This window comes from Chryseobacterium sp. L12, assembly GCF_056133985.1.
This window is the reverse complement of the sequence record NZ_JBVYOF010000012.1, coordinates 1-57,671: the sequence shown is the minus strand read 5'-3', so window position 1 is coordinate 57,671 and position 57,671 is coordinate 1. Positions and strand designations below refer to the sequence as shown.

At 33.2% G+C, this 57,671-nt stretch carries 59 protein-coding genes and 2 pseudogenes (1 of these 61 running past the window's edge); 35 read left to right on the top strand and 26 right to left on the bottom strand.

Annotation, left to right across the window (positions count from 1 at the left end):
* A protein-coding gene (gene mobC, locus AC0NBN_RS07085) for a conjugal transfer protein MobC (protein WP_160812853.1) crosses the window boundary here: on the bottom strand, positions 1-462 show its 5' portion. It extends 1,539 nt beyond the left edge of the window; only the first 462 of its 2,001 coding nucleotides appear in the window; it begins with the start codon at positions 460-462; the stop codon falls past the left edge of the window.
* A 146-nt stretch (positions 463-608) separates the two neighbouring features.
* Positions 609-2,345, bottom strand: coding sequence for a helix-turn-helix domain-containing protein (locus AC0NBN_RS07080; RefSeq protein WP_160812854.1), 1,737 nt, complete (start codon positions 2,343-2,345; stop codon positions 609-611).
* Positions 2,346-2,633: 288 nt separating this feature from the next.
* Between AC0NBN_RS07080 and AC0NBN_RS07075 the strand changes: the two genes are divergently transcribed.
* The 7 genes from AC0NBN_RS07075 (at position 2,634) to AC0NBN_RS07045 (ending at position 9,012) form a co-directional block, all read left to right on the top strand.
* A complete protein-coding gene (locus tag AC0NBN_RS07075; protein WP_160812855.1) occupies positions 2,634-2,855 on the top strand; it encodes a hypothetical protein in 222 nt (73 codons plus the stop codon).
* A gap of 188 nt (positions 2,856-3,043) precedes the next feature.
* The gene (locus tag AC0NBN_RS07070; protein ID WP_160812856.1) at positions 3,044-3,316 is read left to right on the top strand and encodes a hypothetical protein; all 273 of its coding nucleotides are present in this window, start codon (positions 3,044-3,046) and stop codon (positions 3,314-3,316) included.
* Between the two features lie 70 nt (positions 3,317-3,386).
* On the top strand, positions 3,387-4,142 hold the full coding sequence (locus AC0NBN_RS07065; protein ID WP_160812857.1) for a GLPGLI family protein: 756 nt from the start codon (positions 3,387-3,389) through the stop codon (positions 4,140-4,142).
* Complete coding sequence (locus tag AC0NBN_RS07060; protein WP_160812858.1) at positions 4,139-4,957, top strand: GLPGLI family protein; 819 nt, start codon at positions 4,139-4,141, stop codon at positions 4,955-4,957. The genes AC0NBN_RS07065 and AC0NBN_RS07060 overlap by 4 nt, the downstream gene beginning before the upstream one ends.
* Before the next feature lie 296 nt (positions 4,958-5,253).
* Positions 5,254-5,526, top strand: a complete 273-nt coding sequence (locus AC0NBN_RS07055) for a hypothetical protein (protein ID WP_160812859.1) — start codon at positions 5,254-5,256, stop codon at positions 5,524-5,526.
* 49 nt (positions 5,527-5,575) lie between these two features.
* Positions 5,576-6,352, top strand: coding sequence for a GLPGLI family protein (locus AC0NBN_RS07050; RefSeq protein ID WP_160812860.1), 777 nt, complete (start codon positions 5,576-5,578; stop codon positions 6,350-6,352).
* Positions 6,340-9,012 carry a carboxypeptidase-like regulatory domain-containing protein gene (locus tag AC0NBN_RS07045; RefSeq protein WP_160812861.1) on the top strand — a complete coding sequence of 891 codons (2,673 nt, stop codon included), beginning with the start codon at positions 6,340-6,342 and terminating at the stop codon, positions 9,010-9,012. Before AC0NBN_RS07050 ends, AC0NBN_RS07045 begins: the two co-directional genes overlap by 13 nt.
* 62 nt (positions 9,013-9,074) lie before the next feature.
* On the opposite strand, the gene mobB is transcribed toward AC0NBN_RS07045, so the two are convergent.
* The gene (mobB, locus tag AC0NBN_RS07040; protein ID WP_160812862.1) at positions 9,075-10,352 is read right to left on the bottom strand and encodes a conjugal transfer protein MobB; all 1,278 of its coding nucleotides are present in this window, start codon (positions 10,350-10,352) and stop codon (positions 9,075-9,077) included.
* Positions 10,353-10,356: 4 nt separating this feature from the next.
* On the bottom strand, positions 10,357-10,791 hold the full coding sequence (mobA, locus tag AC0NBN_RS07035) for a conjugal transfer protein MobA (protein ID WP_160812863.1): 435 nt from the start codon (positions 10,789-10,791) through the stop codon (positions 10,357-10,359).
* Between the two features lie 627 nt (positions 10,792-11,418).
* Here mobA and AC0NBN_RS07030 point away from each other — a divergent pair.
* From AC0NBN_RS07030 to AC0NBN_RS06950, 17 genes are all read left to right on the top strand, one after another.
* Entirely contained in the window at positions 11,419-12,186 is a 768-nt protein-coding gene (locus AC0NBN_RS07030) for a ParA family protein (RefSeq protein ID WP_160812864.1), read from the top strand.
* A 4-nt stretch (positions 12,187-12,190) separates the two neighbouring features.
* Positions 12,191-12,592: a DUF3408 domain-containing protein gene (locus AC0NBN_RS07025; protein ID WP_160812865.1), complete on the top strand. Its 402-nt coding sequence runs from the start codon at positions 12,191-12,193 to the stop codon at positions 12,590-12,592.
* Positions 12,593-12,603: 11 nt separating this feature from the next.
* Positions 12,604-13,224, top strand: coding sequence for a hypothetical protein (locus AC0NBN_RS07020; RefSeq protein WP_160812866.1), 621 nt, complete (start codon positions 12,604-12,606; stop codon positions 13,222-13,224).
* A gap of 245 nt (positions 13,225-13,469) precedes the next feature.
* Entirely contained in the window at positions 13,470-14,573 is a 1,104-nt protein-coding gene (locus tag AC0NBN_RS07015; protein ID WP_160812867.1) for a zinc metalloprotease, read from the top strand.
* A 4-nt stretch (positions 14,574-14,577) separates the two neighbouring features.
* The gene (locus AC0NBN_RS07010; protein WP_160812868.1) at positions 14,578-15,717 is read left to right on the top strand and encodes a hypothetical protein; all 1,140 of its coding nucleotides are present in this window, start codon (positions 14,578-14,580) and stop codon (positions 15,715-15,717) included.
* 73 nt (positions 15,718-15,790) lie between these two features.
* Positions 15,791-16,315, top strand: coding sequence for a hypothetical protein (locus AC0NBN_RS07005; protein ID WP_160812869.1), 525 nt, complete (start codon positions 15,791-15,793; stop codon positions 16,313-16,315).
* A 212-nt stretch (positions 16,316-16,527) separates the two neighbouring features.
* Positions 16,528-16,833: a DUF4134 domain-containing protein gene (locus AC0NBN_RS07000; RefSeq protein ID WP_160812870.1), complete on the top strand. Its 306-nt coding sequence runs from the start codon at positions 16,528-16,530 to the stop codon at positions 16,831-16,833.
* A 10-nt stretch (positions 16,834-16,843) separates the two neighbouring features.
* Complete coding sequence (locus AC0NBN_RS06995; protein WP_160812871.1) at positions 16,844-17,176, top strand: DUF4133 domain-containing protein; 333 nt, start codon at positions 16,844-16,846, stop codon at positions 17,174-17,176.
* Positions 17,173-19,683 carry a TraG family conjugative transposon ATPase gene (locus AC0NBN_RS06990; RefSeq protein ID WP_160812872.1) on the top strand — a complete coding sequence of 837 codons (2,511 nt, stop codon included), beginning with the start codon at positions 17,173-17,175 and terminating at the stop codon, positions 19,681-19,683. The genes AC0NBN_RS06995 and AC0NBN_RS06990 overlap by 4 nt, the downstream gene beginning before the upstream one ends.
* Positions 19,684-19,704: 21 nt before the next feature.
* Positions 19,705-20,337, top strand: a complete 633-nt coding sequence (locus AC0NBN_RS06985) for a DUF4141 domain-containing protein (protein WP_160812873.1) — start codon at positions 19,705-19,707, stop codon at positions 20,335-20,337.
* A 2-nt stretch (positions 20,338-20,339) separates the two neighbouring features.
* Positions 20,340-21,332 carry a conjugative transposon protein TraJ gene (gene traJ / locus AC0NBN_RS06980; protein WP_160812874.1) on the top strand — a complete coding sequence of 331 codons (993 nt, stop codon included), beginning with the start codon at positions 20,340-20,342 and terminating at the stop codon, positions 21,330-21,332.
* Between the two features lie 13 nt (positions 21,333-21,345).
* Positions 21,346-21,969 carry a conjugative transposon protein TraK gene (gene traK, locus AC0NBN_RS06975; protein ID WP_160812875.1) on the top strand — a complete coding sequence of 208 codons (624 nt, stop codon included), beginning with the start codon at positions 21,346-21,348 and terminating at the stop codon, positions 21,967-21,969.
* Positions 21,970-21,979: 10 nt separating this feature from the next.
* On the top strand, positions 21,980-22,249 hold the full coding sequence (locus tag AC0NBN_RS06970; RefSeq protein WP_474467657.1) for a hypothetical protein: 270 nt from the start codon (positions 21,980-21,982) through the stop codon (positions 22,247-22,249).
* Between the two features lie 3 nt (positions 22,250-22,252).
* A complete protein-coding gene (gene traM, locus AC0NBN_RS06965; RefSeq protein ID WP_160812877.1) occupies positions 22,253-23,554 on the top strand; it encodes a conjugative transposon protein TraM in 1,302 nt (433 codons plus the stop codon).
* Between the two features lie 14 nt (positions 23,555-23,568).
* A complete protein-coding gene (gene traN, locus AC0NBN_RS06960; RefSeq protein ID WP_160812878.1) occupies positions 23,569-24,471 on the top strand; it encodes a conjugative transposon protein TraN in 903 nt (300 codons plus the stop codon).
* Position 24,472: 1 nt separating this feature from the next.
* Complete coding sequence (locus AC0NBN_RS06955) at positions 24,473-25,033, top strand: conjugal transfer protein TraO (RefSeq protein WP_160812879.1); 561 nt, start codon at positions 24,473-24,475, stop codon at positions 25,031-25,033.
* Positions 25,034-25,043: 10 nt separating this feature from the next.
* Positions 25,044-25,472: a DUF3872 domain-containing protein gene (locus tag AC0NBN_RS06950; protein WP_160812880.1), complete on the top strand. Its 429-nt coding sequence runs from the start codon at positions 25,044-25,046 to the stop codon at positions 25,470-25,472.
* Between the two features lie 372 nt (positions 25,473-25,844).
* On the opposite strand, the gene AC0NBN_RS06945 is transcribed toward AC0NBN_RS06950, so the two are convergent.
* The 9 genes and pseudogenes from AC0NBN_RS06945 to AC0NBN_RS06905 form a co-directional block, all read right to left on the bottom strand.
* A complete protein-coding gene (locus AC0NBN_RS06945) occupies positions 25,845-26,642 on the bottom strand; it encodes a PRTRC system ThiF family protein (RefSeq protein ID WP_160812881.1) in 798 nt (265 codons plus the stop codon).
* Entirely contained in the window at positions 26,639-27,355 is a 717-nt protein-coding gene (locus AC0NBN_RS06940) for a PRTRC system protein B (protein WP_160812882.1), read from the bottom strand. Before AC0NBN_RS06940 ends, AC0NBN_RS06945 begins: the two co-directional genes overlap by 4 nt.
* Positions 27,356-27,365: 10 nt before the next feature.
* Positions 27,366-28,529, bottom strand: a complete 1,164-nt coding sequence (locus AC0NBN_RS06935; protein ID WP_160812883.1) for a hypothetical protein — start codon at positions 28,527-28,529, stop codon at positions 27,366-27,368.
* 15 nt (positions 28,530-28,544) lie between these two features.
* On the bottom strand, positions 28,545-28,763 hold the full coding sequence (locus AC0NBN_RS06930) for a PRTRC system protein C (RefSeq protein WP_160812884.1): 219 nt from the start codon (positions 28,761-28,763) through the stop codon (positions 28,545-28,547).
* 17 nt (positions 28,764-28,780) lie between these two features.
* Positions 28,781-29,299, bottom strand: a complete 519-nt coding sequence (locus tag AC0NBN_RS06925; RefSeq protein WP_160812885.1) for a prtrc system protein e — start codon at positions 29,297-29,299, stop codon at positions 28,781-28,783.
* The gene (locus AC0NBN_RS06920) at positions 29,289-29,516 is read right to left on the bottom strand and encodes a hypothetical protein (protein WP_160812886.1); all 228 of its coding nucleotides are present in this window, start codon (positions 29,514-29,516) and stop codon (positions 29,289-29,291) included. Before AC0NBN_RS06920 ends, AC0NBN_RS06925 begins: the two co-directional genes overlap by 11 nt.
* Positions 29,513-29,701, bottom strand: a complete 189-nt coding sequence (locus tag AC0NBN_RS06915) for a hypothetical protein (protein ID WP_160812887.1) — start codon at positions 29,699-29,701, stop codon at positions 29,513-29,515. The genes AC0NBN_RS06920 and AC0NBN_RS06915 overlap by 4 nt, the downstream gene beginning before the upstream one ends.
* Before the next feature lie 48 nt (positions 29,702-29,749).
* Positions 29,750-30,823, bottom strand: a pseudogene (locus AC0NBN_RS06910) (DUF932 domain-containing protein).
* 42 nt (positions 30,824-30,865) lie between these two features.
* Positions 30,866-31,270 carry a single-stranded DNA-binding protein gene (locus AC0NBN_RS06905; protein ID WP_160812888.1) on the bottom strand — a complete coding sequence of 135 codons (405 nt, stop codon included), beginning with the start codon at positions 31,268-31,270 and terminating at the stop codon, positions 30,866-30,868.
* Between the two features lie 379 nt (positions 31,271-31,649).
* On the opposite strand from AC0NBN_RS06905, the gene AC0NBN_RS06900 reads away from it, so the two are divergent.
* Positions 31,650-32,645 (top strand): hypothetical protein, encoded by a 996-nt coding sequence (locus AC0NBN_RS06900; RefSeq protein ID WP_160812889.1) that lies wholly within the window; start codon positions 31,650-31,652, stop codon positions 32,643-32,645.
* A gap of 142 nt (positions 32,646-32,787) precedes the next feature.
* Positions 32,788-33,627, top strand: a complete 840-nt coding sequence (locus AC0NBN_RS06895; protein WP_160812890.1) for a hypothetical protein — start codon at positions 32,788-32,790, stop codon at positions 33,625-33,627.
* A 565-nt stretch (positions 33,628-34,192) separates the two neighbouring features.
* Here AC0NBN_RS06895 and AC0NBN_RS06890 read toward each other — a convergent pair.
* The 4 genes from AC0NBN_RS06890 to AC0NBN_RS06875 form a co-directional block, all read right to left on the bottom strand.
* Positions 34,193-35,188, bottom strand: a complete 996-nt coding sequence (locus tag AC0NBN_RS06890) for a hypothetical protein (protein WP_160812891.1) — start codon at positions 35,186-35,188, stop codon at positions 34,193-34,195.
* A gap of 4 nt (positions 35,189-35,192) precedes the next feature.
* Entirely contained in the window at positions 35,193-36,704 is a 1,512-nt protein-coding gene (locus tag AC0NBN_RS06885) for an LA2681 family HEPN domain-containing protein (RefSeq protein ID WP_160812892.1), read from the bottom strand.
* Positions 36,705-36,719: 15 nt separating this feature from the next.
* Positions 36,720-37,643, bottom strand: coding sequence for a DUF5677 domain-containing protein (locus AC0NBN_RS06880; protein WP_160812893.1), 924 nt, complete (start codon positions 37,641-37,643; stop codon positions 36,720-36,722).
* An 86-nt stretch (positions 37,644-37,729) separates the two neighbouring features.
* Complete coding sequence (locus AC0NBN_RS06875; RefSeq protein ID WP_160812894.1) at positions 37,730-38,275, bottom strand: hypothetical protein; 546 nt, start codon at positions 38,273-38,275, stop codon at positions 37,730-37,732.
* A 712-nt stretch (positions 38,276-38,987) separates the two neighbouring features.
* On the opposite strand from AC0NBN_RS06875, the gene AC0NBN_RS06870 reads away from it, so the two are divergent.
* From AC0NBN_RS06870 to AC0NBN_RS06860, 3 genes are all read left to right on the top strand, one after another.
* Positions 38,988-40,403, top strand: coding sequence for a helix-turn-helix domain-containing protein (locus tag AC0NBN_RS06870; RefSeq protein WP_160812895.1), 1,416 nt, complete (start codon positions 38,988-38,990; stop codon positions 40,401-40,403).
* Positions 40,400-41,545, top strand: a complete 1,146-nt coding sequence (locus AC0NBN_RS06865; protein ID WP_160812896.1) for a hypothetical protein — start codon at positions 40,400-40,402, stop codon at positions 41,543-41,545. The genes AC0NBN_RS06870 and AC0NBN_RS06865 overlap by 4 nt, the downstream gene beginning before the upstream one ends.
* Before the next feature lie 264 nt (positions 41,546-41,809).
* Positions 41,810-42,673: a T9SS type A sorting domain-containing protein gene (locus tag AC0NBN_RS06860; protein ID WP_160812897.1), complete on the top strand. Its 864-nt coding sequence runs from the start codon at positions 41,810-41,812 to the stop codon at positions 42,671-42,673.
* A 52-nt stretch (positions 42,674-42,725) separates the two neighbouring features.
* Here the strand turns inward: AC0NBN_RS06860 and AC0NBN_RS06855 are convergent, their stop codons facing one another.
* A complete protein-coding gene (locus tag AC0NBN_RS06855) occupies positions 42,726-44,210 on the bottom strand; it encodes an aminotransferase-like domain-containing protein (protein WP_160812898.1) in 1,485 nt (494 codons plus the stop codon).
* A 65-nt stretch (positions 44,211-44,275) separates the two neighbouring features.
* Here AC0NBN_RS06855 and AC0NBN_RS06850 point away from each other — a divergent pair, with 65 nt between their 5' ends.
* The 6 genes and pseudogenes from AC0NBN_RS06850 to AC0NBN_RS06825 form a co-directional block, all read left to right on the top strand.
* Positions 44,276-44,902 carry a hypothetical protein gene (locus tag AC0NBN_RS06850; RefSeq protein ID WP_160812899.1) on the top strand — a complete coding sequence of 209 codons (627 nt, stop codon included), beginning with the start codon at positions 44,276-44,278 and terminating at the stop codon, positions 44,900-44,902.
* A complete protein-coding gene (locus tag AC0NBN_RS06845) occupies positions 44,892-46,001 on the top strand; it encodes an aminotransferase class I/II-fold pyridoxal phosphate-dependent enzyme (RefSeq protein ID WP_160812900.1) in 1,110 nt (369 codons plus the stop codon). Before AC0NBN_RS06850 ends, AC0NBN_RS06845 begins: the two co-directional genes overlap by 11 nt.
* Complete coding sequence (gene bioD, locus AC0NBN_RS06840) at positions 45,998-46,606, top strand: dethiobiotin synthase (RefSeq protein ID WP_160812901.1); 609 nt, start codon at positions 45,998-46,000, stop codon at positions 46,604-46,606. The genes AC0NBN_RS06845 and bioD overlap by 4 nt, the downstream gene beginning before the upstream one ends.
* Positions 46,603-47,619, top strand: coding sequence for a biotin synthase BioB (gene bioB / locus AC0NBN_RS06835; protein ID WP_160812902.1), 1,017 nt, complete (start codon positions 46,603-46,605; stop codon positions 47,617-47,619). Before bioD ends, bioB begins: the two co-directional genes overlap by 4 nt.
* A 4-nt stretch (positions 47,620-47,623) precedes the next feature.
* Positions 47,624-48,889: an adenosylmethionine--8-amino-7-oxononanoate transaminase gene (gene bioA / locus AC0NBN_RS06830; RefSeq protein WP_474467640.1), complete on the top strand. Its 1,266-nt coding sequence runs from the start codon at positions 47,624-47,626 to the stop codon at positions 48,887-48,889.
* Positions 48,890-49,103: 214 nt separating this feature from the next.
* Positions 49,104-49,337 (top strand): annotated as a pseudogene (locus AC0NBN_RS06825) (Shedu anti-phage system protein SduA domain-containing protein); the annotation flags it as partial.
* 303 nt (positions 49,338-49,640) lie between these two features.
* Here AC0NBN_RS06825 and AC0NBN_RS06820 read toward each other — a convergent pair.
* The 8 genes from AC0NBN_RS06820 to AC0NBN_RS06785 all read right to left on the bottom strand — a co-directional run bounded on the left by AC0NBN_RS06820 (position 49,641) and on the right by AC0NBN_RS06785 (position 57,557).
* Complete coding sequence (locus AC0NBN_RS06820; RefSeq protein ID WP_160812904.1) at positions 49,641-50,516, bottom strand: helix-turn-helix domain-containing protein; 876 nt, start codon at positions 50,514-50,516, stop codon at positions 49,641-49,643.
* A gap of 79 nt (positions 50,517-50,595) precedes the next feature.
* Positions 50,596-51,711, bottom strand: a complete 1,116-nt coding sequence (locus AC0NBN_RS06815) for an alanine/ornithine racemase family PLP-dependent enzyme (protein WP_160812905.1) — start codon at positions 51,709-51,711, stop codon at positions 50,596-50,598.
* A 1-nt stretch (position 51,712) separates the two neighbouring features.
* Positions 51,713-52,159 (bottom strand): GNAT family N-acetyltransferase, encoded by a 447-nt coding sequence (locus tag AC0NBN_RS06810; RefSeq protein WP_160812906.1) that lies wholly within the window; start codon positions 52,157-52,159, stop codon positions 51,713-51,715.
* 10 nt (positions 52,160-52,169) lie between these two features.
* Positions 52,170-53,078: a universal stress protein gene (locus AC0NBN_RS06805; protein ID WP_160812907.1), complete on the bottom strand. Its 909-nt coding sequence runs from the start codon at positions 53,076-53,078 to the stop codon at positions 52,170-52,172.
* Between the two features lie 498 nt (positions 53,079-53,576).
* The gene (locus AC0NBN_RS06800; RefSeq protein ID WP_160812908.1) at positions 53,577-53,927 is read right to left on the bottom strand and encodes a prevent-host-death protein; all 351 of its coding nucleotides are present in this window, start codon (positions 53,925-53,927) and stop codon (positions 53,577-53,579) included.
* 131 nt (positions 53,928-54,058) lie between these two features.
* Positions 54,059-55,177 carry a molecular chaperone DnaJ gene (gene dnaJ, locus AC0NBN_RS06795; RefSeq protein WP_089742890.1) on the bottom strand — a complete coding sequence of 373 codons (1,119 nt, stop codon included), beginning with the start codon at positions 55,175-55,177 and terminating at the stop codon, positions 54,059-54,061.
* 101 nt (positions 55,178-55,278) lie between these two features.
* Positions 55,279-55,815 (bottom strand): nucleotide exchange factor GrpE, encoded by a 537-nt coding sequence (locus AC0NBN_RS06790; protein ID WP_160812909.1) that lies wholly within the window; start codon positions 55,813-55,815, stop codon positions 55,279-55,281.
* A gap of 413 nt (positions 55,816-56,228) precedes the next feature.
* Positions 56,229-57,557, bottom strand: a complete 1,329-nt coding sequence (locus AC0NBN_RS06785) for an Nramp family divalent metal transporter (protein ID WP_160812910.1) — start codon at positions 57,555-57,557, stop codon at positions 56,229-56,231.
* Positions 57,558-57,671: the final 114 nt, after the last annotated feature.

Sequence of the window (57,671 nt, the reverse complement as noted above, 5' to 3'; positions counted from 1 at the left end):
AACATCGGTCATTAAATTTGTTTTCAGCAGGCGGCTCATCCAGACACCTGCCTGCATTAACAGAACGTATCCGACTCCAGAAGATAAAATGTAAATCATTTCTGTATAACTAGACTGAAGTTGTAGTAGAGGTGCGTTAAAAAAGAAAAATATAAATCCAATAGAAAGAACAATACTAATTTTTTTCCATGTAATTTCTTCATTCTTTACCCCTTTGGTACCAAGGCAACTCAGACCTAACAGGACAACTGCAAAAAGTTTTGAATAAATGATGCGTGAAAAAAGTCCTGCTGTTTTATTGAAATTATAAAGTATTTTGTTAATGAGCTCTAAAGTCCACTGCTGTTTATCAAAGAATCCATAACAAAACCAATAAAGATGCATCAGTACCAAAATAATGCTGACTGCTCTCATAAATGCCATTATCTTAGCAAGTCCTCTTAAATCGTCTTCTCCCTGCATAGCTTTTTAAGAGCATAGATACAGGATTGAAATTCTGAAGATTATTCCTTGTGATTTCAGGCGATATTTGGCTCACTTTGGCTCTTGACGATTGTTTATAAAGGATATTTATAAATTGACGAGATTTATTTAACAGATACTTTAAGTCATGATTTTAGAGCAGGATCTGATGAAACTGAATGATCATTATCTTCATTCTCCTTCTTTCTTTGCTTAATAAAATCTGTTGGTCTGAGTCCATTAATTTCCTGAAACAAATCGGAGAAATTCTGGCGGGAGCTGATTCCGCATTCATCAGCCAATCCCTGAATTTTTAAACGCAGATACATGGGATCATTATACATTAGTTGTGTTATATAATTGATGCGGAGTCCAGAGAGATACTTATTAAAATTCATATCTTTAGTATCATTTATAAACTGAGAAAGATAAGAGGTGTTGGTATTAATCTTTTCAGCTAAGAGTACCAAAGTAAGCCCTTTTTCTAAAAATCCTTTACTTTTTTCAAATTCACCTAATTTCTTTTCAAGATCTATAAAAATATCCTTACTTAGAAGGGATCTCCCGTAAGAAGAAATATTTTCGTAAGTCAAAGGAGTTGAAACCGAATTTTGTTCGAGTTTTTTTTCTAATTCATGGTATTTTAGTCGGATTCCCTTTTCATTTTTATAGTATCTTAATGTAAATAGTACAGACAGCAACAGAAAAAATCCTAAAATGATAATTGTTCCCAAGCCCCACCTGTTTTGTTTTTCCAAATTGTTTCGGGCTTCTAATAAAATCTGTCTGTCGTAATCCTTATGAATCTTTGCAGACAAATATTTAAAGTTTTCACCAACCATACTGTCTGCCTTCAACAATTTTTTAGAATATTTCAATTCTGTTTTTGAATCTTCCTTATTCTGAGAATAAGAAATCAGATAATTATAGCTTTGCAGAAGCTCGGGGACAACAAACTTTCTTTTAAAAAAAATCGAATCCACTTTCTCAAACTGGCGTATTGCATCTTCTTCCTTTCCTAAAGCAGAATAACTTTTACCAAGATAAAAATCTGAAACAGCGACCCAGTAAAAATCGTCTTCCTGCTCAAAGATTTTTATGGCATTATTAAGGAGCAAAATTGCTTCAGCGTATTTTTTACGCTGAAATTTCATTATTGCACTAGATTTTAAAAAGTAGGCCTGTTCTAAAGGATAGGAAAGGTTACGGTTAGTGAGAGTCAGACCAATTTTAATGATTGAGTCCGCTTTCTGATACTGTTTAGTATTGCGGTAGGCTATTCCTATCTGATGCAGACTGTTTAGGTAACCTTTTTTCGAATTGGCAATAGTGTTGGGATGTTCCTTTCCTCTCGTTTTTGGTTCAAAATAGATGATGCATTCATTAAAATGGTCAATTGCTTCCTCATAGTATCCGAGATAGTTTTTGATAAGTCCCATTTGATAAATTACCTTGTATTTCAGATAATCATCCTGGCTGTTTTTCGAATATTTATAAGCGTTCAAATACTCGTTCAGTGCAGATTGGTAATTCTTTTCATAAAAATGATAAAGACTTCCTTTATATAGATACGCTGAAGATATTAAATCGGCGTTACCTGAAATTTTCGCTGCAATAATGGCACTGTCAGCATATTTCAGTTTCATCGGCTTATCTGAAGAATAATAGGAATAATCTTCATAGCCTTGCTTCAGTTCTTCGTAGTTCTTTTCCTTCTTCGATTTTAAAAGGTAAATTTCTACATGCCTTAGAGCATTAGAATCATTTTCATTCTTATCCTCGTAGCTTTTTTTTAATTCTTCATATGTCTTTTGTCCGTTCAATTTTCCAAAACTGACTAAAAGAAGAAGAGTGAGAAGTAAAAGTAACTTTCCGAACGGCATTATTTGTCGTGTAATAAGTGAATTATTTACAAAACTAACTATTTAAACTTAATACCAGCTAAAAATAAAGGATTTTTCTAAAAAATATTGTCTTTTATTAAACAGTTGATAGTTAATGTTTTAAGAAGTGTAAATAGTCCTTATTTATATATTAGGACGTCATCTTTCTTAAATTTAAAGGTAAGGACTTCAATGTTTTTCTAGTGATTTCGAGGAATAATATCTTCGGATCAGAATTCTAAATCATAAAACTCCCGGCCGGGATAAACTTAAAAATTTAAATAATATATGAAAAAGTTTATCTCATCAGTGACAGCAGCAGTTGCTTTAATATCAGTAGTATCTTGTAGAGAAATAGAAGAACTAACAACAGTACCAGAAAATAATATTAGTCAATCGGTAAATAAAAAAGTGGAAGAAAATTCCTATAACAGAAAAATGAGCGACTCAACTAATGTGAGTACTCATATTGATGAAGGAGATCCTCAGAAAGATAAAATAAAATGGTAGCAGAGAAATATCTGTTGACCTTTAAAATGAATTTATATTCTCAAATATCTGTAGTGCGCAATACTGGCTATTAGTGGAATTTTAAATAAATATTTTTTAATGGGTACTGAGGAAAAGTTCCGTCTCAGTTACCTGATATAAGGAACACTAATTTTTTTATGAAAAAAGTAATCTTATCCTTAGCTTTTATGCTCATCGGCTCTTTTGCATTAGCAAATAATGCTGAAAATGTTTCTAACGGATCAGCTGCAAAGTGTGCAGATGAAACTCCACAAAAAAACAATGAATGTAAATTTATTGAATATAAGTTCGTGGCTGGTGATTGTTTGTACCGCGAGTGTACTGTAACGTCACAACAAGGTCCTGACGGAAATACATACACTGAAAAAACATGTGGTCCTTGGGTAAGTGTTCCATGCCCACCTTCAGGTCCTCAGAAGCCTGTTTTGTCGCTAGGCTAAAAAAAATGATGGCAAATGCATTATGCATTTGCCATTATACAATAAATGACTGTTTTTAAAATCATTATATATGACTTGTATCAAATACATCTTTATCTTATTTCTACTGCTAACTTCTGCAGGGAAAATTTTTGCTCAGGATAGTGGAAAGATTTACTATAAAAAGACCCAGAAAGAGCGTGGTGCAGTAAATCAAAATGAATGTATTCTGTTTTTTAACACGAAAAATTCTTATTTTCTAAATAAAACAGAAGCCAATTCAACTCAACCTTATGTTGACAAGGACGGCTCGTTGATAACTCCCAGCAATACAATTGAAAGCATTGCAAAAAGACCTCAATTTGTTTTTTACGATAGACATAAAAATAGTTTCTACACTAATAATATTAACAACGATCAGGAAATATTAATCAGGTTAAATCAGGATAATGGGAATTGGGAATTGACTGAAGAATCAAAAAAAATTGACAAATATACTTGTCTAAAAGCATCTAAAGAGATTAACGGAAAAATTTATACTGCCTGGTATACACCAGAAATTCCTTTGCCATACGGTCCTATAGCCGTCAATGGTCTTAAAGGTTTAATTCTCGAATTATACACCAATGATCAGTCATTAAGTTTCGTTTTTGAGAAACTTGAATCGAGTGATAAAAGTATGGAAGGTCTTATTGCATCTTACAATTTTGAAAAATCGATTTCCTATGATGAATACCTGGAGCTTAAGAAAAAAAGAGCGGAAGAGTTCAGGAGAAAAGCATTGGAGAATGCTCCTGTGGGAGCCAGAGTCATAGAAGATAAGGAATGTAAAGAATGTAACCGATGATTAAAAAAATCAGCATCTTTTTTATTTTAGTACCTCTAATTTTCTCATCACAGACGAAGAGGTTTTTTTACAACGTAACTTTCAAGACAAATGCGGCTGTTGAAGAAAGTGTTCAAAAAGATCTTGTTGTTCTGGATATATCTGCTGAAGGAAACTTCTTTTACAGCAATGAATATCTGCATGTAGATTCTATTAATAAAGCTACAAACAAAAATCTCTTTTCTTATCCAAATTTTAAAAAAATTATCACCTGGAAAAAGTCAGATCAGAAATTTGAAATGCTTAACAACCTTTCCATGAATTTTTACGTTTTTAAAAGTCAAAAAAATATTCAATGGCAGCTTTCAGAAGAAAGAAGAAGAATAGGTAATTTTATAGTACAAAAAGCAACTTGTCTATACGGTGGTAGAAAATGGAATGCATGGTTTACAAATGAAATACCTCTTCCATTCGGTCCTTATGTTTTCTATGGTCTTCCAGGACTTATACTTGAAATAGCAGATGAGGATAAGGATTATATATTTTCATTTGTCCAAAACAAAAATTTTGAAGAAACTTATGATACTCAAAAGCTTCTAAAAAAATACTTAGGAATCAGAAAATTTGAAATTACGGAAAAAGAATGGAGAAAAATTCAGATGAATTTTTATGAAAATCCAATTCCTGAATATAAAGAAGGGAATGCGATAATGCTTAAAAATGACGGAACTGAATATTCATCTCAGGACTACAAAGAAGTTGAAAAAAGTATCCGTGAAAACATCAAGAAAAATAATAATCCTATTGAACTTGATGAAAAAATAGATTACAGATAAGCAAAGTTTCTGAGTTCGGTAGAATCAAGTTAAAAAAATCCCCTTCCAGTTTCATAAGATAGAAAAAATACGTCCTAATTCATAAATGTCAAATTTTTAGGATTGGTTATTTGTCTTTTTTGAAATCATCAATTGAAGAGATTGGAGTTCTTGAGGGTTTCATTATAATGATTTACAATCTGGAAGATGTAGTAGTGCGCAATACCATATTGACAGATTTTAAATAAATATTATTACACAAGGGCTAAATAAAGTTCCACCTTAGCTCTTTAACTATCTGGAACACAATTTTTATTATGAAAAAAGTATTAGTAGCAGGAATGCTGGTTTTCGGAGCAACCTTAGGGTTTGCCAACACTTCACTAATGTCTAAATTTGTAAACACAGTTGGTGATGCAAAAGTTGATGCATTTGGAACTTGTACCTATACTATTGTGACAACAACGTATTGGTCAGATGGGACAACTTCACAGTCAAGCCAGACTTATGAACTGTGGGCGTACAGTTATACAAATTGCCAGCAACTTGCGCAGGCTCACGTTGACAGATTAAACAACGGAACCAACTAAATTTAACAAGAACCGCCAATATTTTTGGCGGTTCTATAAATATAACTTTATGAAAAACAGTATTATATATTTATTTATACTTTTTCTTTTTACCAACGCTCTGACTGCACAGGATAAATCAATTCGTGTTAACTATGTTTTAGAATATGGAATTGTAAAAAACAATGAATCTTTGATTGCAGACGGTAAATCAGCATTATACTCCAATGACCCTCTCATATTGGATAACAAAAATAATGTTAAAAGTAATGCAGATGAATTAAAGTTTGAAGTTAATCAGAAGACAATCAAACTGGATAAAATAGAGACTTTTTCGACTTATGATTCTCCGGTAATTTATCAAATTCAGTATAAGGATAATAACAGCCGTATCGTAATAGAGGATACAATGCCTGAATTTAATTGGGTAATCCAAGGCGATGAAAAAAAGACAATTGGAAATTTTCAATGTATAAAAGCAACATGTCTGTTTAGAGGTACTAAAATTACAGCATATTTTACTGAAGATCTTCCATTCTCTGCCGGACCCTGGAAATTTGGAAAATTACCGGGATTGATTCTGGAGGTTTTCACAGAGGACAGTGCATTGAAGTATCACTGGCATGCGGTGGATATTAAATATCCGTTCGAACATAAAAACGTTATCAGTTTTAATAAAAGCGAAAATAAAGATTTAATATCTATGAAAGAATATATGGCAAAAAGAGATATTGAAATTAGAGAGCGAAACGAAATAATTGATTCAAGAAAACCACAGGGAGTATCGTTGCAAAAATCCACAACAACCCGATTAGGTATTGAAAAAGTTTTTGAATGGGAAAAGTAAAAAAATCTCTTTCTTCAATCTTCATAATATTTTTATGCCTTTATGCTAATGCCCAAATAACAATTCAGGGCAAAATTTCAGATTTAAAGGGCTTACCTATTTCCGGTGCGAGCATTATTTTAAAAGATGTGGCAGGAAATACGCTTAGCTATACACGCACCAATGATCAGGGAGTCTACACGATTAAAACACAAACATCAGATAAATACCTTCTCAGCATAAATGCAATTGAATTTGAGAAACAAACCTTTGAAATTTCTAAAAGCGCACCAAATCAGTTACAGGAATACAATTTTGTTCTCAACCCTAAAACAGTCGAAATTGAGGAAGTAGAAATAAAAAGAACATCACCAATTGTCATTGAAAAAGACAAGATAATTTTTGATGCAAAATCTTTCAGTCAGGGCAATGAACAGGTCATTGAAGATTTACTGAAGAAAATTCCGGGACTTAATGTCTCTGACGATGGAACAATCAAGGTAGGTAATCAGGAGGTAGAAAAGGTGATGATTGAAGGAGATGATTTTTTTGAAAAAGGCTACAGAATTCTTACGAAAAACATGCCGGTCAATCCGATTGACAAAGTTGAATTACTTCAGAGATACTCCAATAATAAACTGTTAAAAGATGTAGAAAACAGTCAGAAAGTTGCATTGAATCTAACACTCAAAGAAGATTACAAAAGAGAATGGTTTGGAAATTTGGAGGCAGGGAGCAGTATTGCGCCCGAATCGAGATATGATGTAAGAAGCAATATAATGAATTTTGGAAAGAAAAATAAATATTATTTTTTAACAAGTCTGAACAATATAGGAGTTGAGTCTACCGGAAACACGGATTATATTATTACGTCGACCAATCAGGAAGAAGCTTCCGGAATAGGTAACAATCAAAAGATTAATCCGTTTCTTAATCTTGACTTTTCAATGCCTAATCTTAAACAGGACAGAATCAATTTCAATAATAATGAACTTGTCTCCTTGAATAGTATATTTAAAATTTCTGAAAAGGCAAAACTGAAAATTTTAGGGCTGCTCAACACTGATGAAAATGACTATTTTAGAAACAGTACGCAAAGTTATCTTTTAGGAGAAGAGAGCTTTATTAATTCTGAAAATTTCCAAGGACGGAAAAAAAATATTACGGCTATTGGAAAGCTTGATTTTTTTTATGATATCTCAGAAAACAAATCCTTGGAGTTTATCAGCAGATATAAGTATTCAGATGAAAGAAAAAAAAGTAGTTTATTATTTAACAATATTCCCATAGCTGAACAGCTGAGCAACCAAAACAGTTTTTTTGATCAAAAATTGGTATATACCCATAAATTTCAGAATAAAAATGTGTTTTTGCTTACTGGCAGATATATTACAGAAACTCTTCCTGAAGACTATTCTGTGAACCAATTTCTTTTCAATGATCTTTTTCCAAATCTGTCTGCGAATAATACCAATCAGATTAGTAAAAGAAAAATGCAGTTTGCAGGTATTGAGGGGCATTTACTTTCAAGGAAAGAAAATGGAAATCTTTTGGAATTTAAATTCGGTAACCAATATCGAAGTGATAATTTAGTCACTGATTATCTTATCAAAAATAATGAGCATGTCATTGTACAACCTTCAGAATATCAAAACAACAGACAGACATCAGTTAACGACTTATATGCTGTAGGAAAATATCAGTTTAATTTTGGAAAAATCAATCTTCTAACACAGGTGCAGGGTCATAAGATATCTGCTGTCAGTGAAACGGTTTCATCAAAAAACATTTATTCAAATTTTTTCATTAATCCAAAATTTTCTTTAGAATGGAGATTCAATGACAAGAATAAATTTCTTGGCTCATATTCCTACAATAAAGCACTAGTTGAGCCAAAAGATATTTACGGTCAGTTCATTCAAAATGGTTACCGATCTTTTTCCAAAGGTCTTGACGATTTTAATCAACTGGCTTCGTCTATTGTGAGTGTAAATTATGAGTTCGGTAGTTGGGGGGATAAATTTTTTGCCAACGCATCAATTCAGTATTCTAATAATCATGATTATTTGAGTACCAGAACATTTATAAAGGAAAATTTTTCACAATCAGAATCAATCATTATTAAAGACAGAAATACAGTTATGCTGAATACTGATGTTAACCGATATTTCAAACCACTAAAGTCCAATCTCAAATTAACAATCGGATTATCCCAATCCAATTTTGAAAACGAAATTAATAATTTGGGACTAAGATCTGTTGAAACGACAAGTCTAAATTACGGTGCTGAAATGCGTTCAAGCTTTAAAGGTTTTTTTAATTATCATTTAGGCTCCAGATGGAATACATCAACCGTAAAAACAGGTATTTCAAACTCTTTTACAAATAATTATTCCTTTATTGATTTATTTTTTATCCTTAATAAAAAAGTTAATTTTGAGCTTAAAACTGAGAGATATTTTTTTGGAAATCTGGATAAAGGTAGTAATCAGTACTATTTTTCAGATTTCAGATTCAGATACCATATTGTTGAAAATAAGCTCACCCTATCGGCTGTCGGAAATAATCTTTTTAACACAAAAAGTTATAAAGACTTCATGATTAGTGATGTCAGCATTTCGAAGACGGAATACAAGTTATTACCCAGATATCTTCTGTTGAAACTGGAATACAGATTCTAAATGGTTTATCATGAAAGATGATATTTTTGTCCACTTAAATTTGATTTTATACTGATATTTTTTTATTTCCGAAGCTTTTTTCTTTTCTTTAACTTTCTGGCAAATTCTTGCTCTTCGAAATCCTCAGCCTGTAGTAAAGGTAACAGACCACCGAAATCATCGATGATTGAAGCTTTATTGTTTTCATACTGATTCATAAATTCAAATAAGTGAAGTTGTTCTTCAGAAACTATTCTTCCAGGATTTTCTGTATTTATTATATCTTTTTCTGTAGGATTATCAACTTTAGGTGTTTTTTGATCATTCCAAAATTCATTAAACACGTTAGCTGAAAAATCTTTGCCCAATTGTGATCCCTTCCACACTGACTTTGCATTATGATCAATAAACGTAATACCGAAAACTCTTCCGCTGTCATTTTTGTAAACGACCGTATCTACACCGACTTGGGACAGTTTTTCTTTAAAGCTTATCTCATTATTAGTCTGCTGTAAAGCTTTAATAATTTCAGTCCGTATCATATTCCTGTCCTTACTACTTTTCATTTCTGCTTTGCAAATATCAAAATGCTTCTGTAACATTTGTAATCCTGAGTTCTTGCCAAATAAAGATGATTTGAAAGGTTTCCCGGATTTCTTACCATGATGATTAGTTGGAAAATAAAGCAGTCCTTTTTGAGATTTCCCCTGTAATAAACCTTCAACCTTTTCCGATGTTATATTATAAACAGATAATAAAGCATTGTATTCTCCAAAAGACTGAAATTTATAATGTAAGGAAAGGTGGCGAACTACAGATGCAATTTGACTTTTTACATCTCCACTGACATAGTTTACAGGTTTAAATATTTTTAAGTTCTGGAGGTTCTTTCCATCAGCAGCATTTCTTAATCCAAATTTTTCTTCCAGCATACGACAGGTCTTCATAGATTTAATCTTCTCAAATTTATCGGAGATCTTCTTACCATCTTCATCTACACAGACCGAAACAATATGGATATGACTTCTATCAATATCGGTATGTTTGAACACTACAAATGGCTGATTTCCATAGCCCATTTCATTCATGTATTGCTGAGCCATCTCTCTGTACTTTTCATCTGGTACTTTATCTGTAGGATCGGGATTTAATGAAACGTGCAGTGTATGCTTCTCAGTATTTCTATTGTTAATAAGATATAAATCAAATGATTTTGCCAATTGAGAAACTGAATATTTTCCGTCAGCGGTCTCAATTATTTTATTTGTCATTATAATTTCACCCTTATTTTGTTCAATCTTTTCATTATTGTAGGATAAAGTACCAAAAAGATTACTGCTTCTGCCAATTTTTGCTACCATCTTACTATGATTTTTTTAAATATTTTTGATCAAATTTTTCAGTTACCTCAATCACCTTTTTAAAAATATCAACCATTTCTAATGTTTGTTTTTCTAATTTATACAGAAATGCAGCTGCTTTTTTTTCTGAAAAATTAGTATAAAGTAATTTGATAAGTTGATTGTAATTGACACCCACTGAACGGAACTGACTGTGAAATGATGTTAGACGCATGTAAAAGTCTACAGTTCCTCTATCAATTTTTATCGTTTTAACCGTCTTATCAAATATGCATGATGTTATAAAATGAGCTTTAACTCTCATTCCGGACTGATCAAAAAGTTCAAGAAATTTTGAATGTTCCACTTCATTAAATGAAATCGTATATCTAATTTTTGCAGGATCTGCTTTTGGTCGCCGTCCTGTCTTTCTCTTTCTATTGTTATTTTTTTCTTCCATATCTATCCATTAAATTATTATATAAAACATCGACTTCGGAGATTGTTTTTCAGCCCCCTGCAAGGGCAAGTTGTTTTCAGCATCCGAAAATATTTCGAGATGCTCAAAACACAACTTGCCCCTTTCGGGTGAAAGGAAGAGCTTTTAATTGAATAGATGTTTTACACCTTTTTATTTCATTACTACAACCGATCAGGACTCCTAAGTCTTCTATAACAAAGTAAAAAACTATGGTTTATACAGATAGCTAATCAGAGATTGCCAAATGGCGACACTGAAGGTCAAAAACTACCATTAGAAAAGACCAGAAAGAGAAATATTATTCATTTGCAGCAGAGTGATTGCTGGAATTCCTAACTGCATTGAAGATTGAAGTTTTGATTTCTTGCAGTCCTGCTTTCAGGAATGCAGTCAATAGAGAATTCGCTTATGATAGAATGTATTCTGTAATTCAATCTGTCAGGTTCGGAGGATGGGATGCATTCGATAAGTACTGAGAGAATGCAACTTTTATCTCAGGAAGCCCTGCTTATTAAATTACTGGCAAGATGGCTCGTCTGAGATAGAGTCTGCTTGAAAGTTGGCAACCCTTCACTTTTGATAATTAAGTTTAACAAAAAATAAAAAATGAAAACAGAAAAGCAACCAACAATTATTGCCTTTTCCACTCAGAAAGGAGGTGTAGGAAAAAGTACGTTTACAACACTGATCGCAAGTATTCTTCATTATCGAATGGGATATCAAGTTGCTGTCTTTGACTGTGATTTTCCACAGTACAGTTTACTTCAGATGAGAGAGCGGGATTTGAAAACCGTAATGCAGAACGATGTTCTAAAAAAGATAGCCCATAAACAATTTACAAGCATAAATAAAAAGGCTTATCCCATTTTTCAAAGCAAGTCAGATCTGGTATTAAGAGAGGTGGAAGAATATCTTGATAGTATAGAAATAATACCAGATGTGATCTTTTTAGATTTACCCGGAACAGTTAATACTGCAGGTATTTTAAAAACACTTACCAATGTCCATTATATCTTTTCTCCTATTACCGCTGATCGTGTTGTCTTAGAAAGTACCTTAAGCTTTACAGATGTCCTGACCAATATTCTAATGAAAGAAAACAAAACCGAGATTCGCAGCATCCAACTATTTTGGAATCAGGTCGATGGAAGAGAAAGAACGCAATTATATAAAAATTATGGTAAAGTCATTAGTGATTTAGGACTTCATCTTATGGAAACTACAATTACAGATAGTAAGAGATTTAGGAAAGAAGGCGAAGAAGTAGCAAAAACAGTTTTTCGTTCGACATTACTGCCGGCAGATCCCAAACTTATCAGTCAATGCAGACTTGACCAATTTATAGAAGAGTTTTTAAGAATCATCAAATTATAACTGGATGGAAAATGAGAGAAAAAACAGTGAAGATAAAGCTATAGATGAACAATACTTGATGTCGATCATGGCAGGCAGTCCCAAAAAAGAGCTGAAGATTGAAGAGTTTGATTCCACAAAGGAAAAGCAAGTAACAAATCAAAAAGCAAAAACAAAAATAAAAAGGGAGAATGAAATCACTTATGTGGAGCAGTTTCTCACTCATCATACAATGACTAAGCGAGGTGATAAAAGTATTTATATCCGTCAGGAATACCACGAACGGCTGTCACGCATAATACAAATCATAGCCGATGACCATATACCTTTGTATGCCTATCTTGATAATATTCTGGCTTACCATTTCGAAATGTTTGAAAAGCAAATCACAGATGATTTTAACAATAAATACCGTCCAATTTTTTAATATATCTTTTTATGGAACAAATAATCATAATAGTCCTGCTAATTATTATCATTCTAATTCTTTCGGAGAGAAAAATTTCAATCGATGTCCGACGGAAAGAAGCTTCTGATATAGAAACAGATCTCCCATCTATGATGGGCAGTACAAAACAGAGAGAAAGACAGGCTTTGCCAATCAGAGACAATGAAAGACAAGTTGAATCTCCTTCAATGACTGTAAATAATTTTGATTCAGAAACTAACGAAGAATTATTGGGCAATGAAGGTTTGAGTAAAAATATTGATGATATTTTATTCAAAAATGTAGATTGGGAATTAGAGGAAGAAGATTGGAAGTACAGGTATTCTAATGTTGAAAGCGGTTTTGCTACAGGGGTTACCTTTCAGGAATTGAGTACTGTGGGTCAGCTTCTTCAGGAAGAAGTACTGGAGTCTGACTTAGAAAAGCAAGCAGTTGATATTATTCAAAAAGTTCACGGAACCGAGCTTTTTAATTTATTAGAAAATTCTTTGGGCGAAGCTTCAAAGCGAATTTCCAATTTGTTGAAAGAAAGCATTTCAAATGATAACGAAATCATTTTCTCTAAAAAAAGTAATTCTTCGGACAGTTTCGATATTGGGGAATTTGTTTAAACAAATTCCCTTTTTTATGATTGAAATTATTTAATAAATCATATCTGGATGACGTTTGATGATAATAATTATTCGTTCAAAACATTTTATATTTTGGTTTAACCTACTCACAAAAAAGCGGTGATTTACTTTTAAGTGAAAGGTTGAAGTATATGTAAAAATATTCTATAATTAAATACCACAAAAGTGGTATTTCTTAAGTCAGACAATGTTATTATCTTAGACGAAACTAATATCATTAAACCATGAAAAATCAATTTATTTTTGAGGGATACCCTCATGAAATTCTCTTAAGATTAAAAGCCCTACGAATCAGTCAATCTGAAAATAATGAACTGGGAAAATCAAATAAAGCCGTTATTGAAAATAACCTTCTGTGGAACAAAGATATTTTATCTGTAAGTTTTAAAGGGGGAGATTTTAATTTGATTAATAATATAGCTACTGTTGCTCAAGAGTGGACAAAATATGCAAATATCAAATTTGATTTTGGTATTGATCAAAATAAAAAAACTTTTCGAAAATGGGTTAACGGTGATTCTTCTGATATAAGGATAGGTTTTGAGGATAAAGGATATTGGTCATTTGTTGGTACAGAAGCACTAAATCTTGAGCTGTGCCCTCCTGGATCACTGACTATGAATTTAGAGAATTTTAATATTCAGCTACCCACAAATTGGAAAAGATTAATTCTTCACGAATTTGGTCATGCCTTAGGTTTTCATCATGAACATCAGAGTCCAACGGTACAATGTGATTTTGATTTTGACAAATTATATGCTGATATGTCACAATTGGGGTGGTCAAAGGAGCAGGTCGATTATAATTTTCAACAATTATCAGGACATGGTTTGTATTTCACCAAACACGATCCTTTATCAATAATGCACTACGCTTATGATGAAGAATACTATGAATCAGGAAAAAATTCTCCATGCTTTATTAATTCAGAAAATCATAGTCTTTCAAATTCAGACAAAGTAATTGCTAATAAAGCATACCCGTACAATAAACCTCTGAAGGGTGACTATTTTCGATTTTCGCATAATGAGGAAATCTCAAATATTTCTTCATTAGCCGAGCTAGGTGATGGTGAGGATATGGGAACCAGAATTATTGAAGCTATTTTGAGAGCTTCTGGAAATTGGATAACTGATCCCAATAGCATAAATCCAACGGTTGAAAAGATTTCGGACCATATAAAATCACAGCACGCAAGAGATTCAATGTACACATCGGTTGAAGAGATTATAATGGATTACAATAAAGAAGCAGAAGTTCATCCCGATGATCTGGCTGAGTTTGAGATATTTCAAGAAGTTATCGACTACGCATTTAGCAAAATCTAAAATTATGAATAGTATAAAAATGACACTGATTTTCTTTCTAATCAGTACTTTCATTCTTGCGCAGAATAATGATAGCGTCGATACAAGTAGTTTCTCTTATCAAGAAATTAATTTATTAGAAAAAGAGAGACAGGATCTAAAAAGAGAAATGTTTAAATATAAAGACAAAACTGATTTAACAAGACGGAAATTAGAAAAAGAGTATGGGATAATAACAAAGAAATATCATTTGTTAAAAAATTCATTGGATTCGAAAACAGTTAGTGCAGATAATACACCCATCGAAAAATTTCTGTCCAAAATTACCATTCAAAATGAAATTGATCCTTTACCAGATAAACCCGATCCTGCAATTTTCCAATTAACATTTCCAAAAGGAGCAGACGATTCCTGGTTGATCGATGCTGCCATAGGATATAATTTTGAAACAAAAGGGCAATGGATAAGAGATGTAAACTCAGAAATAGATTTTAAGAAAGGTAAAAAAAGATGGAGCTTTACCCCCTTGTTTTCTTACCATAGAAATACATTGGTTGAAGAAGAGCAGTACAATTGGCAGACTGGTGTATCGGTAAATTTTGCAAATATCAATAGGAAACCTAATGATAACGTTATGATATCTCATTATGCATCAATGAGTTTAAAATACTCTCGGAATGTCATTGATTCAGTTCAATCATTTTTATTTACTGGTCAGTATGATATTTTTAGAAGTGGGATAAGAGGTATTAATCTAGGAACAAATACTTACACAAAAAGTCCATTTCTGCAGTATTTTTCCATTACTCCATCTTATCAACTGCAATATAACTTTATGGCAAATTCGAAAGCTAAAGAAGGATCAATTTTACGTCCGCAATTTGTGGTAAATTACGAAATAGGATCTAATCTGGAAAGAATTCAACGTGATGCCAAGAAGAAAATTTCCTTAAGTCTCGAATATACTGGTAGGTACGATGTTGCAAATTCTACGGGGATACGAGAATATTACACGCATTTGTTTAAAACTGGTCTAAACTTATATTTGCTTAATGATCCAATGACTGTTACAATTAGTGGCACATTCAACTACGGATCAGATCCAGCTAAAGGCTTGCAAAATCAGCAGTTTTGGCTTTTAGGATTAAAATTACAGAAAAAGTAACTGACTTGAACAATTGATTTTCTAACTAAATTCTTGTGCTTTAGATTTAACAAAAAACTAAACAACCTTTAACATGATAACATTAACTTCAATACTAACGTTTGAATCTAATCCTATTCAAACTGGAATTACAAATGGAGAGAGCTGGATTGCAGTTTCTCCGATTTTAATTTTTGGAATAATTTTATTAAGTGTATTCTTAAAATTAAAAAAGGATAAAGTTTCGCTTAAAGATTTGCTTTTAGATAAGAGTGTGGTCGTCGAAATGGAAGAACAAAAAACAGAAAGGTTTGTTGCTTTAAGTAAAGTCGACGATATTACTCCCGAAACGCTAAAAGAAACTGTAGCTAATAATTCAGCAGGTGAAAACTCTGATCCACCAAAAAATACGAGTGTCAGCCGTTTTTTGGCATTTATCAGCGGATTAATTTCAGTTGGTTTAAGTTGCGTTATCACTTGCTTTTATATGTGGTCGTACTTTGATACTGCTGATCCATCTAAACTTCCGGATTTAAACAATCTGATGACAGTTCTATTATCCTTGGGAATAGGTGTAATTCCCTATGCATTTAATAAGTTGGGATCAGCAGTAAAATAATATTTTGAATTAAATAAAGATTTTTTAAAATTTAAGGAAGAGACTATTATAAAAAGATAGTCTCTTTTTTATGACTTAAATAATACTAAAAGCATCACCAGAGCCAATTAAGTCCTTTAAAAGACAGTTAAAAAATCCTTGGTTTTTCCACAACAAATTTGCTCCTGAGTTCTGCAGAGTGCAGGCCTCATCAACAAAAAATTGTTTACAAAATGGAAAAACAAAGAAAAAAACTGTTGTGTGCATTATTGGCAATATTGCTTTCGCCTAATGCTTTTTCGCAGGGAAATGGGAGTGCCGGGATTAATGAGGCAACACAGATGGTTACCTCTTATTTTGAACCGGCTACCCAGCTTATCTATGCGATTGGTGCGGTGGTCGGATTGATTGGAGGTGTAAAGGTTTACAACAAATTCAGCAGTGGAGACCCCGACACCAGTAAAACGGCGGCAAGCTGGTTTGGAGCCTGTATATTCCTGATTGTCGCAGCAACAATTCTACGTTCATTCTTTCTTTAAAATGATGATTATGAATACCTATCACATCAACAAAGGAATAGGGAGGACGGTAGAATTTAAGGGTCTGAAAGCACAATACCTTTTTATTTTTTCAGGCGGGCTGCTTGGATTATTGATTTGTGTCATGGTTATGTATATGGCTGGCGTCAATACCTATCTATGTCTAATACTTGGAGGATTCAGCAGTGGGCTTCTGATCTGGCAAACTTTCGCACTGAACGGAAAATACGGAGAGTACGGCTTAATGAAATTAGGTGCTGTTAAAAAACATCCTAAATACATTATCAGCCGCAAGAGCATTCACAGATATCTCAGAACAAACCGTAAAAAACCTTCAGCATGAGAAATTCTTCCAAAGCAGCAACCTTGGAGAGTAAATTTCCACTGCTTGCGATTGAAAATGACTGTATCATTTCAAAAGACGCTGATGTAACAGTCTGCTTCAAGGTCAGACTTCCTGAACTGTTTACCGTAGCCTCTGCTGAGTATGATGCGATTCACTCTGCATGGTTCAAGGGGATTAAGACTTTACCTGACTTTACCGTTGTTCATAAGCAGGATTGGTTTATTAAAGAGAACTATAATCCTGATCTCTCTGAAGATGACCAGAGTTTTCTTTCAAAATCTTTTGAGAGACACTTCAGTGAAAGACCTTTCTTAAATCATTACTGCTACCTGTTCATTACCAAAACAAGTAAAGAAAGAATGAGGATGCAGAGTAACTTTTCATCATTATGTAAAGGCAAACTGATTCCTAAAGAGATTAAAGACAAAGAAGTCATCAACCGTTTTCTCGAAGCTGTTGATCAGCTGGAGAGGATAATGAATGACAGCGGTTATATTCATCTTGATAGAATGACGGAAGATGAAATATCAGGAACTGCTGAACAGTTAGGGTTACTGGAGCAGTACCTGACATTATCCCGTGAAATCAATCCCCCATTACAGGATATTAAGTTGGGTTCAGAAGAGATGCGGATAGGAAATAACCGCATCAGTATGCATACTTTGTCTGATACAGAGGACTTACCGGGTACGGTCTCATCAAACAGCCGGTATGAAAAATTAAGTACTGACCGCAGTGACTGTCTTCTGTCTTTTGCATCCCCGGTTGGGTTGTTGTTAAGCTGCAATCATATTTATAATCAGTATTTATTTATTGATAACAGTGATGAGAATTTAAGCAAGTTTGAAAAATCTGCGAGGAATATGCATTCATTAGCAAGATACAGCAGAGCGAATCAAATTAATAAAGAATGGATTGAAAAATACCTTAACGAAGCCCATTCTTTCGGTTTACAGTCCATACGTGCTCATTTCAATGTCATGTCGTGGTCAGATAATCCTGCAGAGCTAAAACAATTGAAGAATGACACCGGAAGTGCACTGGCCTTGATGGAATGCAAACCACGACATAACACTACTGATACAGCCACTCTGTATTGGGCTGGCATTCCCGGGAATGCAGCAGATTTCCCAAGTCAAGAAAGCTTTTATACATTTATTGAGCCTGCCTTATGTTTTTTTACCCAAGAAACAAATTATCAGGATTCTCCATCACCATTCGGAATTAAGATGGCTGACCGCCTGACAGGAAAACCTATTCATATCGATATTTCAGATCTTCCGATGAAGCAGGGTATTATTACCAACAGAAATAAATTTATTCTGGGTCCCTCTGGCAGTGGTAAATCTTTCTTCACCAACCATATGGTAAGACAGTATTATGAACAGGGCGCTCATGTATTGCTGGTCGATACCGGTAATTCCTATCAGGGACTATCTGAACTGATCCGGGGAAAAACCAAAGGAGAGGACGGAGTGTACTTTACTTACACTGAAGACAACCCCATTGCTTTCAATCCCTTCTATACAGATGACGGAATCTTTGATATAGAAAAAAGGGAGAGTATAAAAACACTCATCCTCACGCTCTGGAAAAGAGATGATGAACCACCGACCCGTTCGGAAGAAGTGGCATTATCCAATGCAGTCAGCGGCTATATTGAAATGATCAAAAATGACGATGAGCATCCTTCATTTAACGGGTTCTATAATTATGTTAAAGAAGACTATCAGAAAGTTCTTGAGCAGAAGAAAGTCAGAGAAAAGGACTTCGATATTGCGAACTTTCTGAATGTTCTGGAACCTTATTATAAAGGCGGTGAGTATGATTATTTGTTGAATTCAGAAAAACAGCTGGACTTGTTATCAAAACGTTTTATTGTTTTTGAAATCGATGCGATTAAAGATCATAAAATTCTGTTTCCTATTGTGACCATAATCATTATGGAAGTCTTTATCAATAAAATGCGAAGACTCAAAGGTATCAGAAAACTGATTTTGATCGAAGAAGCCTGGAAAGCTATTGCCAAGGAGGGAATGGCAGAATACATCAAATACCTATTCAAGACGGTAAGGAAATTTTTCGGAGAAGCCATCGTAGTAACTCAGGAAGTCGATGATATCATCCAGTCACCCATTGTCAAGGAAAGTATTATCAATAATTCAGACTGTAAAATCCTTCTCGACCAGCGAAAATACATGAATAAGTTCGACGATATTCAGGCAATGCTGGGGTTGACTGACAAAGAAAAATCTCAGGTATTGTCAATCAACATGAACAATGATCCAAGAAGACTTTACAAAGAAGTCTGGATAGGACTAGGAGGAACTCATTCAGCGGTCTACGCCACTGAAGTTTCCACTGAAGAATATCTAGCCTATACGACTGAAGAAACAGAAAAAATGGAGGTCATGAATCTGGCTTCTGAACTTGACGGCAATGTAGAACATGCCATCAAAAGAATTTCTCTTAAGAGAATAAAATCGAATACTAAAGAAAATTAAATCCTTTAAAATTTTACAACAATGAAAAATTTAATCATCAAAACATTAGCACTAGCATTTTTCGCTACCGTAACATTTGTTAAAGCACAATTTGTAGTAACTGATCCTGCTAATCTGGCTTCAGGGATTTTAAACTCTGCTAATGAGATTGTGCAGACCTCATCAACAGTATCAAATGTCGTTAAGAATTTCAACGAAGTCAAGAAGGTCTATGAACAGGGAAAAGAATATTACGACAAACTGAAAGCTGTCAATAATCTTGTCAAAGATGCAAGAAAAGTGCAGCAGACGGTTCTGTTAGTGGGTGATGTTTCCGATATGTATGTCAACAATTTCGGAAAGATGCTTAATGACCCAAGTTTTAATGCTCAGGAGCTGACTGCTATCGCCAACGGCTATTCGACATTACTCAATGAAAGTACGGAGCTGCTCAAAGAATTGAAACAGATTGTCACCTCTACCAATCTATCTTTGAATGATAAAGAAAGGATGGATGTCATTGACCGGGTCTATAAGGAAGTTAAAGATTATCACAATCTGGTAAGATACTTTACCAATAAAAATATTTCTGTCAGCTATCTGAGAGCAAAAAAACAGAACAATACCCAGAGGGTGCTAAATCTATACGGAACCTCTAATCAAAAATACTGGTAGAAATGGAGCCTAATAACTTACACGAAGTACTGCGCTCCGTTTATGAAGAAATGATGCCGCTTTGTGCCGACATGGCAGCTGTTGCAAAAGGTGTCGCAGGATTGGGAGCACTGTTTTATGTAGCCATTAAGGTATGGCAGTCCTTAAGCCGTGCAGAACCTATTGACTTGTTTCCTATGCTCAGACCATTTGCCATCGGTATCTGCATTATGTTTTTCAGCACATTGGTGTTGGGAAGTATTAATGGTGTTTTAAGTCCTGTTGTTCAGGGAACTCATTCAATGCTGGAAAATCAGGTGTTAGACCTGAATGAATTACAACAGAAAAAAGACCTTCTCGAAAAAGAAGCCATGCTTAGAAATCCTGAAATGGCCTATCTGATTTCGAACGAAGAATTTGATAAAAAACTGGAAGAGCTTGGTTGGTCGCCATCGGATTTAGTTACCATGTCAGGTATGTACATGGAAAGGCAGATGTTTGAAGTTAAGAAACAGATAAGAGACGGTTTTAGAGAATTTTTGGAAATTCTCTTTCAGGCTGCTGCACTGGTTATTGACACGATCAGAACCTTCTTTCTTATTGTTCTCTCCATTCTGGGTCCAATAGCTTTTGCGATTTCAGTTTGGGATGGATTTCAGACGACATTAACACAATGGCTGACCAGATATATAAGTGTTTATCTCTGGTTGCCTGTTGCAGATATCTTCAGCTCAATTCTGGCAAAAATCCAATCACTCATTTTGGAACGGGATATAGAAATGCTGGCAGATCCAACCTTTATACCTGACACCTCCAATACAGTCTATATTATTTATATGGTCATTGGTATCATCGGATATTTTACGGTTCCTACAGTAACTGGCTGGATCATTCAGGCGGGAGGTGCAGGTAATTTTATGCGCAATGTCAATCAGACCGCTTCAAAAACAGGAAATATCGCAGGAGCTGCAGCTGGTACCGGAACAGGTAATATTTCAGGGAGATTATTAAAATAAAAAAAATAGTTCTATGGAATTTAAAACTTTAAGAAATATTGAAAGCAGCTTCAGGCAAATCCGTTTGTTTACGTTTGTTTTTGCTATGCTGTGTTTTGCAGTTGTGGGAGTGGTTGTCTTCAAATCATATCAGTTTGCAGAAGAACAGCGTCAGAAAATTTATGTCCTTGATAATGGAAAATCGCTAATGGTGGCTTTATCTCAGGATATGTCCATCAACAGACCAGTTGAAGCCAGGGAGCATGTCAGACGGTTCCACGAATTGTTCTTTACCATAGCACCTGACAAAAATGCTATTGAAAGCAATGTAAAAAGAGCATTTTATCTGGCCGACCAATCGGCATTTAACTATTACAAAGACCTTCAGGAGAAAGGATATTACAACAGAATTATTTCCGGAAATATCCAGCAAAGAATTGAGGTTGACAGTGTCGTTGCCAACTTTGAAAGCTATCCGTATAATGTAAAAACATACGCAAGACAGTTCATTATCAGGTCAAGTAATCTAACCATCAGAAATTTGATAACGGATTGCTCATTGGTCAATTCTGTCAGGTCTGACAGTAATCCGCAGGGTTTTACTATTGAAAAATTTAATGTAATTGAAAATAAAGATGTTGAAACTGTTGAACGCTAAAATGACAATAATGAAAAAGCTAAGAGATAAAATTGAACATTATATTCTTCAGACTGAAGATCACTGGAAAAGTCTGCGGTTAGAACAACAGCGATTACTGACTAAGGTCTTCTTTGGCAGTTATGTCCTCGTGACCTTCATCGTCATCATTAATATCTGTATTTCTAAAGATAAGAGATTCAATACGATGTCCATCAATCATATTGACGGTATTTCTAAAAAACCTGTAGAAAAATGTTTGGGACATACTGGTTTAATCCAGTCAACTACAAAAAAATAGGATATGAAAGATTCTGAAAAAATTAAAATTACAGAAAATGATCTTCCCCAAAATTCTATCGGGTTAAACAATAATCCAAAAGTCCAATGGGAGAAAGTGAAGAAACCAGTCATTTATTTTTTGATGGCTGTAGTGTGTGCATCTTGCCTCTATCTAATTTTTAGACCAAAATCAAACAGTACTATCGTTGAAGATGCTGGTTTTAATGCTTCTATTCCTCAGGCGAAAGATGGTCAGTTACAGTCTGATAAGCAAAAGGCTTATGAGCAGCTCTTATTAGAGCAGAAGAATGAAGAGAAAAAAAATGTGATAAACACTTTGTCGGACTACTGGGATGATCAGAATGCTTTAAAATCCGATAACAGTAATTTAACAGCTACACCGGATATCACAAATGAACTTCAGCAACCCAACCAAAATGCAGTGAGCAGTTACCGTAATGCACAGCAAGCCTTAAACTCATTCTATGTTGGTGAGGATAAAGAAGTCAACGCGCTTCGGAAAGAAATTTCAAGATTGAAGAGTGAAGCAATGCAGAATAATAGTGTTCCGGCTGGACTTGGAATCAATGACCAGTTAGAGCTGATGGAAAAATCGTATCAGATGGCTGCTAAGTATCTTCCTGGAACTGCGAAGCAGGGAGATACATCCGCATCCGAAGTGAATAAAAAACCCACTGAAGAGAAGATAAAGCTTACAGCAGCAAAACCAGTGTATTCCGGTATTGTTTCAACATTATATAGAGAGCAATCCGACAGTGTTTTTATTGCAGGACTGAATCAGAATAGATTTTATGATATCCAAAAAGCTACAAATACTTCAGCTCAAATTAAAAATGCCATAAAAGGTACTGTTTCTGAAACAAAGCTGCTTGTCAATCAGAGTACATTATCTATAAGACTTTCTGAAGGAATGCAGTTGGGGCGCACTGAAATTCCGGCAGGAAGCCTTTTAACAGCAACCGGTAAATTTCAGAGCGGGAGAGTTCATTTAAAAATTACTTCCATACAATATAAAGGGAATGTGTATGCGGTTGAAATCAATGTTCATGATAATGATGGACAGCCAGGTTTATATGTTCCGTATTCACCTGAACAAAATACTGTAAATGATATAGTTGCCAATATGAGCCAGACTTCGGGAACCAATATTATGATGACTCAATCCGCAGGACAACAGATTGCAGCTGATCTCAGCAGGGGAGTAGTACAGGGATTGTCAGGCTATTTTCAGAAAAAAGTCAGACAATTAAAATTAACGGTAAAAGCTGGACATGAAGTCCTGCTGGTGCCTAAAAATAACTAATCAAAAAATTAAAAATGAATACACAAAAGAGCCATTATGTTCTTATAATCTTATTTCTGCTGTTTGTAAGCAGAATATCAGGTCAGGATTCAGCAACCATGAACGTATCATTAGAACAGGCAAAACTACAACCTTTCAATATGCAGGTGACCTATAATAAAACCAGCCATTTGATATTTCCTTCAGCGATACGCTATGTTGATCTGGGAAGTGAACTGTTAGTCGCCAATAAAACAGAGCCGGTTGGCAACGTTCTCCGAATAAAATCTGCAGTTAGGGATTTTGAAGAAGAAACCAATTTTTCTGTCATCACAGAAGATGGTAAATTTTACTGTTTTGATGTCTTTTACAGTGCATTTCCAGCAGCTCTCAGTTATGATCTTGCAAAGATGCAGAGAAATATTGAGAGACAATTTTCTACAGACGTACTTTTTGAAGATCTCAAAGGAAGCTCTTCATCCCTGACAAAATTAATCATGGAAAGCCTGTATCGAAAAAGCCGTAAAACTGTTAAGCACATTGCGTCAAAAAGTTTCGGTATTCAATTCTCTGTTCGTGCATTACACGTGAATGACAGCAAATTCTATTTTACGATTGAGGTTGATAACAGCAGTAATGTAGCTTATGACATTGAGATGATTAACTTTAAAATTGCAGACAAGAAAAATTTTAAAAGAACTGTTATTCAGGATAAGCAACTGGAGCCTGTCAGGATCTATTCGCCAGTGATGACCGTTGCACATGATTCTCATATTACTGCAGTTTATTTATTGAATCAATTTACCCTACTTAAAGATCAGGTTTTGGAAATTGAGGTTATTGAAAGAAATGGTGGACGACACCAAAAAGTTCAGTTAGAAAATACAGAGCTTATTGGTGCAAAACTAATCGACAGCTTAAACTTTAAAACCAATTAAAATGAGCCAGCTATTTACAGTAATAATCATGATTCTAACATTCAATGTGAAATCTTTCGCACAGCAAATGATTCCCAAGCAAAAAGGATTTGAAATGTCTTATTCAGTATTTTCCAGTTCTCCTAAAAAGCAAAACTATGTTTTAACTGCAGGACTTATTTCTTACGGAAAGAATGGCAAATACTTTTTTGGAATGGCTGAGTACAGCCGGAAATATTATAAATATAGTAATTACGATATCCCCATGGAAACTTTTTTACTCAATGGCGGTTACAGTTTCTATTTGTTAGGAGATACCCTGCGCAATTTCAATTTTAATTTTGGTATAAGTGGTTTAGTGGGATATGAACAAGTCAACCGAGGGATATATAAGCTGGATGATGGCTCAATCCTAAATGAAACCGAAAATTTCATTTATGGTGCTGCAGGAAAGCTTTCTTTAGAAAGTTATTTGACAGAGCATTTTGTATTGACATTAAATGGACAACTGCGCTTTTTGCAAGACAGTCAGCTTGGTGCGTTACACTCTCTGTTTGGTTTTGGATTACGTTATAATTTTTAAAAATAATATAATGAACAATATAATAAAGTGTAAATTTTCTAATTTATTTAAGTGTTTACTTATCGTATTCTTTTTAAGTTCCTGTCAGGATAACGATTTGGAAATAGAACAGAACTTTCCGTTTGAAGTACAAGTGATGCCTGTTCCCACAAAGATAAAGGAGAATGAAACCGTGGAAATTAGAATTTCATTGGTAACGGCATCTAACTTTAATGAAACAAAGTATAGTATTCGATATTTTCAATACGAAGGAAGTGGAAAACTTCAATATTACAGTGACCCACCTTATCTGCCTAATGATGAATATTTATTGCCGCAAAAACAGTTTAGGCTGCATTACACTTCTGAATCAGTAGAATCGCATAAATTTAGTATTTGGATCAGAGATAGTTTTGGAAATGAAACTAAAATAGATTTTGAATTCGATAATGCTTCATAGTAATTAAATTGAAATGTAAGGCTTGGTTTTAGACCAAGCTTTTTTTATGAAGCTAAACAATGAGATCATTATAAAAAAGTATTTAGTATAATATTTAATTACGAATTAAATGCTTTAAAACTGCAACTTTTTTGAGATGAAGTGGAAACTCTAGTGGACATCAAAAGTGTTGCTATCGATCAACAAAAAGATGTTTTCGAGTGCAGGGAGAAATTATCTTTTTCTGTCGTTTTTCTAAACGACATCTGAACACTATCCACAACTTTTTTGAAAGCAATGGATTGATTGGGTATTCAAATAGGTTGTATCAATATAATATGCAAAAAGACTGTTCCGACTAAAGTCGGAATTGCCTTTTTGCCGAAATTTTTCTCACTCGATTTTTAAGGGATGGGTATTGAAATCCTTGAGATTGTGAAAGAATCCTCGATATGGTGTGAACCCATATCTAAACAAATTCCAAAGTAAACTGCAACCAATTTGCACTAATGAAGAGTTGATAAATAAATCCTGTTTTTCAAGTGCTTCAGCAACGGAACAGCTTGGCGTATTGTCACTTTGTTCCGAATTTTTTAGCAAATCTCGGAACTCGTCTGTAATAAAGGGTAGGTTTGCAACAGCTTCATATTTTTCAGAATTCGGTTGTCTGATATTTCCGATGGTGGAAAGTATGGCTTGACCTCTGTCTTTGGTATTTCCAAAGTCCAGCCAGTATTTTAAATTTGGATTATGATGTCTTTTATGTTTTAAAATGTCGGCAATTTCAAAACGTGCAGAAACATTGTCAACACAGGATATGTAGATATTGGCTTCAACATTTTCGGGGTAATACCTTTCTTTTTCCCAAGCAAACTTTTTGGTTTCTGCTTTCCAATTAGTTCCTGTCCATCGGTTACAGCGGTTTATTAATGCCACTGATTTATAAAGTCCTTTCTCAGACTCCGCAAATCGCTGTCTCCCTAAATTGGCTGAGGTAATAATATCATTATCCCACAAACGAACCTGGAGTCCAGGGTGTTCCATCTCAATTAAGCTATGATTCATTTCCATTAATGCTGTCATAACCTTTGAACCCGTTCCACCTGCTCCAATAACATTTACAGTTACAGGGTTTGTAGGACTTATTAGATAGTTATCAGTAAAGTGAACTTTTGTTTTTTCGGTTGTCATGGCAATAAATATTTGAGGGTTTTATTTGTTGTTTTCAGTACATTTTTTGGAAATGCTTTTTCTGTGTTAATGAGTTCTTTCCAAAGATTGACGCAATTTCCTTTGATCGGGTTATGTCCATTCATTAAATGGCTGAAATAGCTGTTAAAAAAATAATTTTCCCAAGCTTTGGTAAATTCTTCAACAGAGGAGGAATTTTTAATATTAACATCTACAGTTCCCATGCAAACATTTCCGCTTTCATAGATATTGAAAAAGGGTGCATGGTATAGCTTTGCTTTTTCCGTTGGTCTTCTATCAGAAGATAGTGCGAATATCACTAAACTCTGTTTGTGGGCAAACCATATTAGCGCAGGGATTGACGCCTTACCATTATTAATTTCCAGATTTTCGGAAAAGAATAGGTTTTCAAAACGACTTTTGCTGTACCATATAACAGAACCGTTTTTGCTTGGATTAATATGGAGAATATTATCGCTAAGGATATTTTGAGGTCTTAAAAACTCTTTATTCTTTTCTGTTTCAATAGAGAGTGCTTTGGACAGATATTTTGCTTCACGAACTGTCAAAGGGTGTGCATTTATGGGATTTCCGTTCTTATCCATATCAAAATGTTCAACATAAGTATCTCTATCACTTTCAGAAGATTGATAAAAAACTAAAGCAGACACAGGATTATACAGTACTCCGAAATCTTTTATTATATTTTCCATTGGTTTATATTTAAATATTGGTCATTAAATCAATAAGTTCTTCAATTAGGTTAAATATTTGATGTTCAAAATCAAGATTGCTTGTATCTGCATTAGGGTTATCAAAATATTTAATGACAGCAGGTTCTTCAATTTGTCCATACTCCTGCAGTTCATTATTAACACTTTGAAAAAGAGTATTAAATAAATAACCTTGTGCATCAGCACAGAATGAAATGTATTTATCCATTGTAACGATGTTATCATCCGCTTCATCATCATATTGATTATATATCACATTAGATTTTGCATTTTTCAGAATATTTGAATTGGGGAACTGTAGTGATAAATTGTAAAAGGATTCTGCTAAACTAAAACAGTTTTTATCAAAATCATCATTCGCTTTGAACCGTTCTAACCTTGTTTTAAACTGTTCTAAGTTTTGAAGATTATAGATTTTCTTTTCAATAGAATCGCCTATCCATTCAGCACTTTTAATATCTAACAGTAGATTGATATTCTCTTGGTCTTCATCATCTTCATTTGCCCATTGCTCAAACATTTCGTACATCCAATACAGATAACTTGCTTCCTGTCTGTAGTAAGGAATATCAACAATATGATACAAATAGCTGTAAACAGAAAGCATAATATGAAAAGTTTTTTTATACTTTTTAATTTTTGATAACTTATAAAGTGGAATAACAGGAATGTAGTATAGGATTGCTCCAGTATTGTATCGTTCTTCACTCGTGAAATAAACCTTTCCCTTATCTTGTATCAATTGGATTTCTTCCCAATTTCGAGTTTTGTTCTTAAGTTGATTCTGAACATCTTGAATTTCCAATGCAATATTATAGGGATATTCAAAATCCTTAAATTGTCTTGAATTAATCTGATAATGTTCTTTGAGAAAAGAAAGGGATCGATAAAAATCCCTTTCAAATCTTTTTGACTTCTGATGATATTGTACAGTTTCAGTTTTCTCTAACGTAGGAAGAAAAGAACACTTCAAAAAAGCATTGGAATCATTACTGTTGGAACTGACTTCCGATAATCTTTTCTGATTTCGCCTGCATCTTTTGGACGATTCATCCATTGTGAGAACTCTCCCAATTGTCTGTGCAGTTGCTTCTGCTGTTTTTGCTGTGGGATTTTGATAGTTCCCGATATGATTTTGCGTTGCATAGTTCATAATACTGTTTTTAGGTTATCCTTTAGTTCCCATAACACTTTCAAAAGTATATTGCACAGTATCATCACGGATAGCAGGTGCAGATACTTTTGCAGTGGTCAGAATGGGGTAGGTGTTAGCGTAAAAATTCATTACTGCTTCAACACTCCATTTAGGTTCAGGGTCGTTGAGTTTTATCTCCTGTCCTTTATCGATAATGATAAAGACTCTTTCTAATTCTGTTGCGAGTAACATAGGATTAATTTTTAAGGTTAAGAGGTAAATAGGTTAGGGGCAAATTCTTTTTCGTATATCTCCTGTTTTTCCAATATTTCTTTTGAATATTCGGGATATTCTGACGCTTTGGGTAATGCTGACCATGCATCCTTAAATTTTGATTCATTTTCAAGCTCCTCTGCTTTTTTCATCGCATCTCTATATTTTTTCTCCCTTTCGTCTTTGGCTTTCTTTTCCTTGTCAGAATTTTGTTTTTCCATCGCAGAATGTTTTTTGGCTTCTTCCAACTGCACCATAAATGAATCCATGTTGACCATTAAGTAGGATGCCGACTGTATGGGCTGTATAATGTTTTCAAAAAATCCACTGTCCAAATCTTCAGCACTGCCACGCAGATTTAATGGTGGTATTCTGTTTTTTGCATCATCTCCACATCCGCTGTTTTGTAGCAGTACGGAGACAATCCAATTATTATCTGTTGCTTTCTGAATCGATATATTTAAATTGCCTGTAAACTCAATTTGAGTGAGTAGGCTGAAAAAATTAGTATTCATTTTGATTGTCTTTTAAAATTGATTTTTTAGAATTTCTGTCATAATTAATCCTGTATCCGTTAGAATGGATAATAGCTGTCATTAAATTTCTTGCCTTTGCCAAATCTTCATCATCTACTTGGGTAATATTTAATAGATGAAAATTTTCAAAATCTTTTAGAATTTTGCCAATAAAGGATAAAGCTTTATAATCTGTCTTGTTTGAAAGAATGCTCATTTTGATTTTTTTTTAAGCAGTAGCAGTTTGTCATAAATATCAGTCCAATAAGTTTTTTGTTTTCTATCAAACTCTGCAAAGCTTTTATCTTTGTGGGAATATCCTTTATAGTTTTCAGCTTGTTTTAAAGCCTTTTCCAAATCGGTTATTTCAATGCTTTTTCCGTGTAAATCCTTGATTTTCATAAAATAATTTTTTATGGTAACCGTCTGTGAAGACGGTTACCTCAATTGTTAATTTAATTTGAAAATATCTGCTCCGTCTTTGGCGAATCCTGTACATAACTCGAAAGCTTTTTGAGATTTCATTTGAGCAGTACCACCCATTACAATCGACTGTAATTTAGCTTCATCATCTCTGTAACTTTTAACATTCTGATAAAATCCTGTTACTGCATTGTAAGCGCCAAACAAAGTACCTTTAGTCGTTTCCATCTGTTGGGTATCACTCATCATAGCATAGGCAAAAGCATCATCCACTGTGTTTTTGAAAACTGTTGACAATTCATCAAAATTTCCTTTTTGTAGATGGTTTAAAGTTTCTTTATTAGGACAGAGTGCCAATTGAATCAGTCTTTTCATTTCAGTATCACCAATTGTAATTTTTGACCAATAATTAAAAGTGCTTTCTAATTCTTTACTTAGGGTATTAGCTATTCCCATGACTTTGTGAGCATCTTCCAAACGTTGTTTTGCGCCTGATGTATGTCTAATTCTTACAACATTGCTCATATTGCGTAAAGATGCATTCAAGGTATTTTGACAAACAATGCGTATTGGGGTAAAAGCGGCGGTAATACTTCCGCTTCCGTCATGTGAAGTCGTCAGGAAAATATACTTTTCTGTGATGTCGTCACAATTTCCGACACGGATGTAATCAGGTAGTTTAGCAGTAATGAAAATTTTTTCACCGTTTCCTAAAGCTCCTGCGGTCTCCTACAAAATTCCGTCACCACCGCCTACGATAGAATCAAAAAATGAAAATGCTTCGCGGTTTTGTACAATTTGATAATCCTTTCCGACTACTCCTAAAACTGTGTTGTTATCGGTGCGGATATTGGCGAAGTAGTTCGGAACTTCCAATTCTGAATTGCTCATTATCAATGCGTCTTGAGATTCTGTAATACCTCTACCTTTTGTAAATAATGGAGATTTTTCTACCTCATAATCGAGACCTGCAAATTTGATGGCTTCTTCACTTGTAGGATGCTCTTCTACAATCTGCCCCAAGTTATGCCATGCTTTTTCTTTTACGCTGAAAAATGAGTATTTCCCTGTTCTGTCGTTGAAATTTAAATTATGTGCCATGATATTAATATTTAAATGTTGAACAAATTGTGTTTGAGTTTTTTAAAATGGTAGGTCATCGTCTTTATCGTTAGCATTCGAATCAATTTTTTCATTCTTTAATTTGCTTTCTGTCTCTGGCGTTTGTTTATCCACCTTTTTACTACTGCCGTGAAATTTGATTTGTGAAGTATGAAAATTTAATCCTGCGTGTGCTTCTCCGTCTTTTCCTATCCATGCTGAGGTGTAGGCTCTACCACTTAATTCCACTAAAGTTCCTTTGGTAAGAATTTCAGCGACTTTTGCAGAAATCCAATAGGCACAGTCGAAATAGGTGGTTTGTTCGATTCGTTCGCCTTGTTTGTTGCGATAATTGTCATTGGTAGCAATTGAGAAATTGACTACTTGTTTTTCATTTGACAGGGTGCGAACTTCCGCATCTCTTGTCAGTCTTCCGATAATGTTCATAACTGCTTGTTTTAAGATTGTACATTTTAATTTGTTTTCAATCTTTTCTCCGTCCTTTCTCTGAAAGCCTCGTTGGGCTTCGCTGAATATTTTTCAAAAGAAAAACCGGAAAAAAGAAAGCAGATATGAAGTGTTGACAAAGAGTAAAGACCAAAAGGAAACGGAATAATTGGAGGGTACCTTTAGGGAGGAAACCGTTTATGCCGTAGTCTTTTGGTAGGATAAGCGGACGGCTGGCAACAATACCTTAGCTGCCTTTTTACCGATTTTTTTTTAAAAATTTTCAAAAAGAATATCTGATTTTAATACTAATCATAGTAGAGTTGAAAGCCCATTAATTATAATTTTCTGTCTATATAAAAAAGAGTATATTTAAAGTATGGATAAAAGTAATCTAAGAAACAGAGGCGGTCAAATTTCTATCGGTTCTAAGGAAGATGGTGCAATAATGGAAATGTTTAAGATTGATGATCATTTGCTAATTATAAAAGAATTTGCAGTTTACGAACTTATTTTTGCAGATGATATCGATCCAAATCGAGAAAATCCTGATTTACCATTAAATTCTCAAAAATTATTATTTGAATTCGGAACTGAATCTGAAATATTTTCAAGAATATTTTTACTTGCAAAAAGATTATTTAAGGCTGAATATGTTGATGCATCAATTAATATTGCTGATTCAACTTGGCTTGTTGTTGATATGTTACAAGAGTTATCCGAAATGATAAAAGAAGCCGAAGCTCTAAAAGAAATGGAACAGCAAGCTGCCACAGAATATGACCTACGTAAGAACAAGGGATTAGATCATGCAACTCCATCCATAATAAATATTAAAACTAAATGCAAGACTATTTTTCAGAAACTTGACCAGTTTTATCAAGCACAGCTTTCGTTAATTCGAAAATTTTATCCAGACTTCAGCGAACAATCATATTATTCAAAATTCTTGGAATACTTGCAGGAAAAATATAAAGCAGAGGATGATTTCTCCAGATTTTTAGAAGAAGTTTTACCAATTATCATGTTATCTAGAAACATAAGAAATTGCTTGGACCATCGTCGTAATGAAATTAATATTTCAAATTTTGAACTCCAAATTGACTCTAACATACTTACACCAACGATATCAATTGATTACAATGGAAGTCAATTAAAAAAGACTTCTCTGACTGGTTTTATACAAGAAATGATTGAATATGCAGTTGTAATCGCAGAAAATATGTTAGCGTTTTTAACTTCAAATAACTTAAAAAAAAACCGTATCCTTCCAGGAAATGTAAAATTTATTCCTGAGGAGGAGAGAACTAACAAATATTGCAAATTTGCGTATTGGTCTCCACTCGGTGAAGGAGGTTTTTATGATCAGAAATAGACTTTTTGCCATCAAATGAGATTTAAATAATTATTAGCTTAAAGTTTAGTAAGCTTACCATCATTATACAAAAGTAAATCCTTCTAAATTAAATTAATTTTGTTTAAGTGATTTACTATCAGTTAATAAAGAAGTTGTACACATGAAAAAAAATCCAATTGATACTTTGGTAGAAAATTTAGTAAAGCAATTTTCTCAAATACCTGACTTTTCCTTAACCCAAGATGATCCACTGGGTAATAAGATGTTTAATTTTGTTGTAAGATATATTTCAGAAATAAGTGCATTCAAAAATCTTTTTGTTCAGTACTATTTACCTGCTTCCTTAAGAGCATCACATGACTTTCAAAAAAATTTGAAATCATCGAAATACAAACATCTAATAAATATTACAAATGAAGAACTTAAAGAGAACTACTATGAGACAATAAGGTTAGGATATGTTGGAGCTTATCATAAATATGAAAGTTATCTAAAAGACTTATTAAACATTTTAGATGAGTTTTTTAAAGATCTTGATTTTGAAAATAATTTCATTGACATCAACTCATATCTGAAGAATATCATAGAAAAAGATCTTTTGAAAACAGTAAACTCATTTAAAATATCTGAGAAAATCAACTGGATTTCGAATTGTGTAAAACATTACAACGGCTTTCCGATAAAACAACCCATTCCAATTAATTTACAATACTTCGATCATTCACGTAAGATTGAGATTGAATCTTCTGAATTTAAAGAAGATTTAGATAAATTAGTAGCACAGTGCCAGCTTATTTTAAGCATTTTATTTATGACGGGATTTCATCAAGTACTAAGTCAGGAATTTATATTAATAAAAAGTCAGTTAAAAGAAGAGAACCAACATCAAGAAAAAGTGAAGAAAATTAAAGATGATTTATTTTTTGTTATAAATGGCTTCTTTGGCAATAATGATAAAAGTCTTAAAGGTGAAATATCTGATAATGGATTATATTTATAAGTTTTAGGTCTTACTTATATTTAGCCTGCATTCAATAAGTTTAAAAAAAATTAAGAAGGCATATCAAACTCTGCACCTTCTGCGAATTTTTTCTCGCAACTTGTGTCTCTGAACAAATGTAGCTTCCAGTATTTTTTGGGAAGATAGTAGTAGTCTAATCTTTTATTCATAAAAATTCTTTTTATTTAAATACAATTTTGCAGCTATACTTATCTTTATGATGTAAAGCTAAATCCTGTAAGAAGTAACAAACAAAAAACTTCACTAAGGCGTACCTGATAACTAAATTTTAATGGACATAATACCAAAAAAGAAAGCAAGGATAAATCCTTGCTTAATTAGTGTTGTCCAGGTCTTGACCTGCAATGTTGAATAACGTACTCTAGACGCCCGAAACGTATTCTAGTATAAGCTCTTACAAATACCGGTCTCCACAAGGAGCAAAATAAACATGTTTTCATGTTACAAAAATTTTGATTGTTAGCAACAATACTCTTTTGCACATGATATGTTTAATAATGCAAATGTACTTAAATTTACATTTGACACAAAAAAAAATAAAAATTTATTTTTCAGGAAGCTGTCTATAAAATTTGTCGCTAAAATGTTTTTCATTAACCATTGACTTGAGAAAATCAGCATTCTCCATATTTTTATCAATGTGCGGATTCTTACGTCCATAGTATCCTGTGTGATTCTCAAATTGTTCTTTTTCAATACCGGCTAAAATCAGCCGTACGGCTTCTGTCATCATTTCATATTTTTCAGCAATCTCATCTAGTATGAGAGTTTTAATATCACTAATGATGTATCTGTGAACAATTTTGTTTCTTTCAGCGTATAGATTAAACAAAAAGTCATAAATCTCTGTGGAAATAATGCCCATGTCATGTGCTTCCTTGTATATACGTTTTTCTGTTATTGCTTTATCTGTCTTATCCTGATAGAGGTATTTAATCTTAAACAAGTTTGATTTTTCAATAATTTGATATTTAAGAACGATGCACAAACGCAGATAAGCGTCAATTTGAGATGCGTATATTATAATAAGTTCAATAGAGGATTCATTTTCTTGTGCACGTTGTGTTAGGTCAAAAGTAGCTGCTAAAGCCGATAAAAATTTTTCATACCGGTAGAAGTGAATAGCCTGTTTGCGAGATTGAGGTTCAATGAATATTAACGATTTTAGACATTCCTCTGCTTTATCTATTTCTTTAAGAACTAATTGTTCGTCTACCAATAAGGGACGATAGATATATTTAGCCATAAAGAAATTTTCTTTGACCCATGTTCCCCATAATATTATGACAAAGCCATCGTTTTGATCAATTTTTGTTTTTTCAAATTTTAAGTTTCGCTCAAAGTAACCTTGACTTGAAAATATTTTATTATTTGGTTGCTGTTTATTGTAATGACTAATTTGAAAACATCCTAAGGGGTTTTTAAATGGTTGAAAACTAAAAGGAGATTCGTTCTCATAACCATATAATTCATTCTGATAATCCCAGTCAATTGGTATGTGAATTTCAAATATACCTTCAGGATTGGTAAACGTTTTCATTTTTTTATGACTCTATTAATTCAATTCGGGCACAAAAAACAAAACTGAAAATTGCAGAGCGCGTAAGTTGTAAAAGTCTTAAAGTTTCTTTTTCAAAATGATCCAAGTCAGTTTTTAAAGAAAACTTTTCCTCTTCCCAACCGCTGTTAAAGTACTTACTGTCTTTTATTGAAAAAATTCCATGTTCTAATTTATTTCTCCATTCTTTGTAAAAACCAAATTCTCCATTATTTTTTTCAAGATCACATGCAATACTATACAATGCAGTAAGATGAATATTCCTTTTCTTATTTATTTCTTGCCATCTTGTGCTATTTCTTTTTTCACTCCAAAAATTTTCAAAGTATATAGATTCATTTCTATGCATAGTAAAATCAAATATGTAGCAAATGCCTTCTGCAATTTTATCCAGAATTCCAAAACACAATCGAAAACTTGTTCTTAGCTTTTCATATTTAATACCGTTTACAATTCCATCAACTAAATTCTCGTAATGAGTTGTTTCTGCAACAGTCTTTAAGTCATGAAAGTAATCAAAAAATAGTTCTTTTGAAAAACAGAATTCTGATTTTATTCTATTACAGAGCAGTTCTAATTGTACAATTTTTTTATTGTTTGTTTGGAAACCACCATGGCCAATAGTTATATCATCTTTTTCTGCACCGTTACAACTGCAGTACAGGCTATGTTCAGATAAACTTAAAAAGTTATCTAAGAAAAATTTAAGTTTTAATGGATGTTTTTGATATTCTTCGTTATTTAAAATTGCTTCGTGAGGAATTTTTGAGATACAAAAATTTTGTTCTTGAAGAAATTGATACGCATACGACTTACTTGTTTTTATTTTTTCTCTGATAGCTTCAAAAGGAATCTTATGTTTTTCTGCTTCGTTAAACAGTCTGTAAACCTCAATAAAAAGAGCGATTGTTATGGGGCATTGTGAATACTTTACCATTGTTAGTAAACCCTCAGCTTTTGCGGCTAGGGCATAGAAAAAATTATGATTGTAATTCAAGACGTTATCATATAACTGGAACGCCTCAACATACCGTCCAGAATTAATCAAATTATTACCAAGATTAGTAAAGACTTGAATGGAGTAGTGGTTTGGTTTTCTTATATCAAGAGCTTTGAAACTTCTGAAGTAGTATTGCTTAGCTTCAAATAAGGTTTCAATATTCTCTGGGATCGGAAAAAAATTACTGACATCGTCAGTATCTATCTTGTAAAATGATTGATATGCGTTACCTATACAATAATTTATGGAATCTTCTGTGACGTAGTTTTTTATTTTATCCTTATTATCTAACAGAATTTGTAGACCTTTCTCTACTTTTTTCCTGTCATAAGATTCATTTCCAAGATCAATAAAGAATCCTGCAATTGCTTTCAGGATTAAATAATCATTTACATCCCGATTCGTTAATGCTTTTTCTAAAGCATCGTTAGCTTCTCTATATTGACAGGTGTCTAATAAGTAGCTAATTTCTTTATTTAAATTTAAAATGCGATCCATATGTAGATAGATAAGTTAGCGGATGTTCATTCCATTAATATTATAATCTTTCAAGTATTGCTTGAGTTCCGGATGTAATGGTATTACTTTTTCATCTATATATTCTTGGATGAATGGTGCAATTTCGTATTGAATATTTTCAGGAGGAACCATGTCATTTTCGAGATAATCCATTATATCATCTGACCGAACTAAAGTTGAATCAGTCATTAGTATCAGTAAGAGAAAAAATGTCAGAATATAAGAAACTCGAATGTTAATGTTGTTCAGAAAGACCTCTAAATTCGTATTGGGTAGATTGACTAAATTATGAGAAGTAAATTTGATTCCATTATTGTGGACATAATCATTTAGTTTTACTGTTAAATTGAACCAGTAACTTTCTAAGCTATAATCTTTTAAAATTTGTTTTATTCTTTCATCTTTTTGAAAATAGCTCATGTAGTTTTCAAAGCTAAGTTTTCTTTTATTTTTAGATGATAATTGATCCACTGAATTTTCTAGCCAGGCGGCGACTGCGATTTCATCTCCGGAAAGTGTAGTATCTATCTTCATAGATGAAAATGAATCATTAAACTTTTCAACATCACTTAGATCTAGTTTGTCAAGTTCTTCTGATTTAAATATGTTTCTTTTTGATGAGTTATCCAATATATAAACATGTAGTAGCAAATCGTCCCTAAGTTTTCGAATTAATGTATTTGCATCTGAAAAACTACCGTTGGAACAGCAGTTCTCTATATTTTTTAGCGTTTTACAACAGCTTTTCAACAAGATAGTATTGAAGAAATTGACCTTTTTATCAGAAATAAATGTTATCATTTTACCACTGTACGTAATAAGACTAGAAAATGATTCTAAAAAGGATACGTTTTTTTCAAATTCATTAGAGAAAGTGTTAAATTCTTCGGATTGTTTTATGTCGTTAAATTTATTCATCCTGTATTTTAGTTATTACTACAATTTACTGTTTTATTTTTTTTCTGATGATGAATGGAATTTTACCTTGTAATATATTGTGACAATCATAATTTATCCTCCGCGGATGAAAGTTTTCCTGATTGTTTTAAAAAATCTAACAAGGACATTAATACATTGTTTAGTTGTGCAAAACTTTCTTCTTGTTCAGATATTCTAGCAATATTTTTTGAGCCATGAAAAAGGTTATTTCTGAATCTACTGGTTATGATCAATAAAGCAGATAGTTTATCGTAATCAACAGTGATTTCTCCTTCTAAACAGTTTTTTAAAGACTGCTTAAAAGTTTTATCGGTTTTAGTATCACGGAAATCCAGCTTTTCAAAAATCAAATTCGTTTTTTTATTAGTAATGTAGCGCTGACGAAAATAGTTAAATGGAACATCGAATGATTTTGGAGGTAATGTGTAGCCATTCTCTTTGAGATCAGTTAGGTTTTGTTGTATTGTGCTTAAACTGCCTTCTTTATCACAAAAGAATCTTTCAAAAAGATTCCAGAGTATTGTGAAATTTTTTACATTTTCTATTTTATTGAAGTCAGGTTTAACATTCTCCTCTGTCAAGAAATTTTGTAACCAGCTGTTTTGATCCATATTGAGCTATATTTAAAGGTTTGACGAATTCTTATTTATGCTTTGTAATTTATAAATCTTACTCGAAATTTTAAAATAAACATTAAGATATTCTATGTTTATTTCTGATAGTATCATTAAAGTACTATTATAATTGAGCTGCCTAAAATCACAGTCATGTTTTTGACTATTTTATATTCAGTTGCAAAGTATATGTTTTCGCTATGTGCAAATATGACCCCATGAACATAAGAAGATAATTTTGAGTACTGTACTATTATTTCTTTTAAAAATTCCTCTGAATTAAACTCTTTATTTTCTAAATGCTTTTCAGTGAAACTAATGATATTCTTGATGCTGAGATCTTTGGCTATCGCATCTGATTCTTGGAGATCGTATTTAGCATAATCTCTATTGCTACTGTGTAGTTCACGGTTTATATCTTGAAAATTTTTTTATTTTTATATTGGTCTCTATTGAATTTTTTTTAGTATCAAAAATTTATCGACGAATTCTAGTGCTGTTCTGAATTTTTGAGAATAAGAATCGGATTCTCTATTAAGGGCGAGGTTGAAAAAATTAAATCGTAAATCTAGTTTTTCATTATCGTTTTTTGTTCTAATTTTGAGGAATAAATATTTAGAATAAAAATCCTTTATTAAAATGTATTCAATTCTTCATTTTTTAACTATGTAAAAATAAACAGATTTACGATAGGTTTTTATAATTTGCCATGAGATTTTTATTGATCTGTATTGTAAGTTTATTTTTTAATATGCTTCGTGCGCAGAATTTTTCAGATACAAAACAGATACTTGAGGGAGTTAACTCTAAGATTGTAGAAACACCTTCGAAAGCTCGTGATTTGATTATTTTTTTGAAGAAATATCAACAATCCGAATCTGTTGTTAATCAATGTAATTATTTTTTGGTTCAATCTTATTATTACGAGAATAATTACAGTGAAGCTTTTCAAAATATCATTCAAACGTATAAAGATCAAGATGTAAAAGGACAAATTCTGTATAAAAACATTTTATATTCAGCTGGAATCAAAAAGGTTTCTTTTTTAGACAAATTTGAAAAAGACTCTTTATTTAAGATTAACAAAAACATTCTTAAAATCAATGATTTAATTATAGAAAATAGTTTCTCAAAGGCGCATCATAGGTTTGTATCTGTTCTTCCAAAGATTAATGATCAGAATAAAGATGTATTTAGGGAAAGTTTAAGTCTTCTTGTCTCGAATATTTTAGAAAGAAGAAATGAAAAAGAATATTCTCAGATATTATCTAATGTAGAAAGAATTGTAAATCTTTATTCTAATGATGCTCAATTTGAGGTTTATAAAAAAGAATTGTTCCCCAACCAAATTTCATCACAGTGGCTTTTAAATGCTCGCAAAATACAGGAAAATACCACTAATGTAAAATTGGTTGGTGAATATTATAAGTGTATTGAAAGCTATTATTATGAAAAAAGAGACGATTTTAATATTATTGCTGCTTCAGATAAAAACGAATTTTATTTTAAAAAGAATAATCAGGATATAATTTTTGCGCGCTCACAATGGATTTATCTCACAGAAAACAAGAGGAATGAAGAATTTAAAAACTTTCAATATTGGACCTACGCTATTTTGTGGGTAATTTTTATCGTTTTTATTATTGTAATCATTTTAATTTTATTTAAAATAAGGCAGGAAAAGAAAAAAGGAATTCAGTACGGATTGATGTCAGATAAAATAAAATCAATTTCGACGAAGAAAAAAGAACCGCAAACAATCTCTGAAAACGTGAAAAATGTTCTTCTGGAGAAGTTGGAAAAACTTGAGCTTACCCATTTTTTTTTGGATCCCAACATATCAGTGCAAACCTTGGCAAAAAAATTAGATTCCAATTCAAAATATATTTCAGATGTTATCAACAGTTCTAAAAACAAAAATTTTACTGCATATATTAATGGTTTAAGAATTAATTACATAAAGGAAAAATTATATTCAGATCCGGTTTACAGGAACTATAAAATAAAATACTTGGCAGAAGAATGCGGTTTTTCATCGCACAGTATTTTTTCTTCAGTTTTTAAAAATTTGGAAGGCGTTTCTCCGGTACATTTTATTCAGCAATTAAAAGAGGATAATCTATGAAATATAAATTACTTGCGATTCTCTTTCTACTGTTGTTTTTAGACTGTTTTTATGCTGTAGACAGAGATTTGATTACCGTAGAAAAAATTGAAAAACTCGCAGCTTTGAATCCTGAATTGGCTTATAGACAAGGGATTAAAATAAATTCAGATACTAAGTTAGACAGTAAAAACAAGCTTCGTCTTTTACTTTTGCTAACCAAAATAAGCAACGAAACTAAACGCTACAGTGAAGCGCTGCATTTAGGAAATGAAGGTCTTGAACTTTCTGTAAAATCAAAAAAGACTCTTTTTGAGCTGAAATTTTTAGGCATTTTGGGGAATATTTATCAGTCTCTGAAGGTAAATGATAAAACAAAATACTATCTCAACCGCGCTGAAGATTTATTAAAGAAAACCAAACTTCCAGCTTCTCAGCAACACATCAAAGGAAATATTTTGTATCTGAAAGGAATGAACTATGCCTTTACACTAGATTGTAATATGGCACTGGAATATTTTGATCAGTCGATCAATGCTTATAAAATTTCAGATCATCCACTCACAAAAATTAATATTAAACTTGCATATCTGAATAAGGCTTTTTGTCTCTTGGAGATGAACAAACTAAAAGATGCTGAATACTATCTTAATCTTTCACAAATAAACACGTATAAAAATCTAAAAAAAAGCGGAATTCCTGAAAGTTATATCATGATTATTAATCAGTCTGTGGAGTTGGGATTTGCTAAGCTTTTCTCATTGAAGAATAACTTTCAACTTTCCAACGAAAGATTATTAGCTATTTTAAAAGTTAAAAATACAACCAATATTTCAGAAATTGAAGCAGATGTCTATACGCAGCTTTCCTCTAATTTTTTAAGATTAAAAAATATCGAAAAAAGTAAATTTTATCAAAGTCTTTATCGTCAGAAAATTTCACAAGAAGATAAAAACCAGATTCAGATTTTAAACAAATTACTACAACAGGAAAAGGAACTTTCAAAAGATAAAATAGACAGAAATTCTGAAAATGCAGTTTATTTATTCATTTTGTTGGTCTGTGTTTTTGCACTTATTTCATTCATTTTGTTAAAGAAATTAAAGAAAATCAAGCAACAAAATAAAAGTATTGAAAATGAGATTTATGTTATTGATAATTAATAGGTTGTATTTGTTTTTGTTGTTTTGAAATTAAAGAATATTCCTTAAAAACGACATTCATTCTCTTATTACCGAAGCTTTTATTTTCTATTATTGTCTCTGATTTTTTAACATACGAAGATTATTTTTTTTAGTCTTAAAAAAATGACTCAACTCAATCTTTTATGCTTAAAAAACTAATTTTTACAGTTTAGAAATATGTTGATTTTTCAACAGTTTTTAATTTGTAAAATATTTCAAAAAAAGATAGTATTAGAAAAATATATGAAAACAATTTACTCTTTTGCATTGGCTATTTTGGCTTATTGCGGTGCATCTGCACAAACAAATGTTTATACACAAGATTTTACAACATTTACTCCTCAGAACTGGTACATGGGATACAGTTATGACCCAACCGTGGGGACTGGACCGCAGCAGGAAGATATGTATAATGCATATTTGGTACAAAGATCTTTTTTAAATAATCAAACAAACAATAATCCTTCGGTTTCTGTTGAAATGTACAGTGCGGGATTATCTTGTTGGGCAATCAGTCCGAGTTTTGATTTGTCAGCGGGAGGTCACAGCGTGTCTTTTGATTACGGTGCAGCATCAGGAATTTATTCTAATGATCCAACAGCTCAGGCTCCACAGGGGCAAACAGATGACGTTTTTAAATTTTTAATCTCTACAGATAACGGAACAACTTGGCAAGAATTAGAGAGTGTAAACTCACCAAACATAGGAATTCCTAATGCAAGAACAACAAAGACATATGCACTGAGCAACTTTAACAGTGCTACCACAAAATTTGCATTCTATACTTCTAATGGTTCAGTTCCGGATTGGGGAACTGATTATGTTCTTTATTTTGATGATTTTAAAATTCAAACTGGAGTCAATCTTTCTACAAACGAAGGAGCGGTTAAAAATAAAAATGTCGCTATTTATCCGAATCCAACTCATGGAGCTGTCTACGTAAAATCTGACAAAGAAGTTAAAAGTATTGAAATATATGACTTCACAGGAAAATTAGTTTCAAAAGGGACTAAAATTGATTTGACATCATCTGTTTCTGGGAACTATTTGGTTAAAGTTATTTTTAAAGATAATAGCTTCGTGACCGAGAAGATTATTAAGAAATAGGTTAGTTGGTTTGGTTTATTGATTGGTAGCAGAAGCATTTTATTGTTTCTGCTTATTTTTGTTGTAGTAAACATGTATTTTTAATAATGGTACAGCATTCTTGCATTTCATCAAAATTCAAATTTCCAAACCCTAACCTCATCGCCATAAGGTTTTTGTTTTGATACAATAATGTTTTGGGAATGAAGACATTATTTTTTGCACAATCGCGACTGAGCTGCATTAAATTGATAGGAATTTTCCATTCTGCCCAAATGGCCAATCCGCCAGAAGGTTTCTTAAAGTCAATCCATTCTCCTAAATATTCATTCAATAATAAAGAAAAATGATCCCGTCTTTCCTGATAAATTTTCAAAGATTTCTTTAAATATCTGTTGATTTCTCCTTCGGTAATCATTTCTCCTAAAACGTGTTCCATTAAAATATCCCCCTGTCGATCTATGATTCCAAGATATTTTCGCATTTCGATCATTAGATTTTCGGGAGCGACAATAAATCCGGTACGAAATCCCGGAGCTAACGATTTTCCAAATGAACCGATATAAATTACCATACCGTTGGTATCAGCGCTTGCGAGAGGAAGAATCGGACTTTTGTCGTAATGAAAATCGTAATCATAATCATCCTCTAGAATGATAAAACCAAACTCATTGGCAAGATTTAGAAGTTCTAACCGTCGTTGAGCGCTTAAAGTAACTGTCGTAGGATAGTGATGGTGTGGTGTAAGATACAACATTCTTATTTTTTGTTTTTTACAAATTTTTCGAACTTCATCTACATTAATTCCTTCCTCATCAATCGGAATCGATTGAATTTTCACGCCAGCTTTTTGAAAAATCATATTGACGGAAAAATAACTTAATTCTCCCACCAAAACAGTATCGCCTTGAGATAAAAGAATTTCAGAAACAATATAAATACTCATTTCCGTGCTTCGTGTAATCAAAAGATTATTCTTTGAGATTGGCAATCCTCTCGATAAGTTGAGATATTTAGATAGATTTTGCTTGAAAAATTCACTCCCATCATGATTGTACTGCCCAATTTTATGTGCTTTTCTTTTTAAAATAGAGCTGTAAATTCTGGAATGTTGATCAATTTGTGTCAAACGAATATCGGGAATTCCATCGTTGAAAATATACTCACAAGTGGAATGTTCGAAAGGATTATCTAAAATATTGGATGTTTTGAACGGAAATCCGGTCGTTTTTGGATAGTTTTCAAGATGTTTTTTCTCAAAACTTTTGATTTCTAAAGGTTTGTTCTGATCTTTTCCAATAACGAAAGTTCCTTTATTGGGAAGGCTTTCTACCCAACCTTGAGCAAATAATTCGTCGTAAACGGAAACAATTGTATTTCTGTGAACCTCCAAAATCTGACTTAAAGCTCTCGTTCCCGGAAGTTTTGTTCCGAAAGGCAAAAAACCACGTTGTATTGCATTAATCAGCTGATTTGAAATTTGCATATACATAGAAACCTCAGAATTTCTATCGATTTTAATGAAACTTTGATAAGGAATTTCAACCGGACTATCCATAATCTTAAAACTGGCACCATTCAACCATCCGGCAATATACTACTTTTGAACTAAAACAAAAAAGAATGGAATTTTACAATCTTTTAGACAAAATTGTTCAGCACAATGAAACTCATGCAAAATGGCTGAATACACTTTCATTCATGGAAAATGCAGGAGCGAGAAAAATTTCGGCTTGTGAACATCCGACGAAAGTCAGTTTAATTCAATTAAAACATGCAACGGAAGAGCATCGCCATGCTTTTTATCTTAAAAAACAAATCGGAAAAATTGATTCTGAATTATGCAAAACTTATGAAAGTAATGAACTATTGGCTTCTATTGCAACGAGACAATATCTTCATTCTCTTGATATTAAAACTTGCAAATATCTTCAACAACATTTTAAATTAAGTAAAGAAGAATTAAAATTTGCAGCCTATCTTTTAGTCACTTATTCAATTGAAGTTCGTGCTGATGAATTATATCCGATTTATCAGGATATTTTGACAAAAACGTCGTCAAAAATTATGGTTAAGTCTATTATTTTAGAAGAAGAAGGACATTTGGAGGAAATGATTCATCAATTATGTGAATTTTCGGAAGATTGGAAAGTTCATGCTGAAGTTATTTTAAATATTGAAAAGAAACTTCATGAACAATGGATTAATACAATTTCTGAGGAAGTTTTGCAATTAAATTATGCAGAATAGATTTTATCATTTTCAGGAAGCTTTAGAAAAAAGAAAAGAAAACGGCACATTAAGAACTTTAAGGCAAAATCAGGAAGGAATAGATTTTTATTCTAACGATTATTTGGGATTAGGAAAAAATAAAAATTTTCAGGATTTATTATTAAAAAAAGTCACAGAAAATCCTGAATTGCTAAAAGGAAGTACAGGTTCAAGATTAATAAGCGGAAATAGTTCTGTTGTTATGGAAACTGAAGAATTCATAGCTAAAGAACATCAATATGAATCTGCATTGCTTTTTCCTTCCGGTTATAATGCCAATTTAGCTTTGTTTTCCACACTTCCGACTCGTCATGATACGATTATTGTTGATGAACAAATTCATCGTTCTGTGCATGATGCGTGTAAAATGTCGAATGCCAAAAAATTGAAATTCAAGCACAACGATGTTGAGGATTTAGAAAGGATTTTAAAAAAGCAAAACGGACTTTGTTATGTTGCGATCGAAAGCCTATATTCCATGGATGGAGATTTTGCTCCTATTAATGAAATTGCTGAAATCGTAGAAAAATATAATGCCAATTTAATTGTCGACGAAGCTCATGCTTTTGGCATTTTTGGATATGGTTTGGTTAATCAATTTCAACTTCAAAATAAAGTTTTAGCAATAGTTATTACGTATGGAAAAGCTCTTGGAACTCATGGCTCAGTGATTTTAACGAATGATTTAATTAAATCTTATCTCATCAATTTTGCATCTCCTTTTATCTATTCAACTTCAGTGCATGATTTTCTTTGGATGAGTATTAAAGAAGGATATTATTTTTTAAATCAACGTAAAGAATTATCAATCAAACTTCAGGAAAATATTAAAATTTTTCGCAATCAGAATTTGAAAAGTTCATCTTCCAAAAATAGTCCGATTCAGGCGATTATTATTCCGGACAATCATCAATTGAGAACTTTAAAAGAGACTTTATTTGAGAATGGATTTTTGACTTACGTTGTTTTTAGTCCGACTGTGAAAGAAGGAACGGAGCGATTGAGGATTTGTCTGCATAGTTTTAATACTGAAGAAGAAATTATACAATTAACAAATATCATTAAAGAATTTACATGAAATTATTTGTAACCGGAATCGGAACAGAAGTCGGAAAAACCGTTTGTTCAGCAGTTTTAACGAAATATTTTAATGCAGATTATTGGAAACCCGTTCAATCTGGAGATCTGGATTTTTCTGATAGCATGAAAATCAAAAGTTGGGTTGGAGAAAATACTGTTTGCCATCCTGAAACATATCGATTTCAATTAGCAGCTTCTCCGCATCAATCAGCGAAAGAAGAAGGAATTACAGTTGATTTAAATGAATTTAAACTTCCTCAAACTCAAAATAATTTAATATTAGAAGGAGCAGGTGGATTGATGGTCCCTTTAAACGACAACGAATTTATTATTGATTTAATCGAAAAATTAAAAATTCTTGTCGCTTTAGTCGTGAGAAATTATTTGGGTTGTATCAACCACACTTTATTGTCCATAATGGCTTTGAATCAAAGGAAAATAAAACTGCAATATTTAATTCTTAACGGTAATTTTCCATTTGATACAGAAGAAATTATTTGTAAAAACATTCAGTCAGAAACAAAAATTATAAGAATTCCTGACATCAAAGATTTTACAAAAGTAAATATAAAAAGTATTACAAAACAATTAGAAATTAAATGAAAGATAAAACAAAATTGAGAAATGATTGGACGAAACAGGAAATTGAGGAAATCTACAATCTTCCGCTTTTTGAATTAATCTATAAAGCAGCAACTGTCCACCGCGAATGGCACAATCCTGAGGAAGTTCAGATGTCGACTTTGCTTTCCATAAAAACCGGAGGTTGCCCTGAAGATTGCTCATATTGTGGACAAGCGGCTCGTTATCATACGAATATAAAAGTTCAGGCATTACTTCCGACGGAACAGGTTGTTGCCCATGCTCAAAAGGCAAAAGATAATGGCTCTTCACGTTTTTGCATGGCTGCAGCTTGGCGAGAAGTGCGCAACAACCGTGATTTCGACCGGGTTATCGACATGGTAAAAGGTGTAAACGACCTCGGAATGGAGGTTTGCTGTACGTTGGGAATGTTGACCGAAGAACAGGCAATTCGCCTTCAGGAAGCAGGTTTGTACGCTTATAATCACAATCTCGATACTTCGGAACAATATTATGAAGAGATTATTTCGACGAGAACTTTTGATAATAGAATTAATACCATCAATAATGTAAGAAAAGCAGGAATTACCGTTTGCTCAGGCGGAATTATCGGTCTTGGAGAAACGCACGGCGACAGAATTTCAATGCTTTTAACGTTATCAACGATGCCAAAACATCCGGAATCTGTTCCGATCAACGCATTGGCAAGAGTAGAAGGAACGCCGCTTCAGGACAACGAAAAAACGAATACTTGGGAAATGGTGAGAATGATCGCAACAGCAAGAATTATCATGCCTTCATCTATGATTCGTCTAAGCGCAGGAAGAATTGAAATGACTGAATTTGAGCAAGGTTGGTGTTTTATGGCAGGAGCGAATTCGATCTTTACGGGAGAAAGAGAAACCCTTTTGGTAACGCCAAATCCAGGAGTTTCGGAAGATATGCAAATGTTGCAGACTTTAGGCTTGAAACCAATGAAAGGACAATCTGAAAAAGCGATGGAGAAGTTTGAAACTTGGAACGCCAATGCCTAAAAATATGACTTTACAAGAGCGTGACAGAGCTGTCAATTGGCATCCTTACACGCAAATGCAGACCGCAGAAGATGCAATTCCGATTGTGAAAGGAAAGGGGATTTATCTTTTTGATGAGGACGGAAAACAATATATCGATGCAGTTTCTTCGTGGTGGGTAACGCTTCACGGACACGCAAATCCATCCATTGCACAAAGGGTTTCTGAGCAGTTGAATACGTTGGAACAGGTTATTTTTGCGGGTTTTACCCACGAACCCGCGATTCAGCTTTCGGAAAATTTGTTGAAGCTTTTGCCAAATAATCAGGAGAAAGTTTTTTATTCTGATAACGGTTCGACTGCGGTTGAAGTTGCTTTGAAAATGAGCATTCAGTTTTGGCATAATCAAGGGAAGGAAAAGACGAAAATTCTGGCTTTTAAAGACGCTTATCACGGCGATACTTTTGGAGCAATGTCTGTGAGCGGGAGAAGTGTCTGGACAAAACCTTTCGGTGAAATGCTTTTTGAAGTGATTTTCATTGATACTCCAACTTCGCAAAATCTTGATGATTTAAAATCAATTATTAAAAATCATTCGGAAGAAATTGCTTGTTTTATATACGAACCTTTGATTCAGGGAGCTGCGGGAATGTTGATGCATCAACCGGAAGATTTATCTGAATTGATGAAGTTTTGCAAAAATGAAGAAATTTTGATGATTCAGGATGAAGTTTTTACAGGTTTTGGAAGAACGGGAAAATTATTTGCGGCTAATTATCTTTCTGAAAAACCGGATATTATGTGTTTTTCAAAAGGTTTAACGGGCGGAACAATGCCAATGGGAATTACGACTTCTTCAAACGAAATTTTCGAAGCTTTTTTGTCGGATGATAAATATAAAACTTTATTTCATGGACATTCTTTTACTGCAAATCCGTTGGCTTGTACGGCTGCTTTAGCGAGTATGGAACTTTTGTTGAAAGAAGAAACTTTGGCTCAAATTAAGTTAATCAGCGAAAAACATTTACACTTTTCCAAAACATTGCAACAGCATCCAAAGGTTGAAAATGTAAGACAAACGGGAACAATTTTGGCATGGGAAATTAAAAACGATGAACAAACTTCTTACTTTAATGAAATAGGAAAAATGTTATACAATGAATTTCTAAAAAGAGGAATTATCATGCGCCCATTGGGAAATGTGATGTATTTGGTTCCTCCGTACTGCATTACTTCGGAGGAATTGGATTTTATTTATCGAAATATAATAGATGTTATAAAGTCGCTTTAAATTATTTTTCGATTCTTAAGCAAATTAAAAGTTAAATAAAGCCTTCGGATACATGTAAATGAGTTAAAACAAATCAGTAAGAAAAATGAGATGAAGCTATGGTATGCATCTGTAAATTTTCCATTTAACTTGTAATTGACAAGAATTTTTAATGATACTCAAAAAAGTTTTTTTTAAATTATTGTAATTACTTTAATTAAGTAATAGATATGAAACACAATTGCCCGAAGGATTTGATATTAAAATAGCAAATCCGAATGGATTAATAATAATGGGCAGGGAGAATAATTTGTCATTAGATCAAAAAAGCGATTTTGATGTAGTCAAAAGAAAATATAAAAATATTGTCGATATAATTACTTACGATAACTTATTAGAGCGTCTACATTTCACAATGGAACAAATTCAAAAAATGCAGTCAGCAGAGCGAAATGGTGTTTCGGTTTAGAAACGATGAAATGTTAATTAAATTTGATTACATGCCAAAAATCTATCTTTACTTTTTATTTTATGCGTGCTATTTTGGTGCCATGTACAGCAATATATTTCCAAGCTTATTAAATTTGAGAAATCCAGCTTTAACTTGTACTTTTAGATTATATTTCAATGGACATTAATTTTAGAAAGTTCTGCAAGTTTATCTAAATCTTCTAAAAAATTTTTCGAAAAATGCACCGCTGAGGTCACATTTGCCCCTTTATCGGGGCTTTTTTATTGTTTAAATTCAGGCAGATTATATCAGAAAATTTATTTACAGGTTGAGTAATCTGTACTGTTGAGGAGAGTATTTTGTAGAAGATTTGAAATATTTTCCAAAATGAGAGTTGTCGTTGAAGCCAAGCTCATAGGAAATCTGCGTTACAGAAAGTGTTGTGTGAAGGAGCAGTCTTTTCGCTTCGAGTATTACCCGGTTTTTAATCATTTCGCCCGCAGAAATGTCCATATTTTCTTTGATAAGTGCATTCAGGTAATTGGGTGTCAAATTGAGTTTTTCTGCATATTTTGAAGTGATTTTCAGTTCTTTATAATGCTTTTCTACGAGACTGCTGAAGTTTTCTACAATTTCTTTTTTATGATCCGGAGATTTTTTGCTGCGGTTTCGTTTATTTGAATTCCTAATATATTTTAAGATAAAAACTTTCAACAAAAGACAAATTATCTCTTTTCTCAGTAATTTATTTTTGCTGTATTCTTTCTGAAGTTCTTCAAAAGTTCTGAAGAGATCTTCTGCATTATCATCAGAAGGCAAAATGTATGGCGCCACATCATGAAGAGCTGTATCGCTTTTGATGATTTTATTTCCGGTATAGATATAATTGTAAAATGATTTGGTAAACAGAAGCGCATTTCCTTCTATGCACTCAAAGTTTTTAAAATGATATACCTGATTATAATTGATGAAAAAAAACTTCATAGGTTGCAAATCAAACTCCTGATAATCAATCATAAGAGATCCTTTAGCATTCCTGAAAAGTAAAACTGCATAAAACTTATTTTTAAAATGTAAATCTGAGCCTGGCTGTAATTTTGCTGCAAATTCTTCAAGCGGCATCATGATAAAGTCATTCCGCAATGGTGAAGGTTTTTTGAGCCTGCTTAAACTAAGGGACTGTATGGTATGATTCACAATTTCAATTTTTATTTATCAAATATAAACATAAAAAATACCATAACTGCTTATGGTATGAATTGGACAAAAGAAACTATCAATTAAGATGTTCCAGTATTTTCAGATGCTTTGCACTGATTTTCTTTTCAATTGTTTTATCTACATATTCAGAGTTCATTGCACGCAGAACAGCCATATAATTCATACTGAATTCAATGGTGTCTCCAATATGGTAATCGTTGCCGTTATCTGCAAGATCAAGAATCATCATGTCTGAACTGGCTCCGATGATTTCAACCCCGGAACATTTCGGTTTTATATTTTTAGGATCAATATCCAAAATACCGACATCAACAATGGCTCTGACTGATGTTTTTCCTTTATTTTTTTTATCGTGTACGGGTTTTTCTCCGGTAAGGTTTGTTCCTATATCTCCCGTAGGAATCATTGGCTTTTCTACAATTTCGATGATCTCTGCCGTAAGCTTAAAAACATCCTGATACATTCCTTTGATTACTGAATCGTGGTAAACATCGGTACCGAAAAACAGGGTTTCACCAATTCTGAAATGGTTGATTCCTTCAGGTATTTTATTTTTAAAAATAAGCGGAATAGTAACTGATGAACCTGCTGATATGAATGGAATTTTTGTCTGATGAGTTTCCTCAATAATTTCTTTAAAACGGTTGAGTTCAGTTAATTTTTTCTCATCAGGAAGGATTCCGTTGAGACAGTTGAGGTTGGTTCCTATTCCCACCACTTCGATATTAGGCATTTTGATGACTTCACCATAAAATGACGATAGATTTTTTATCATGATACCTTCTCTTAATTCTCCCATTTCCACCATAATAACAATTTTATGTGTTTTGTTTTGTTTGATGGCTTCATCAGAAAGGGCTTTAATAGTATCTAATTCTGTATTAAAACTAACGTCTGCATATTTTACAATGCTTTTAGCCAGTCTTTTAGCAGGTGGTTTTATGTAAACCGTCTGTGTTTTTGGAGAAAGATCTTTTATGTGGCGCAAATTTGTCAGCCGGGAATCGCAGATTTCTTTATCAAAGATTTCCAGCAGACTTTGCAGAAACTTTTCATTACCGCAAAGCAATTTTGCAACTACAGCCCATTCGATGTTATTTTCTTTGAAAAGTTCGTTGAGGTAATTGTAATTATGAAGTAATTTGCTGGTATTTAAAGTAATGTGTGACATTTTATTTTTTTAATCGCATTTCAAGATATTTACTGGAAAATCCTAGTTTCCTGTAAAGATGTATTGCCGGATTTTCCGGTTCACAATGGAGGGCGATATCTCCCTGTGAAGAATCAATAGCATGCTGCATCAGTTTTTTTCCGATGCCTTTTCCCCGCACGTTTTTATCAGTAGCAATGTATACGAGAATGTTTTCGGGAATATATCCGCCCATACCGGTTTTATTTACAACAACGGCTCCTATAATATCATTTTTATCTTCATCTCTTGCAGTAATAATAATACCACCCGGCTTGTTGTTATAGCCTAATGCGTAGTCGACAGCATCAGAAATATCTTTTTCCGGATCACCGTATTGTTCCAAATGTTCGAAAAGAAACTGTATGATCTCTTTTTTTTGATTTGTAATGAGTTGGTTTTCATCTGAATATTTTTGTAATGTTATCATAATTTTTGTTTTATCCGGGAGATGGCAGAGTAATATCAATACCCATATTATCATCCGTTTTTTCTTTGTCAATCATTCTTTTGCTTTTTAAAAAAAATAAAGGAATGTCTGTATTGTTAATAATTTGTTTGAAGAAATTTTCCAGGAAGAATGACTTCCAGCTGTCTTCATCCTTATAATTAAGAATAATAATGTCAGCATCATCTTCATGAGAAAATCTGGATATTTGAGTGGCTTTGCTTCTTGTCATTAAAAACTGTGAGTCATAGTCCTGCGCTTTAATGGCAATACTTGTCCGGGCTCTCTGGTAAGCATCTTTAATCTTTAATAGATCATCTTCATTGCTGATTCCCAAAAGGCTGATAACGCCCTTGTTTTTCTTTGCAATAGCAATTGAGAGGTCAACTTTATCAGCAAGATCTTCTAAAACTCTTACAGGCACGAGGATCTTGTCAAAAGCATATTTTCTGCATTTTTCCGGAACCAGTAAAACAGAACTGTTGGCTTCCGTTAAAATTTTATAAGAAAGCGAACCTAAAAATAATTGTGTGAAATTTTGCTGTCCTGAGCTTCCACAAACTACAAGATCTACCGCTTCTTCATGAACTGTATCATTGATAGCGTGCACCAAACTGTCATTTTTAATTAAAGTCTGCAATTTCAGCTCAGGATATTGTGACGTGATGGAAATTTCCAATTCGTTAAGTGCAAACTCTGTTTTTTTATAGTTTTCATCAATAGTTTCCGCGCCTATAGCCTGCTTTCCCGTTCTGTCGATGATGGTATGGTTGGTTATATTGTGAAATAATATAACTCTTGCTTTGTGACGTAGAGCAATATTTACAGCCATTACGACCGCATTACGTGATTTTTCTGTAAAATCAACCGCCACTAAAATTGTACTGATAAAATTTTGCATTTGGTTTAGAATAATTCTAAAATTAATATACAAATTTAGATAATAACAATCTCAATTAGTGTTAAAAATGAACGGAGTTATGGTATAATTTATCTTTTTTAAAATGAAATAAAAAGATAGGTGAATTATAACCGCTAGAAAATTGAAATTAAGGAAACTTCAATACAATAGTAAATTGGTAAAATTTTAAAATACTCTTTTAATCCTTAAAACTTTAAAATTGTAAATATTTTTTTAATTGACAATTTAAGAATGTAGAAAATTATATTGATAATCCTCATATTGGACTAACAGTAAAATGGCACAGACAAGATAGAAAACTAAAATATAAAGTTACTATGAAAGGAATTGTTATAACTTCCGGAACAAACATTATAAGAGCAGCACAAATGCAAAATCATTTTGAGATTATTCTATCTGATGTTTTGATTTGTCTACCTGAATTTAAGGACAACACTCCTTATAAATACAAAAAAAATTTAAACGAGTATTTTATTTTCAGCTGAAATTATAATTAATAATGACAAGTCTCAGAACGAAATGTACAAAATCTTCATCAGCTTTATTTCTGTTGATTAGTCTGTTTTTATAATCATAAGAAGTAAGCGTTCTGATCAGATTTTTGTAAATATCAAAATCTTCCCCCTTTAATTTTATTTTGACGAAGCCGTCTTTTCTGTTGATAATCTGATCATCCAAAGTTCTTACTTTTAGAATAACCTCGCACAATTTAGAACCCTTTCCGGTATATCTTTCAACAACATTTACCTTAAAAGCATCAAACAAAATAGCATGAAATACAAGATTGGCGTTAGATTCCGGTGTTCGAAGCTTAAGCTGATAATTCATTTTGAAATAGTTTTAAATATGCATCGAAAATACAAAAAAATCCTTTAATTATAGCGGATTTCAATCATGTTCCCTGCATATATGTTATGTATTTTAATAAAAAGGATAAGAGGCTTTGTAAGCCTCTTATTTTAGTTGAATAAGTCTTTTACTTTGTCAAAAAAAGTTTTTTCTTTTCCGGATGGTTCTGCAACCATTTCTCCGGAATTCATTTGTTTCTCAAAAAAGTCTTTTTGATCTTTTGTAAGCTTTTGCGGTGTCCAGACGTTGATATGAATAAACATATCACCTTTTCCATAACTGTCGATACTTGGTAAGCCTTTTCCTGCCAATCTTAATATTTTTCCTGATTGCGTTCCTGCATCTATTGTTATTTTTACCTTTCCGCCCACAGTAGGAATTTCTTTTTTGGTTCCAAGTGCCGCTTCTGCAAAAGAAATATATAATTCCTGGTGAAGATTATCGCCTTCTCTCTTTATCGTCTGATCAGATTCTTCTTCAATAATCACCAAAAGATCTCCTGGTACTCCTCCAAAAGGAGCATCGTTACCTTTTCCTCTTACATTAAGCTGGATACCGTCTCTTGCACCTGCCGGAATATTAATGGTAACTTCTTCTTCATCTTTTATTAAACCCTGAGCATTGGCTCCTGCCGGAATTTTATCAGCTACTTTTCCGATTCCTTGACAAGTTCCGCAGGTAGTTTGGGTCTGCATCTGTCCGAACATGGTGTTCATCACCTTCATCTGTACTCCTGAACCATTACACGTAGGACAGGTTTTTGAAGTTGCACCTTCTGCCAGCTTCATCTTTTTTACCTTGAGGGTTTTTTGAGTTCCGTTAACCATTTCCTCAAGGTTTAGCTTGATTCTGACTCTGAGATTAGAACCTTTTACCTGTTGACGACCACCGCCGCCACCGCCAAAACCGCCAAAGCCACCACCGAAAATATCTCCAAACTGGCTGAAAATATCTTCCATATTCATACCGCCGCCGAAACCACCGCCGCCAAAGCCGCCGTTTCCGCCAACTCCTGCATGACCAAACTGGTCATATCTTGCACGTTTTTGTTCGTCGCTCAGTACTTCATAAGCTTCAGCAGCCTCTTTAAATTTTTCTTCAGCAACTTTGTCACCCGGATTTTTATCCGGATGATATTTAATTGCCATTTTTCGGTAGGCTTTTTTTATTTCGTCGGCACTCGCAGATTTGCTGATCTCAAGAACCTCGTAATAATCTCTTTTTGACATGATATATTATAATTGATGATTGATAAATGATAATTGATGTTTTTCTGGGTGTCTGTGAAAATTGTCATCTGTAATCACTCATCACTTATCATTAATGAATTTTAGTTTCCTGTAACTACTTTGGCAAAACGTATTACTTTTTCTCCTAAAGTATAGCCTGTTTCAATAACATCTACTATTTTACCTTTCAACTCTTCAGAAGGAGCAGGGATTTGGGTAATAGCTTCGTGAAAATCTACATTAAAACTATCTCCGGCTCTTACTTCCATTGCTTTAAGTCCTTTTTCGGTAAGCTTGTTTTTAAATTTGTTGTAAATCAGTTCAACACCCTGAAGATCTGCTTCACTTCCATTCTTTGCGATCTCTTTTAATGCTCTTTCAAAATCATCCAAAACTCCCAACATAGAAATCATCATGTCTTGGTTAGCGTACTGAAAGAATTCCATTTTTTCTTTGGAAGTTCTTTTCTTGTAATTTTCAAATTCTGCATACAGTCTGATGTAACGGTCTTTCTCTACTGCCAAAAGTTCTTCCGCAGAAGGAGTTTCTGTCACATTTTCCTGTTGAGTATCTTGAGTTTCGTTTACGTTTTCTTCCTGTTTATTGATGTTTTCTTCGTTGATATCCTGGTTTTCCATATTTCAATAACTTTTACACAGAGGTTTGTCAAACATTCTGCCAAAGAGAAAAAAATGACAATAAGGCAGATTTGGATAAGTGATTTTGCCATTATATTCAAAAATAAAGCTGGAAACACCCAATATTCAATCCGCTATTAGTTTTTTAAGCTTATTCGTGCTATCCACTCATACTCCTCGCGCCGAAGCTTTCTTTCAGAGCCATTCCTGCTGCGGGGTAACCGTTACTATCACGGCTAGGGTTTTAGTTATTTTTTCACTATTATCAATCAGTAGAAATTTTGTATCAGTTTTGTTGTGATGATATATTTTTCTTTTCTGCAGCTTTAAGGTGAAGAAAAGCCATTCTCTGTAAAATGATTGACTTTTAATTATTTGTTGAATTATAAAAGTAGGAATAGCTCCTAAAATATTTAAAAAAATGTCTGCAGCAAAAGATAAACATTCAGAAAAATGATTATAATTGAAATAATCCAGATGGAAATTTTCAGAAAAGGTTTATTGGCAAACTCACCCATCTTTGCTTTATCATTTGTAAACATCACCAACGGAACAACAGCAAAACTAAGCTGCATTGAAAGGATTACCTGACTTAAGACCAGTAGATCGGTAGTTCCTTCTTCGCTGTAAATAATAGTAACAATTAATGCAGGAATCACAGCAATAAGCCTTGTGATTAATCGTCTGAGCCAAGGTTTCAGACGGATATTCAGAAAACCCTCCATCACGATTTGTCCGGCAAGCGTTCCGGTCAATGTCGAATTTTGACCGGATGCAAGAAGCGCAATGGCAAATGCAACACTTGCCATGGAAGCTCCCAATATCGGAGTCAGCATTTTATAAGCGTCATGGATGTCGGCTACGTTTTTATTTCCTGTGGTATGAAATGTTGCTGCGGCTAAAATCAAAATAGCTGCATTGATAAAAAAAGCAATTAACAAAGAAAACGTACTGTCTAATGTTGCAAACTTTATCGCTTCTTTTTTTCCTTCACGATCTCTGGTATAATCTCTTGTCTGCACGATACTGCTGTGAAGATAGAGATTGTGCGGCATGACGGTAGCTCCCAAAATCCCTATTCCGATATATAACATAGCAGGATTTGTAATGATTTCTTTTTGAGGAACCAGACCTCCTAAAATGGCATTGATTTCAGGCTTTGAAATTATAATTTCATATCCAAAACAGGCAAGAATAATAAAGATAAGACCTGCAACGATACTTTCTATCCATCGAAATCCTTTTGCCTGAAGAAGTAAAATTAAAAGAACATCAATTGTTGTAATCACGATTCCCCACGTAAGCGGAATACCAAATAAAAGATTGAGCGCAATAGCAGAGCCGATTACTTCTGCCAGATCGCAGGCTGCAATGGCTATTTCGCAGAATACCCAAAGAATAAAATTGGTTGTGGGCGTAAAATGATCTCTGCAGGCCTGGGCTAAATCTCTTTCGGCAACAACCCCCAACTTTACGGACAGATGTTGCAGGATCATTGCAAAAATATTGGAAATAAGAACAACGGAAAGTAATGTATATCCGAATTGTGCTCCGCCGGCAATGTCTGTTGCCCAATTTCCGGGATCCATGTAGCCGACGGCAATCATCAGACCGGGACCTGCAAAAGCTAAGTATTTTCTCCAGAAACCAGACTTTTTCGGTATGGATATGGAAGAGAATACTTCAGGTAAAGAGTTGGATGTTTTTTCTTTTCTCCAGCCGTTTTTTGTGTTGAGACTCATGTTTTGTTAGAATTGACTAACAAATTTAATTAAATAAAACAAATAACAATATTTTTCATAAAAAAATCCTGAAATAATTTCAGGATTTATTATAAGAGCCTGTTTAAAATTAAA

Coding starts and splice junctions, on each gene's coding strand:
- AC0NBN_RS07080 (WP_160812854.1), bottom strand. CDS start 2,345: ATGCCGTTCGGAAAGTTACTTTTACTTCTCACTCTTCTTCTTTTAGTC.
- AC0NBN_RS07075 (WP_160812855.1), top strand. CDS start 2,634: ATGAAAAAGTTTATCTCATCAGTGACAGCAGCAGTTGCTTTAATATCA.
- AC0NBN_RS07070 (WP_160812856.1), top strand. CDS start 3,044: ATGCTCATCGGCTCTTTTGCATTAGCAAATAATGCTGAAAATGTTTCT.
- AC0NBN_RS07065 (WP_160812857.1), top strand. CDS start 3,387: ATGACTTGTATCAAATACATCTTTATCTTATTTCTACTGCTAACTTCT.
- AC0NBN_RS07060 (WP_160812858.1), top strand. CDS start 4,139: ATGATTAAAAAAATCAGCATCTTTTTTATTTTAGTACCTCTAATTTTC.
- AC0NBN_RS07055 (WP_160812859.1), top strand. CDS start 5,254: ATGAAAAAAGTATTAGTAGCAGGAATGCTGGTTTTCGGAGCAACCTTA.
- AC0NBN_RS07050 (WP_160812860.1), top strand. CDS start 5,576: ATGAAAAACAGTATTATATATTTATTTATACTTTTTCTTTTTACCAAC.
- AC0NBN_RS07045 (WP_160812861.1), top strand. CDS start 6,340: ATGGGAAAAGTAAAAAAATCTCTTTCTTCAATCTTCATAATATTTTTA.
- mobB (WP_160812862.1), bottom strand. CDS start 10,352: ATGGTAGCAAAAATTGGCAGAAGCAGTAATCTTTTTGGTACTTTATCC.
- mobA (WP_160812863.1), bottom strand. CDS start 10,791: ATGGAAGAAAAAAATAACAATAGAAAGAGAAAGACAGGACGGCGACCA.
- AC0NBN_RS07030 (WP_160812864.1), top strand. CDS start 11,419: ATGAAAACAGAAAAGCAACCAACAATTATTGCCTTTTCCACTCAGAAA.
- AC0NBN_RS07025 (WP_160812865.1), top strand. CDS start 12,191: ATGGAAAATGAGAGAAAAAACAGTGAAGATAAAGCTATAGATGAACAA.
- AC0NBN_RS07020 (WP_160812866.1), top strand. CDS start 12,604: ATGGAACAAATAATCATAATAGTCCTGCTAATTATTATCATTCTAATT.
- AC0NBN_RS07015 (WP_160812867.1), top strand. CDS start 13,470: ATGAAAAATCAATTTATTTTTGAGGGATACCCTCATGAAATTCTCTTA.
- AC0NBN_RS07010 (WP_160812868.1), top strand. CDS start 14,578: ATGAATAGTATAAAAATGACACTGATTTTCTTTCTAATCAGTACTTTC.
- AC0NBN_RS07005 (WP_160812869.1), top strand. CDS start 15,791: ATGATAACATTAACTTCAATACTAACGTTTGAATCTAATCCTATTCAA.
- AC0NBN_RS07000 (WP_160812870.1), top strand. CDS start 16,528: ATGGAAAAACAAAGAAAAAAACTGTTGTGTGCATTATTGGCAATATTG.
- AC0NBN_RS06995 (WP_160812871.1), top strand. CDS start 16,844: ATGAATACCTATCACATCAACAAAGGAATAGGGAGGACGGTAGAATTT.
- AC0NBN_RS06990 (WP_160812872.1), top strand. CDS start 17,173: ATGAGAAATTCTTCCAAAGCAGCAACCTTGGAGAGTAAATTTCCACTG.
- AC0NBN_RS06985 (WP_160812873.1), top strand. CDS start 19,705: ATGAAAAATTTAATCATCAAAACATTAGCACTAGCATTTTTCGCTACC.
- traJ (WP_160812874.1), top strand. CDS start 20,340: ATGGAGCCTAATAACTTACACGAAGTACTGCGCTCCGTTTATGAAGAA.
- traK (WP_160812875.1), top strand. CDS start 21,346: ATGGAATTTAAAACTTTAAGAAATATTGAAAGCAGCTTCAGGCAAATC.
- AC0NBN_RS06970 (WP_474467657.1), top strand. CDS start 21,980: ATGAAAAAGCTAAGAGATAAAATTGAACATTATATTCTTCAGACTGAA.
- traM (WP_160812877.1), top strand. CDS start 22,253: ATGAAAGATTCTGAAAAAATTAAAATTACAGAAAATGATCTTCCCCAA.
- traN (WP_160812878.1), top strand. CDS start 23,569: ATGAATACACAAAAGAGCCATTATGTTCTTATAATCTTATTTCTGCTG.
- AC0NBN_RS06955 (WP_160812879.1), top strand. CDS start 24,473: ATGAGCCAGCTATTTACAGTAATAATCATGATTCTAACATTCAATGTG.
- AC0NBN_RS06950 (WP_160812880.1), top strand. CDS start 25,044: ATGAACAATATAATAAAGTGTAAATTTTCTAATTTATTTAAGTGTTTA.
- AC0NBN_RS06945 (WP_160812881.1), bottom strand. CDS start 26,642: ATGACAACCGAAAAAACAAAAGTTCACTTTACTGATAACTATCTAATA.
- AC0NBN_RS06940 (WP_160812882.1), bottom strand. CDS start 27,355: ATGGAAAATATAATAAAAGATTTCGGAGTACTGTATAATCCTGTGTCT.
- AC0NBN_RS06935 (WP_160812883.1), bottom strand. CDS start 28,529: ATGAACTATGCAACGCAAAATCATATCGGGAACTATCAAAATCCCACA.
- AC0NBN_RS06930 (WP_160812884.1), bottom strand. CDS start 28,763: ATGTTACTCGCAACAGAATTAGAAAGAGTCTTTATCATTATCGATAAA.
- AC0NBN_RS06925 (WP_160812885.1), bottom strand. CDS start 29,299: ATGAATACTAATTTTTTCAGCCTACTCACTCAAATTGAGTTTACAGGC.
- AC0NBN_RS06920 (WP_160812886.1), bottom strand. CDS start 29,516: ATGAGCATTCTTTCAAACAAGACAGATTATAAAGCTTTATCCTTTATT.
- AC0NBN_RS06915 (WP_160812887.1), bottom strand. CDS start 29,701: ATGAAAATCAAGGATTTACACGGAAAAAGCATTGAAATAACCGATTTG.
- AC0NBN_RS06905 (WP_160812888.1), bottom strand. CDS start 31,270: ATGAACATTATCGGAAGACTGACAAGAGATGCGGAAGTTCGCACCCTG.
- AC0NBN_RS06900 (WP_160812889.1), top strand. CDS start 31,650: ATGGATAAAAGTAATCTAAGAAACAGAGGCGGTCAAATTTCTATCGGT.
- AC0NBN_RS06895 (WP_160812890.1), top strand. CDS start 32,788: ATGAAAAAAAATCCAATTGATACTTTGGTAGAAAATTTAGTAAAGCAA.
- AC0NBN_RS06890 (WP_160812891.1), bottom strand. CDS start 35,188: ATGAAAACGTTTACCAATCCTGAAGGTATATTTGAAATTCACATACCA.
- AC0NBN_RS06885 (WP_160812892.1), bottom strand. CDS start 36,704: ATGGATCGCATTTTAAATTTAAATAAAGAAATTAGCTACTTATTAGAC.
- AC0NBN_RS06880 (WP_160812893.1), bottom strand. CDS start 37,643: ATGAATAAATTTAACGACATAAAACAATCCGAAGAATTTAACACTTTC.
- AC0NBN_RS06875 (WP_160812894.1), bottom strand. CDS start 38,275: ATGGATCAAAACAGCTGGTTACAAAATTTCTTGACAGAGGAGAATGTT.
- AC0NBN_RS06870 (WP_160812895.1), top strand. CDS start 38,988: ATGAGATTTTTATTGATCTGTATTGTAAGTTTATTTTTTAATATGCTT.
- AC0NBN_RS06865 (WP_160812896.1), top strand. CDS start 40,400: ATGAAATATAAATTACTTGCGATTCTCTTTCTACTGTTGTTTTTAGAC.
- AC0NBN_RS06860 (WP_160812897.1), top strand. CDS start 41,810: ATGAAAACAATTTACTCTTTTGCATTGGCTATTTTGGCTTATTGCGGT.
- AC0NBN_RS06855 (WP_160812898.1), bottom strand. CDS start 44,210: ATGGATAGTCCGGTTGAAATTCCTTATCAAAGTTTCATTAAAATCGAT.
- AC0NBN_RS06850 (WP_160812899.1), top strand. CDS start 44,276: ATGGAATTTTACAATCTTTTAGACAAAATTGTTCAGCACAATGAAACT.
- AC0NBN_RS06845 (WP_160812900.1), top strand. CDS start 44,892: ATGCAGAATAGATTTTATCATTTTCAGGAAGCTTTAGAAAAAAGAAAA.
- bioD (WP_160812901.1), top strand. CDS start 45,998: ATGAAATTATTTGTAACCGGAATCGGAACAGAAGTCGGAAAAACCGTT.
- bioB (WP_160812902.1), top strand. CDS start 46,603: ATGAAAGATAAAACAAAATTGAGAAATGATTGGACGAAACAGGAAATT.
- bioA (WP_474467640.1), top strand. CDS start 47,624: ATGACTTTACAAGAGCGTGACAGAGCTGTCAATTGGCATCCTTACACG.
- AC0NBN_RS06815 (WP_160812905.1), bottom strand. CDS start 51,711: ATGTCACACATTACTTTAAATACCAGCAAATTACTTCATAATTACAAT.
- AC0NBN_RS06810 (WP_160812906.1), bottom strand. CDS start 52,159: ATGATAACATTACAAAAATATTCAGATGAAAACCAACTCATTACAAAT.
- AC0NBN_RS06805 (WP_160812907.1), bottom strand. CDS start 53,078: ATGCAAAATTTTATCAGTACAATTTTAGTGGCGGTTGATTTTACAGAA.
- AC0NBN_RS06800 (WP_160812908.1), bottom strand. CDS start 53,927: ATGAATTATCAGCTTAAGCTTCGAACACCGGAATCTAACGCCAATCTT.
- dnaJ (WP_089742890.1), bottom strand. CDS start 55,177: ATGTCAAAAAGAGATTATTACGAGGTTCTTGAGATCAGCAAATCTGCG.
- AC0NBN_RS06790 (WP_160812909.1), bottom strand. CDS start 55,815: ATGGAAAACCAGGATATCAACGAAGAAAACATCAATAAACAGGAAGAA.
- AC0NBN_RS06785 (WP_160812910.1), bottom strand. CDS start 57,557: ATGAGTCTCAACACAAAAAACGGCTGGAGAAAAGAAAAAACATCCAAC.